60 protein-coding genes and 1 pseudogene (1 of these 61 only partly in view) are annotated in these 54222 nt (G+C 73.0%); 33 read left to right on the top strand and 28 right to left on the bottom strand.

What is annotated here, in order from left to right:
- The 9 genes from BAW75_RS26635 to BAW75_RS26595 form a co-directional block, all read left to right on the top strand.
- A protein-coding gene (locus tag BAW75_RS26635; protein WP_104115294.1) for a nuclear transport factor 2 family protein crosses the window boundary here: on the top strand, positions 1–428 show its final stretch. It extends 1588 nt beyond the left edge of the window; only the last 428 of its 2016 coding nucleotides appear in the window; its start codon lies off the left edge, out of view; the stop codon is at positions 426–428.
- 179 nt (positions 429–607) lie between these two features.
- Positions 608–1381, top strand: coding sequence for an SDR family NAD(P)-dependent oxidoreductase (locus tag BAW75_RS26630; protein ID WP_104115293.1), 774 nt, complete (start codon positions 608–610; stop codon positions 1379–1381).
- Complete coding sequence (locus tag BAW75_RS26625; protein ID WP_167435623.1) at positions 1374–2651, top strand: iron-containing alcohol dehydrogenase; 1278 nt, start codon at positions 1374–1376, stop codon at positions 2649–2651. Before BAW75_RS26630 ends, BAW75_RS26625 begins: the two co-directional genes overlap by 8 nt.
- Positions 2648–4075, top strand: a complete 1428-nt coding sequence (locus BAW75_RS26620) for an NAD-dependent succinate-semialdehyde dehydrogenase (RefSeq protein WP_244206281.1) — start codon at positions 2648–2650, stop codon at positions 4073–4075. Before BAW75_RS26625 ends, BAW75_RS26620 begins: the two co-directional genes overlap by 4 nt.
- 283 nt (positions 4076–4358) lie before the next feature.
- A complete protein-coding gene (locus BAW75_RS26615; protein WP_043325193.1) occupies positions 4359–5414 on the top strand; it encodes a dipeptidase in 1056 nt (351 codons plus the stop codon).
- A gap of 31 nt (positions 5415–5445) precedes the next feature.
- Positions 5446–7059, top strand: coding sequence for an ABC transporter substrate-binding protein (locus BAW75_RS26610; protein WP_167435622.1), 1614 nt, complete (start codon positions 5446–5448; stop codon positions 7057–7059).
- A gap of 64 nt (positions 7060–7123) precedes the next feature.
- Positions 7124–7990 carry a tetratricopeptide repeat protein gene (locus tag BAW75_RS26605; protein WP_043325191.1) on the top strand — a complete coding sequence of 289 codons (867 nt, stop codon included), beginning with the start codon at positions 7124–7126 and terminating at the stop codon, positions 7988–7990.
- 1 nt (position 7991) lies between these two features.
- Complete coding sequence (locus BAW75_RS26600) at positions 7992–8192, top strand: tautomerase family protein (protein WP_018786431.1); 201 nt, start codon at positions 7992–7994, stop codon at positions 8190–8192.
- Positions 8189–9169: a D-2-hydroxyacid dehydrogenase gene (locus BAW75_RS26595; protein WP_104115290.1), complete on the top strand. Its 981-nt coding sequence runs from the start codon at positions 8189–8191 to the stop codon at positions 9167–9169. Before BAW75_RS26600 ends, BAW75_RS26595 begins: the two co-directional genes overlap by 4 nt.
- Positions 9170–9232: 63 nt before the next feature.
- Here the strand turns inward: BAW75_RS26595 and BAW75_RS26590 are convergent, their stop codons facing one another.
- Genes BAW75_RS26590 through BAW75_RS26575 form a run of 4 tightly spaced genes read right to left on the bottom strand, consistent with a single transcriptional unit; the run spans position 9233 to position 13848 of the window.
- Positions 9233–11419 carry a thiamine pyrophosphate-dependent enzyme gene (locus BAW75_RS26590; protein ID WP_420915049.1) on the bottom strand — a complete coding sequence of 729 codons (2187 nt, stop codon included), beginning with the start codon at positions 11417–11419 and terminating at the stop codon, positions 9233–9235.
- 36 nt (positions 11420–11455) lie between these two features.
- Positions 11456–12361, bottom strand: a complete 906-nt coding sequence (locus BAW75_RS26585; protein WP_244206280.1) for an ABC transporter permease — start codon at positions 12359–12361, stop codon at positions 11456–11458.
- Positions 12351–13298, bottom strand: a complete 948-nt coding sequence (gene nikB, locus BAW75_RS26580; RefSeq protein WP_030499628.1) for a nickel ABC transporter permease — start codon at positions 13296–13298, stop codon at positions 12351–12353. The genes BAW75_RS26585 and nikB overlap by 11 nt, the downstream gene beginning before the upstream one ends.
- Before the next feature lie 19 nt (positions 13299–13317).
- Entirely contained in the window at positions 13318–13848 is a 531-nt protein-coding gene (locus BAW75_RS26575; protein WP_030499629.1) for an Lrp/AsnC family transcriptional regulator, read from the bottom strand.
- Between the two features lie 120 nt (positions 13849–13968).
- Here BAW75_RS26575 and BAW75_RS26570 point away from each other — a divergent pair, with 120 nt between their 5' ends.
- Genes BAW75_RS26570 through BAW75_RS26550 form a run of 5 tightly spaced genes read left to right on the top strand, consistent with a single transcriptional unit; the run spans position 13969 to position 19601 of the window.
- Positions 13969–15003, top strand: a complete 1035-nt coding sequence (locus tag BAW75_RS26570) for an ABC transporter ATP-binding protein (RefSeq protein WP_199744090.1) — start codon at positions 13969–13971, stop codon at positions 15001–15003.
- Positions 15003–16040, top strand: coding sequence for an ABC transporter ATP-binding protein (locus tag BAW75_RS26565; RefSeq protein WP_104115288.1), 1038 nt, complete (start codon positions 15003–15005; stop codon positions 16038–16040). The genes BAW75_RS26570 and BAW75_RS26565 overlap by 1 nt, the downstream gene beginning before the upstream one ends.
- A 2-nt stretch (positions 16041–16042) precedes the next feature.
- Complete coding sequence (locus BAW75_RS26560) at positions 16043–17470, top strand: aldehyde dehydrogenase family protein (RefSeq protein ID WP_104115287.1); 1428 nt, start codon at positions 16043–16045, stop codon at positions 17468–17470.
- Positions 17471–17478: 8 nt separating this feature from the next.
- Positions 17479–18426, top strand: coding sequence for an NAD(P)-dependent oxidoreductase (locus BAW75_RS26555; RefSeq protein WP_104115286.1), 948 nt, complete (start codon positions 17479–17481; stop codon positions 18424–18426).
- A gap of 38 nt (positions 18427–18464) precedes the next feature.
- Positions 18465–19601: an acyl-CoA dehydrogenase family protein gene (locus tag BAW75_RS26550; RefSeq protein WP_420915048.1), complete on the top strand. Its 1137-nt coding sequence runs from the start codon at positions 18465–18467 to the stop codon at positions 19599–19601.
- A 56-nt stretch (positions 19602–19657) separates the two neighbouring features.
- On the opposite strand, the gene BAW75_RS26545 is transcribed toward BAW75_RS26550, so the two are convergent.
- On the bottom strand, positions 19658–20626 hold the full coding sequence (locus BAW75_RS26545) for a hypothetical protein (protein WP_104115343.1): 969 nt from the start codon (positions 20624–20626) through the stop codon (positions 19658–19660).
- Positions 20627–20804: 178 nt separating this feature from the next.
- Between BAW75_RS26545 and BAW75_RS26540 the strand changes: the two genes are divergently transcribed.
- The gene (locus BAW75_RS26540) at positions 20805–23930 is read left to right on the top strand and encodes an ATP-binding protein (RefSeq protein WP_104115284.1); all 3126 of its coding nucleotides are present in this window, start codon (positions 20805–20807) and stop codon (positions 23928–23930) included.
- On the opposite strand, the gene BAW75_RS26535 is transcribed toward BAW75_RS26540, so the two are convergent.
- Positions 23914–24660, bottom strand: coding sequence for an ABC transporter permease (locus BAW75_RS26535; protein ID WP_043325184.1), 747 nt, complete (start codon positions 24658–24660; stop codon positions 23914–23916). The genes BAW75_RS26540 and BAW75_RS26535 overlap by 17 nt on opposite strands.
- Entirely contained in the window at positions 24657–25598 is a 942-nt protein-coding gene (locus BAW75_RS26530) for a daunorubicin resistance protein DrrA family ABC transporter ATP-binding protein (protein ID WP_043325183.1), read from the bottom strand. Before BAW75_RS26530 ends, BAW75_RS26535 begins: the two co-directional genes overlap by 4 nt.
- A 93-nt stretch (positions 25599–25691) precedes the next feature.
- On the opposite strand from BAW75_RS26530, the gene BAW75_RS26525 reads away from it, so the two are divergent.
- Together BAW75_RS26525 and BAW75_RS26520 are read left to right on the top strand one after the other, a co-directional pair.
- Positions 25692–26819, top strand: a complete 1128-nt coding sequence (locus tag BAW75_RS26525) for a DUF3800 domain-containing protein (RefSeq protein ID WP_244206279.1) — start codon at positions 25692–25694, stop codon at positions 26817–26819.
- Entirely contained in the window at positions 26816–27805 is a 990-nt protein-coding gene (locus tag BAW75_RS26520; RefSeq protein WP_104115283.1) for a BtrH N-terminal domain-containing protein, read from the top strand. The genes BAW75_RS26525 and BAW75_RS26520 overlap by 4 nt, the downstream gene beginning before the upstream one ends.
- A 3-nt stretch (positions 27806–27808) precedes the next feature.
- Here BAW75_RS26520 and BAW75_RS26515 read toward each other — a convergent pair whose 3' ends face one another.
- Together BAW75_RS26515 and BAW75_RS26510 are read right to left on the bottom strand one after the other, a co-directional pair.
- Complete coding sequence (locus tag BAW75_RS26515) at positions 27809–28234, bottom strand: VOC family protein (RefSeq protein WP_104115282.1); 426 nt, start codon at positions 28232–28234, stop codon at positions 27809–27811.
- A gap of 45 nt (positions 28235–28279) precedes the next feature.
- A complete protein-coding gene (locus tag BAW75_RS26510) occupies positions 28280–31552 on the bottom strand; it encodes a hypothetical protein (protein WP_104115339.1) in 3273 nt (1090 codons plus the stop codon).
- 243 nt (positions 31553–31795) lie between these two features.
- Between BAW75_RS26510 and BAW75_RS26505 the strand changes: the two genes are divergently transcribed.
- Together BAW75_RS26505 and BAW75_RS26500 are read left to right on the top strand one after the other, a co-directional pair.
- On the top strand, positions 31796–32671 hold the full coding sequence (locus BAW75_RS26505; RefSeq protein ID WP_104115281.1) for a sulfotransferase domain-containing protein: 876 nt from the start codon (positions 31796–31798) through the stop codon (positions 32669–32671).
- Positions 32672–32692: 21 nt separating this feature from the next.
- Positions 32693–33403 carry a helix-turn-helix domain-containing protein gene (locus BAW75_RS26500; protein WP_104115280.1) on the top strand — a complete coding sequence of 237 codons (711 nt, stop codon included), beginning with the start codon at positions 32693–32695 and terminating at the stop codon, positions 33401–33403.
- Here BAW75_RS26500 and BAW75_RS26495 read toward each other — a convergent pair.
- Together BAW75_RS26495 and BAW75_RS26490 are read right to left on the bottom strand one after the other, a co-directional pair.
- Positions 33385–33963, bottom strand: coding sequence for a dihydrofolate reductase family protein (locus tag BAW75_RS26495; RefSeq protein ID WP_104115279.1), 579 nt, complete (start codon positions 33961–33963; stop codon positions 33385–33387). The two genes, BAW75_RS26500 and BAW75_RS26495, sit on opposite strands and share 19 nt — an antisense overlap.
- A gap of 55 nt (positions 33964–34018) precedes the next feature.
- A complete protein-coding gene (locus tag BAW75_RS26490; RefSeq protein WP_043325177.1) occupies positions 34019–34483 on the bottom strand; it encodes a rhodanese-like domain-containing protein in 465 nt (154 codons plus the stop codon).
- A 62-nt stretch (positions 34484–34545) separates the two neighbouring features.
- On the opposite strand from BAW75_RS26490, the gene ftrA reads away from it, so the two are divergent.
- Entirely contained in the window at positions 34546–35538 is a 993-nt protein-coding gene (gene ftrA / locus BAW75_RS26485; RefSeq protein ID WP_104115278.1) for a transcriptional regulator FtrA, read from the top strand.
- Here ftrA and BAW75_RS26480 read toward each other — a convergent pair.
- From BAW75_RS26480 to BAW75_RS26460, 5 genes are all read right to left on the bottom strand, one after another.
- Positions 35511–35873: a nuclear transport factor 2 family protein gene (locus BAW75_RS26480; protein ID WP_043325175.1), complete on the bottom strand. Its 363-nt coding sequence runs from the start codon at positions 35871–35873 to the stop codon at positions 35511–35513. The two genes, ftrA and BAW75_RS26480, sit on opposite strands and share 28 nt — an antisense overlap.
- Positions 35851–36327, bottom strand: a complete 477-nt coding sequence (locus BAW75_RS26475) for an SRPBCC family protein (protein WP_104115277.1) — start codon at positions 36325–36327, stop codon at positions 35851–35853. Before BAW75_RS26475 ends, BAW75_RS26480 begins: the two co-directional genes overlap by 23 nt.
- The gene (locus BAW75_RS26470) at positions 36324–36656 is read right to left on the bottom strand and encodes an ArsR/SmtB family transcription factor (protein ID WP_104115276.1); all 333 of its coding nucleotides are present in this window, start codon (positions 36654–36656) and stop codon (positions 36324–36326) included. The genes BAW75_RS26475 and BAW75_RS26470 overlap by 4 nt, the downstream gene beginning before the upstream one ends.
- 62 nt (positions 36657–36718) lie before the next feature.
- Complete coding sequence (locus tag BAW75_RS26465; RefSeq protein WP_104115275.1) at positions 36719–37534, bottom strand: NAD-dependent epimerase/dehydratase family protein; 816 nt, start codon at positions 37532–37534, stop codon at positions 36719–36721.
- Positions 37531–37992: a MarR family winged helix-turn-helix transcriptional regulator gene (locus BAW75_RS26460; RefSeq protein WP_208635315.1), complete on the bottom strand. Its 462-nt coding sequence runs from the start codon at positions 37990–37992 to the stop codon at positions 37531–37533. The genes BAW75_RS26465 and BAW75_RS26460 overlap by 4 nt, the downstream gene beginning before the upstream one ends.
- 159 nt (positions 37993–38151) lie before the next feature.
- Here BAW75_RS26460 and BAW75_RS26455 point away from each other — a divergent pair, with 159 nt between their 5' ends.
- Complete coding sequence (locus tag BAW75_RS26455; protein WP_244206278.1) at positions 38152–38889, top strand: hypothetical protein; 738 nt, start codon at positions 38152–38154, stop codon at positions 38887–38889.
- Between the two features lie 92 nt (positions 38890–38981).
- Positions 38982–39935, top strand: a complete 954-nt coding sequence (locus tag BAW75_RS26450; RefSeq protein WP_104115273.1) for an FAD-dependent oxidoreductase — start codon at positions 38982–38984, stop codon at positions 39933–39935.
- Between the two features lie 8 nt (positions 39936–39943).
- Here the strand turns inward: BAW75_RS26450 and BAW75_RS26445 are convergent, their stop codons facing one another.
- The gene (locus BAW75_RS26445; RefSeq protein WP_043325168.1) at positions 39944–40369 is read right to left on the bottom strand and encodes an iron chaperone; all 426 of its coding nucleotides are present in this window, start codon (positions 40367–40369) and stop codon (positions 39944–39946) included.
- A gap of 144 nt (positions 40370–40513) precedes the next feature.
- Here BAW75_RS26445 and BAW75_RS26440 point away from each other — a divergent pair, with 144 nt between their 5' ends.
- The 3 genes from BAW75_RS26440 (at position 40514) to BAW75_RS26430 (ending at position 42930) form a co-directional block, all read left to right on the top strand.
- On the top strand, positions 40514–41251 hold the full coding sequence (locus BAW75_RS26440) for a VOC family protein (RefSeq protein WP_104115272.1): 738 nt from the start codon (positions 40514–40516) through the stop codon (positions 41249–41251).
- Positions 41252–41386: 135 nt separating this feature from the next.
- Positions 41387–42001: a dihydrofolate reductase family protein gene (locus BAW75_RS26435; RefSeq protein ID WP_104115271.1), complete on the top strand. Its 615-nt coding sequence runs from the start codon at positions 41387–41389 to the stop codon at positions 41999–42001.
- A gap of 47 nt (positions 42002–42048) precedes the next feature.
- Positions 42049–42930 carry a hypothetical protein gene (locus BAW75_RS26430; protein WP_104115270.1) on the top strand — a complete coding sequence of 294 codons (882 nt, stop codon included), beginning with the start codon at positions 42049–42051 and terminating at the stop codon, positions 42928–42930.
- 2 nt (positions 42931–42932) lie between these two features.
- On the opposite strand, the gene BAW75_RS26425 is transcribed toward BAW75_RS26430, so the two are convergent.
- The 6 genes from BAW75_RS26425 to BAW75_RS26400 are packed head-to-tail and all read right to left on the bottom strand — an operon-like array spanning position 42933 to position 45747.
- Positions 42933–43469, bottom strand: coding sequence for an SUKH-4 family immunity protein (locus BAW75_RS26425; protein WP_013285189.1), 537 nt, complete (start codon positions 43467–43469; stop codon positions 42933–42935).
- Entirely contained in the window at positions 43466–44011 is a 546-nt protein-coding gene (locus BAW75_RS26420; protein ID WP_104115269.1) for an SUKH-4 family immunity protein, read from the bottom strand. The genes BAW75_RS26425 and BAW75_RS26420 overlap by 4 nt, the downstream gene beginning before the upstream one ends.
- Complete coding sequence (locus tag BAW75_RS26415; RefSeq protein WP_043325163.1) at positions 44008–44535, bottom strand: hypothetical protein; 528 nt, start codon at positions 44533–44535, stop codon at positions 44008–44010. Before BAW75_RS26415 ends, BAW75_RS26420 begins: the two co-directional genes overlap by 4 nt.
- Positions 44528–45022 (bottom strand): WXG100-like domain-containing protein, encoded by a 495-nt coding sequence (locus tag BAW75_RS26410; protein ID WP_104115268.1) that lies wholly within the window; start codon positions 45020–45022, stop codon positions 44528–44530. The genes BAW75_RS26415 and BAW75_RS26410 overlap by 8 nt, the downstream gene beginning before the upstream one ends.
- Before the next feature lie 3 nt (positions 45023–45025).
- Complete coding sequence (locus BAW75_RS26405; protein WP_043325161.1) at positions 45026–45355, bottom strand: hypothetical protein; 330 nt, start codon at positions 45353–45355, stop codon at positions 45026–45028.
- A complete protein-coding gene (locus BAW75_RS26400; RefSeq protein WP_244206277.1) occupies positions 45352–45747 on the bottom strand; it encodes a YbaB/EbfC family nucleoid-associated protein in 396 nt (131 codons plus the stop codon). The genes BAW75_RS26405 and BAW75_RS26400 overlap by 4 nt, the downstream gene beginning before the upstream one ends.
- Positions 45748–45910: 163 nt before the next feature.
- Here BAW75_RS26400 and BAW75_RS26395 point away from each other — a divergent pair, with 163 nt between their 5' ends.
- Both BAW75_RS26395 and BAW75_RS26390 read left to right on the top strand, forming a co-directional pair.
- Positions 45911–46858 carry an FAD-dependent oxidoreductase gene (locus BAW75_RS26395; protein WP_104115266.1) on the top strand — a complete coding sequence of 316 codons (948 nt, stop codon included), beginning with the start codon at positions 45911–45913 and terminating at the stop codon, positions 46856–46858.
- A 54-nt stretch (positions 46859–46912) separates the two neighbouring features.
- A complete protein-coding gene (locus BAW75_RS26390) occupies positions 46913–47452 on the top strand; it encodes a hypothetical protein (RefSeq protein ID WP_043325159.1) in 540 nt (179 codons plus the stop codon).
- 9 nt (positions 47453–47461) lie between these two features.
- Here the strand turns inward: BAW75_RS26390 and BAW75_RS26385 are convergent, their stop codons facing one another.
- The gene (locus tag BAW75_RS26385; protein ID WP_069089978.1) at positions 47462–47743 is read right to left on the bottom strand and encodes a hypothetical protein; all 282 of its coding nucleotides are present in this window, start codon (positions 47741–47743) and stop codon (positions 47462–47464) included.
- A 67-nt stretch (positions 47744–47810) separates the two neighbouring features.
- Here BAW75_RS26385 and BAW75_RS26380 point away from each other — a divergent pair, with 67 nt between their 5' ends.
- The gene (locus tag BAW75_RS26380; protein ID WP_043325157.1) at positions 47811–47999 is read left to right on the top strand and encodes a hypothetical protein; all 189 of its coding nucleotides are present in this window, start codon (positions 47811–47813) and stop codon (positions 47997–47999) included.
- Positions 48000–48008: 9 nt separating this feature from the next.
- Here BAW75_RS26380 and BAW75_RS26375 read toward each other — a convergent pair whose 3' ends face one another.
- On the bottom strand, positions 48009–48713 hold the full coding sequence (locus BAW75_RS26375) for a hypothetical protein (RefSeq protein ID WP_104115265.1): 705 nt from the start codon (positions 48711–48713) through the stop codon (positions 48009–48011).
- A gap of 179 nt (positions 48714–48892) precedes the next feature.
- On the opposite strand from BAW75_RS26375, the gene BAW75_RS26370 reads away from it, so the two are divergent.
- The 3 genes from BAW75_RS26370 to surE are packed head-to-tail and all read left to right on the top strand — an operon-like array spanning position 48893 to position 50909.
- Positions 48893–49105 (top strand): hypothetical protein, encoded by a 213-nt coding sequence (locus BAW75_RS26370; RefSeq protein WP_043325155.1) that lies wholly within the window; start codon positions 48893–48895, stop codon positions 49103–49105.
- Between the two features lie 42 nt (positions 49106–49147).
- Positions 49148–50089, top strand: coding sequence for a 1-phosphofructokinase family hexose kinase (locus tag BAW75_RS26365; protein ID WP_244206276.1), 942 nt, complete (start codon positions 49148–49150; stop codon positions 50087–50089).
- Positions 50079–50909 carry a 5'/3'-nucleotidase SurE gene (gene surE, locus BAW75_RS26360; protein WP_104115264.1) on the top strand — a complete coding sequence of 277 codons (831 nt, stop codon included), beginning with the start codon at positions 50079–50081 and terminating at the stop codon, positions 50907–50909. Before BAW75_RS26365 ends, surE begins: the two co-directional genes overlap by 11 nt.
- Before the next feature lie 48 nt (positions 50910–50957).
- Here surE and BAW75_RS26355 read toward each other — a convergent pair whose 3' ends face one another.
- A complete protein-coding gene (locus BAW75_RS26355) occupies positions 50958–51185 on the bottom strand; it encodes a hypothetical protein (RefSeq protein WP_043330397.1) in 228 nt (75 codons plus the stop codon).
- Between the two features lie 68 nt (positions 51186–51253).
- A complete protein-coding gene (locus BAW75_RS26350) occupies positions 51254–52081 on the bottom strand; it encodes an alpha/beta fold hydrolase (protein WP_104115263.1) in 828 nt (275 codons plus the stop codon).
- Positions 52082–52176: 95 nt separating this feature from the next.
- Between BAW75_RS26350 and BAW75_RS26345 the strand changes: the two genes are divergently transcribed.
- A complete protein-coding gene (locus BAW75_RS26345; protein ID WP_104115262.1) occupies positions 52177–53211 on the top strand; it encodes a sigma-70 family RNA polymerase sigma factor in 1035 nt (344 codons plus the stop codon).
- A gap of 30 nt (positions 53212–53241) precedes the next feature.
- Here the strand turns inward: BAW75_RS26345 and BAW75_RS33095 are convergent.
- Positions 53242–53430, bottom strand: a pseudogene (locus tag BAW75_RS33095) (hypothetical protein); the annotation flags it as partial.
- A gap of 264 nt (positions 53431–53694) precedes the next feature.
- On the opposite strand from BAW75_RS33095, the gene BAW75_RS26335 reads away from it, so the two are divergent.
- Positions 53695–54213: a winged helix-turn-helix domain-containing protein gene (locus BAW75_RS26335; RefSeq protein WP_043330395.1), complete on the top strand. Its 519-nt coding sequence runs from the start codon at positions 53695–53697 to the stop codon at positions 54211–54213.
- The last annotated feature ends 9 nt before the right edge of the window (positions 54214–54222 follow it).

Below are 54222 nucleotides of genomic sequence, written 5' to 3'. Positions count from 1 at the left end.
ACGGCGCGATGTACAACGACGAGTTCGTGCTCGAGAACGGCATCTGGCGCATCTGGAGCCTGACCATCGACGAGTTCTACTGGCAGTCGACGAACTGGGCCGGCGGCTGGGCCGCGGCGAACCCGCGCAACCCGGAGCTGCCGGACCCGGCGCCCAGCACGCTGGTGACCCGGTACCCGCCGGACGTGCTGCTCAGCAGCATGGGTGAGCGCTCGCGCGGGTTCCAGGGCGGTTCCCCCGGTTACATCGCGTGGCCCGGCATCGTGCCGATGTGGTTCCACTACAAGAACCCGGTCAGCGGGCGCGAGCCGCAGTTCTACTGGCCGCAGTGCGCGCCGTGCGAGGTGCGGCCGGACTGGCGGATGACCGAGCACGGCTGGCAGCAGCCGCCGCTCGGCCCGCAGGTCGACGGAGTGGATCTGGGCTGACCCGGGCGACACCGCGCCGTCAGTGGGGGAGCGCCTCTTCCGACTCCGGTCGGGAGGGGCGCTCCGCCGTCACGACGCCTGTGGACACACGAGACCGCGCTCCGTAATATGAACTTCGGTTGCGCTATCCGAACATTTGCTGCTCACCGGCAGCCGTCGAGAAGAGGGATAGAGAAGCCATGCCGGACCCGCAGAACCGCCCCCTCCCGTTGGCGGGCAAGGTCGTCCTCGTCGTCGGCGCCAGCGCGGGCATCGGCGCCGACGCCGCCCGGGTGTTCGCCGCCGACGGCGCCTCGCTGATGCTCGTCGCCCGCTCCGAGGGGCCACTGGAGAAGATCGCCCTGGAACTCGCCTCGGCCGGGCACGACGTCGACCACGTCACCGGCGACATCTCCGTCGCCCGCGACGTCGCCCGCGTCGTGGACCGGACCGTCGAGCGGTTCGGCCGGCTCGACGGCGCCTTCAACAACGCCGCGATGACACAGGGCGGCCGCCTGGACCAGGTCCCCGAGGAGGACTTCGACCGGATCATGGCGGTGAACGTCAAGGGCACCTGGTTGTGCGTCCGCGAGCAGGTGCGGGTCATGCTCGGCCGGGGCGCCGGCTCGATCGTCAACGTGAGCAGCATCGGCGGACTGCGCGGCAACTCCGGCCTGGGCGCGTACCAGGCGACCAAGCACGCGGTCATCGGGCTGACCCGCACCGCCGCGCACGACTTCGGCCCGCTCGGGATCCGGGTGAACGTGATCGCGCCCGGCCCTACCGAGACGCCGATGCTGGCCCAGACCCGGCTGGCGATTCCCGGCGGCGTCGAGGCCCGGATCGCGGCGACCCCACTGCGCAAGGCGGGCACCGGGACGGAGGTCGGCGCGACCGCGTCGTTCCTGCTGAGCGACCGGGCCAGCCACATCAGCGGGGCGGTGCTCCCGGTGGACGGTGGCTTCAGTGCCTGACGAGACCGCGGTGACCGCGCCGACCGGCGACGGCGGCAAGCTCCGCTCCGCCGCCGTCGGCACGCTCCGCCTTCCCCCACGGATCCACTTCGGGTACGGCGCCCGCCGGCACCTGCCGGAGGTCGTCCGGGTGCACGGCCGGCGCGTACTCGCCGTGGTCGACCCGTTCCTGGTGCGGACGCCGATCTTCCGCGAGACGGTGGACGCCCTGACCGGGGCCGGGCTGGACGTGCTGGTCCACTCCGACATCACGCCGGAACTCCCGGTCGACACACTCGACGCCGCGGTCGCGACCGCCCGCGACTACCGCGCGGAGGTGGTCCTGGCGATCGGCGGCGGCAGCGCGCTCGACGCCGCCAAACTGATCGCGCTGCTGTCGGCCTACGGCGGGCCGGCGCACCGCTACTACGGCGAGAACCTCGTGCCCGGGCCGATCGTGCCGCTGGTGGCGGTGCCGACGACCGCGGGCACCGGGTCGGAGGTGACACCCGTCGCGGTCGTGTCCGACCCCGACCGCGAGCTCAAGGTGGGCATCTCCAGCCCTTTTCTGGTGCCGTCGGCCGCCGTGGTCGACCCGGAGTTCACGCTCGGGACGCCCGCGACGGTGACCGCCTGGTCCGGCATCGACGCGCTGGTGCACGCGGTCGAGTCGTTCACGGCCCGGCCGGTCGACCTCGACTGGTCGGGCGTGCTCCCGGTGTTCACCGGACGCAACGTGCTGAGTGAGTCGGTCGCGTTGCAGGCGGCGGCGCGTCTGGGCCCCTGGCTGCCGGTCGCGGTCCACCGGCCCGGCGACCGGCGGGCACGGCACGAGGTGGCGCTGGGCTCGCTGCTCGGCGGGATGGCGTTCGGCGCGACCGGCACCCACCTGTGCCACGCCCTGCAGTACCCGATCGGCGCGCTCACCAAGACTCCGCACGGGCTCGGCACCGGGCTGATGCTCCCGTACGTCATCGACACGCTGATGGCGCAGCCGGCGGTCGCGGCGCGGCTCACGGCGCTCGGCGCGGCGCTCGAAGCGGTCCCGGCGGCGGACGCCTCCGCGACGCGGACGCTCGCCCGGGTGGTCGAGATCAACCGGGAGATCGGCGTGCCGCGCACGCTCGCCGAGATCGGGCTGACGCGCCACCAGCTTCCGCAGATCGCCGAGCTGGGGCTCAGGTCCACCCGGCTGATCGCGGCCGCCCCGGTGGATCCGTCCCGCGAGCTGCTGCTCGACATCCTGGAACGCGCCCACGACGGCGCCCTGGCGAATGGGAGTCTCAGGTGAACCTGCTCGCGGACCTCTTCATCGACGGGCAGTGGCGGCCCGGCTCCGACGGCCGCCGGTTCGACGTGACCGACCCCGCCGACCTCTCCACCATCGCCCGGTTCGCCGTCGCGACGGAGCAGGACTGCATGGCGGCCGTGGACGCCGCGGCGGCGGCCCAGCCCGCCTGGGCCGCGACCGCGCCGCGCGAGCGCAGTGAGCTGCTGCGCCGGGCGTACGAGATCCTCACCGACGAGGTCGAGGTCTTCGCCGAGCTGATGGTGCGGGAGAACGGCAAGTCGTGGGCGGACGCGATCGGCGAGGCCAACTACGCCAAGGAGTTCTTCCGCTGGTTCGCCGAGGAGGCCGTCCGGGTGCCGGGCGACTACCGCCTCTCCCCGGCGGGGGACAAGCGGATCGTCGTGGACCGGCAGCCCGTCGGCGTGTCCCTGCTGATCACGCCGTGGAACTTCCCGGCCGCGATGGCCACGCGCAAGCTCGGCCCGGCGCTGGCGGCCGGGTGCACGACGATCCTCAAGCCCGCGCGGGAGACGCCGCTGACCGCCGCCTACGTCGTGGAGGTCCTGCGCCGTGCCGGCGTGCCGCGTGGCGTGGTCAACCTGGTCACTCCGGTGCCGACCGGCCCGCTGGTGAAGCGGATGATCGACCGTCCCGAGGTCCGTAAGCTCTCCTTCACCGGCTCCACCGAGGTCGGCCGTGAGCTGCTGCACGCCTGCGCGGACAGCGTGGTCAGCACGTCGATGGAGCTCGGTGGCAACGCCCCGCTCATCGTGCTGCCGAGCGCGGACCTGGACACCGCCGTGGAGGGCGCGCTGCTGGCCAAGATGCGCAACGGCGGGTCCGCCTGCACCGCGGCCAACCGCTTCTACGTCCATTCCTCGGTGCACGACGAGTTCGTCGCCCGGATGGACGCCGCTCTCGCCGCGGTGTCGGTCGGGCCGGGGCTCGACCGGGCGAACGCCCTGGGCGCGCTCGTCTCCATGGCCGAGCGGGACAAGGTGGCGGACCTGGTCCGGACCGCTGTCGCGCAGGGGGCCACCGTGGTGCGCGGCGGACGGTCCGCGGCCCACGGCGCGTTCTACGACGCGACGCTGCTGACCGGCGTGGCGCACGGCTCCACCATCACCACGACGGAGATCTTCGGGCCGGTCACCGCGGTGGTCCGCTTCGACCACGTCGACGACGCGGTCGAGATGGCGAACGACACCGTCTACGGCCTGATGGCGTACGTCTTCGGTGAGGAGCGGGAGGCGATGGCCGTCGCCCGGCGTCTGGAAGCCGGGATGGTGGCCGTGAACCGGGGCGTCGTCAGCGACCCGGCCGCCCCGTTCGGCGGGGTCAAGCAGAGCGGCCTCGGCCGGGAGGGCGGCTCCGAGGGCATCCTGGAGTTCCTGGAGGAGAAGTACATCGCGCTCACCGCGTGAAGGTCGAACCTCTCGACGAAGCGCCCGGCTCCGGCCGGGCGCTTCTCGTGTCCGGTGTGACCCGCGCCGGTCCACTGTGCACCATGCCGCATTTGTCTTCCATAAGGGTCTTCTCGCGCTATGGCGGATTCGCGCCGGACGGGCACCCTCGATCGGTTTGCTAGAGCTATAACGACGAAATTCGTCGGTTCAAAGCTATCTACCGACGAGTTGCTGAGATTTCATGGACAACAACTGGCGTGGCTCGTAGAGTCTCGGCATCTTCCGATGATCTGGAGATGACGTGAAGACTGCCGCCACCGCCCAACCCGTTCGTTCCGCCGCCGACCTGCACGCCGCCGCAACAGTGGTGGACGGAAGCACGGTCATCGAGCTGAGCGACGCCCACCTCGACCGGATCCGGCGAGGAGGCGTCACCGCGGTCAACCACACGGTCACCCGGCCGTACGCGGACACCGTCACCGCCCTGCGCGAGGTCAACCGCTGCCGCAGGTGGATCGACGCACACCCGGACGAGGTGCTGCTCGCCCTGACCGTGGACGACATCCACCGGGCCAAGGCCGAGGGCAAGGAGGCCGTCATCCTCGGCCCGCAGGACACCGAGATGATCGGGGGTGACCTCGACCTGCTCGGCACGTTCCACGACCTGGGCGTCCGCATCCTTCAGCTGACCTACCAGCGGCAGAACCTGCTCGGCGCGGGCTGCGGCGAGGACACCGACTCGGGGCTGACGCACCGGGGCCGCGCCTTCGTCAAGGCGATGAACGAGCTGGGCGTGCTGGTCGACGTCTCGCACAGCGGCGAGCGCACCGGCCTGGACGCGATGGACGCCTCGGACAAGCCGGTCGTCGTCACGCACGCCTTCTGCGACGCGCTGTCGCCGCACATCCGCGCCAAGTCGGACGGATACCTGCGGCGCCTCGCCGAGCAGGGCGGCGTCATGGGCATCACCACCCTGTCGGGGTTCCTGTACCACCCGGAGGACCCGTCCCGTCGTCCGGACCTGACCCGCTTCGTGGAGCACGTCTGCCGTGTGGTGGAGGTGGCCGGCGTCGACCACGTCGCCGTCGCCACCGACTACGACGAGACGTGGACCGAGGAGATGCGGATCGCGCAGCTCAAGAGCATCGCGCAGGCGAACTCGAAGGAGCACCAGAACCTGCTCGGTGACTTCGGATGGGAGGAGCGCCGGGCGATCGGCATGGACGACGCCGCGGACTTCCCCAACATCACCGAGGCGCTTCTGGCCGGCGGATTCTCGCCGGAGGACGTGATCAAGATCCTCGGCGGCAACTGGCTTCGGGTCTATGGGGAGGCATGGAAGCCGGCCGCGCGATGAAGCGCTAATCGTGACACTGCCAAGGAGACTGATGCGTACCCGAATTCTGATGAGAGCGCTGGCGGTGGGCGTCGTGACGACGCTCGCGGCCGGCTGCGGAGGCGGCGAGCCGCCGTCGGGCAAGTCCGGTGGCAACGCCAGCGACGGCCTCACCAGCAACGTCAAGCTCGAGGACGAGACGCAGGCCGCCGGCACGCCGAAGTCCGGTGGCCGCCTGCGGATCATGATCCGGCTGGACGCCAACGAACTCGACCCGCACCGGATGTCGGAGACCTCGGCCTTCGTCATCAACGAGCAGATCTACGAGTCGCTCGTGCAGTCGTACCGGGGCGAGATCAAGCCGGCGATCGCCGAGTCGTGGGAGCTGAGCGCGGACGGCCAGACCGTGACGTTCAAGCTGCGCGACAACGCGTACTTCCACAGCGGCCGCAAGGTGACCGCCGTCGACGTGAAGTACTCGATCGAGCGGATCAAGGACCCGGCCACCCGGGCGCCGCGCGCCCGTAGCTACGAGGGCATCACCTCGGTCGAGGCGCCCGACGAGCGCACCGTCGTGATGAAGCTCGCCAAGCCCAACGCCGCCATCCTGACCCTGCTGTCCACCGCCGCGTCGTCGATCGTCGACCGGACCGTGGTCGAGAAGCAGGGCGACCTCAACGGCAGCGTCGACGGCGGCAGCGGGCCGTTCAAGCTCGCCGCCCGGACCACCGGCCAGGCCATCAAGCTGGACAAGCACGACAAGTACTGGGAGTCCGGGGTTCCGTACCTGGACGGGCTGGACTTCACGTTCAACCCGGACGACAACGCCCGCGCCGCCGCCGTGCGCAGCGGCACCGTCGACTTCCTGTGGCGGCCCGCGCCCGAGTTCATCGACGCGCTCAAGCGCGACGAGAAGCTCAAGTGGTACGGCGGCTCCGGCTCGCTGTCGCTGCACCTGCGGCTGAACACCTCGAAGGCGCCGTACGACAACGTCAAGGTCCGGCAGGCCATCTACCTGGCGCTGGACCGGCAGGAGATCCTGAACGTCGCCAACTCCGGCTTCGGCACCGCGCTCAACGCCGGCTACCTGCCGCCGGACCGCTTCGGCGCGCTGAAGGAGCCGGTGTACGGCAAGCCCGACATCGAGAAGGCCAAGGCGCTGCTGGCCGAGGCGGGTTACCCGAACGGCTTCGACGCCAAGCTCATGGTGATCGCCACCTCGGCGTTCCAGGTGCGCTCGGCGGAGGTGGAGCAGCAGCAGCTCGCCAAGATCGGCATCAAGGTGACGCTGGAGTCGGTCGAGTCCACCATCGCCGACACCAAGACGAAGTCCGGGGACTTCGACATGTACCAGTCCGGCTTCGGCCTGACCTACGACCCGGACGAGCGGTTCACCGCCAGCTTCCTCAAGGGCGGCGGCCTGAACTACGGCAACTGGTCCGACCCGGAGTACGAGGACCTGATCGTCAAGGCCCGCTCCGAGCTGGACAAGGACAAGCGCGCCCAGCTCTACCAGCAGGCCGAGAAGATCCTGGCCGAGCGGGGCCCGGTGGCCATGACCTTCCTGAACGCCGACTTCGACGTCGTGCAGAAGGACGTCATGGGTTACCGGGGTGACCCCACGCCGACCTACCGCTTCTACCGGCACCTCTGGCTCGACCGCTGACGAGTCGCGGAGGGGACGCCGGCCCACGGCGTCCCCTCCGCCGCACCGCGACGAAAGGCAATCCATGACGGCCGTACCCCTGACCCATCGCTACGTCATCGCCGCCCGGCTGAAGGGCTACCTCGGCAAGCACGAGGAGTCCGTGGCGCTGCTCACCGAGGCGCTCGAACTGGAACCGGACAGCCCGCGCCTGTTGCGCTTCCGCGGCCACCGGCGGATCTCCATCAGTGACTACGCCGGCGCGATCGCGGACCTGCGCGCCGCCGCCGACCAGCTCGCCGGCGTCGAGGACGAGTACGAGATGTACCAGCCGGAGGTGGAGAAGGACGTCGTCAGCCTGATCCTCGGCCGGCCCGAGGACGTGCGCCCGCAGCACCTCAGCGACACCGACGCCGCCGCGAACCCGGAGATCCTCGGCCGCTACAACACCACGCTGCACGCCTCCGTCTGGTACCACCTGGGCGTCGCCCAGTACCTCGCCGGTGACCTGGAGGGCTGCCTGCCCAGCTTCGCCGAGTCGGAGAAGGCGTCCCGGCACCAGGAGGGCCTGGTCGCGTCGCAGGACTGGCAGTACATGGCGCTGCGGCGCCTCGGCCGGACCGCCGAGGCCGAGGAGGTGCTCGACCGGTTCCGCACTGTCGACCTGGTCGACGAGCCGCACCTGGTCGGCTACGAGGGCCGGATGAAGCTCTACACCGGCGAGATCGGCCCGGACGAGCTGTGGGCGATGTGCGACGGCAACAGCCTCAAGACCGTCACCCAGGGGTACGGCCTCGGTAACTGGCACTACTACAACGGTGACGTCGACAAGGCGCGTGAGGTGTTCGACGGGGTGCTGAAGACCCGCGTCACGCACGCCTTCGCGTACCTGGCAGTCAAGGCCGAGTACGAGCGCAACCCGGACTTCGCGACCACGAGCAAGGAGAACTGAGATGGCAATCATCCGTGCCGAGATCGGCAAGCGGGACCAGGCCACCAAGGAAGCGATGATCGCCGACCTGACCGACGTGCTGGTCAAGTACGGCTCGCCGCGCGAGAACACCCACGTCCTGCTCTACGAGGTGTCGTACGACAACTGGGCCAAGGGCGGCGTGACGTACAACAACCGGAAGCGTGCGCAGGAGTCCTCGTGACCGGCGCCGTCGCGGGACCGCACGTCCTGCTCACCCCCAACCTGTCGGACCTGCTCCCGCAACTGCGGGAGCGGTTCCCGCAGTGCCGGTTCAGCCCGGTACCGGACGGTGAGCCGGTACGCGACGAGTGGCTCGACGCCGAGGTGATCCTGCGCAGCGCGATGAACGAGGACACCTTCGACGAGCTGCTGGCCAAGTGCGACCGGCTGCGGTGGGTGCAGATCACCGCGGCCGGGTTCGACTGGGTGGGCGGCGAGCTGATGCAGCGCCGCCTCGCCGAAGGGCTGCTCTACACCCGGTCGCCCAACTCCTACAACGTGCCGATCGCCGAGTACGCCATCGGCGCCGTGCTGATGCGCTTCCGCGCGTTCCCGGAACACCGGGAGGCGCAGGAGCGCCGGGAGTGGGTGCGGATCACCGGCCGGGACTTCATCGGCAGCACGATGCTCGTCTTCGGCACCGGCGGCATCGGCGGCGAGGTGGCCTGGCGGGCCCGCGCGCTCGGCGTCGACGTGATCGGGGTGAACCGCTCCGGCACTCCGGCCGAGGGCTTCGACCGGGTGATCCCGTACGCCGAGCACATGGCCGTGCTGCCGGAGGCCGACTCGGTGGTCCTGGCCATGCCGCTGACCACCGAGAACCGCTACTTCTTCGACGCCGAGCACTTCGCGGCGATGAAGGAGTCGGCGGTGCTGGTGAACGTCGGGCGGGGCGCGCTCGTGGTGGAGGACGCCCTGGTCGACGCGATGCGGTCCGGCCGGATCGCCGGCGCGGTGCTGGACGTGTTCGAGGAGGAGCCGCTGCCGGCCGACCACCGGCTGTGGGACCTGCCGAACACCACCATCACCCCGCACACGTCGTTCCGCGGCACCGGCAACCTCCAGCGGCTCTACGCCGACTTCTGCGTCAACCTGGAGCGTTACCTGGCCGGCGAGCAGCTGGCCGGCCTGAAGCGGCAGCCCGACCTGGGGTACTGAGGCGGCCGAACGAGAGGCGGCCCACCGGATCGATCCGGTGGGCCGCCTTCGTCGTGCCGCACGTCAGTCGAGCAGCGCGCGGGCCGCAGTCAGCACGTCGTGTTCACCGAGCAGGACGTGGTCGGCCGCCGGGCCCAGCGGGACGTAGCTGTCGACGCTGTTGACGCGGGAGATCCGCCCCGGGTAACCGGCGTCGACCAGGGCGGCCACCACCGCCTCGGAGACGCCGCCGCCGGCGCGGGTCTCGTCCACCACCAGCACCCGGGGTACGCCGTCGAGCGCGGCGAGCATGCTCGCGGCCGGCAGCGGCGCGAGCCACTGCAGGTCCACGACGCGGGTGCCGGCGCCCCGCTCGGCGGCCAGCGTCTCGGCCACCCGCAGGCTCATCGGCACGCCGTTGCCGAACGTGACGAGCGCCAGGTCGTCGCCGTCGCGTACGGTCCGGACCTGTCCGAGCGGCGTCTCGGTGGCCGCCCACTCGTCCGGCGGGGCGTACCGGGCCAGCCAGCCGCCGTCGCCGTCGCTGTGCAGGTCACGGGTGTGGTAGAGCGCGATCGGCTCCAGGAACACGCAGACCCGCTTCTCCTGCTCGGCCAGCGCGAGGCACTGCCGAAGCAGCGCCGGCGCGGTGGCCGGGTGGGAGACGACAGCCAGCGCCAGGCCGGGGATGTCCCGCAGCACCGCCACCGAGTTGTCGTTGTGGAAGTGCCCGCCGAACCCCTTCTGGTACGCCAGCCCGGCGATCCGGACCACCATGCCGTTGCCGTACTGCCCGTCGGAGAAGAACCGCAGCGAGGCGGCCTCGCCGCGCAGCTGGTCCTCGGCGTTGTGCAGGTAGGCGAGGTACTGGATCTCCGGGATCGGCAGCGTGCCGGCCAGCGCGCCGCCGAGCGCCACCCCGAGGATGGTCTGCTCGTCCAGCAGCGTGTCGAACACGCGGTTCGCGCCGAACGCCTTGCGCAGCCCGCGGGTGGCGCCGTAGACGCCGCCCTTGCGGGCCACGTCCTCGCCGAAGACCTGCGCCTGCGGCCAGGTGAGCAGCGCGTCGTGCAGCGCGGCGTTTACCGACTGGGCGAGCGTGAGCGGTCCGCGCGACTCGGGGAGCCGGCCGCCGAACACCTTCTCCCGTCCGGCGCCGGCCCGTCCGGCGGCCGCGCTGACCCGGTCGGTCCGGCGTTCGGTCAGCGGAGCGGTCACCGCAGCCGCGTCGGGCAGCCGCTCGACCCGCCCGAGCATCGCCTCGGCCTGGTCCATGATCAGCTTGCGGGCGTGCTCGTAGCGGGCCAGGCTCTCGGCCGGGGCGAGGATGCCGCGCCGGGCCAGCACCGCCGCCGTGGCCAGCAGCGGGTCGCGGGCGTAGTCGGCGAGGATCTCCGACCGGGACCGGTACGCCAGTTCCGCGTCGGAGCCGGCGTGGCCCATGAACCGGACCGTGCGCAGGTGCAGCACGGCGGGACGGCGTCCGGCGCGTACCCGATCGGCCGCCTCGCCCGCGACGGCGAGCAGCCGCGCGGGATCGGTGCCGTCGGCGGCGGTGTAGTCCAGGCCTGGTAGCGCGGACAGCATCCGGTCCACCCAGCCGTGCGGGGACCGGGTGCTGATGCCGATGCCGTTGTCCTCGCAGACGAACAGCACCGGCATCCCGAGCCCCTGGTGGGCGGCCCACCCGACGGCGTTCAGCGCGCCCGCCGCGGTGGAGTGGTTGGCCGAGGCGTCGCCGAAGCTGCACACCACCACCGCGTCGGCCGGGTAGCCGGTGTCGCCGACGCCCCGGTCCAGCGCGAACGCCATGCCCATCGCGCGGGGCAGGTGCGAGGCGATTGTCGAGGTCTGCGGGATGACGTTCAGCGCGCGGTGCCCGAAGACCTTGTGCCGGCCGCCGGAGATCGGGTCCCGCCGGGACGCGGCGGCGGAGTGCAGCACGTCGGTGATCGGGGTGGAGCCGGGGACCTGCCCGGCCCGGGCGGCGTAGAAGCCGCCGGACCGGTAGTGCAGCAGCGCCGGATCGGTCGGCCGCAGCGCCAGCGCGACGGCGGCGTTGCTCTCGTGGCCGCTGGATCCGATCGTGTAGAAGCCCTCCCGTTTCGACTGCAGCCAGCGCAGCGCGAGGTCGAGGTGGCGGCTCTGGATCTGGGCGTCGAAGTAGTCCAGCAGCAGACCGGCGTCGACCTCGACGTCCGGCGACGGGTCGGCGGGCGCCGCGGCGCCCGCCGACCATTCCGACAGTTGACGAACCAGGTGTTCGTCGATGGTTTCCACGTTGCTCCTTGCCGGGGGTGCGAGGGGTCAGCGGCCGGAACGGCCGCGCAGTCGCGGGTCGAGCACGTCGCGGAGGGTGTCGCCCAGCAGGTTGAAGCCCAGCACCGCGATCATGATGCAGACGCCGGGGACGACCGATGGCCAGATCGACATCTCCATGAACGCCTTGCCGCTGGAGAGCATCGACCCCCAGGACGGCTGGGGCGGCTGCACGCCGAGCCCGAGGTAGCCCAGGGACGCCTCGACCAGGATGGCGGTGGCCAGGCTCGTGGTGAACTGCACCGCGATCGGGGCGACCGAGTTGGGCAGGATGTACTTGAAGATCAGCCGGGCGTTGGTGAGCCCGACCGCCTGGCCGGACTCCACGTACGGCTCGCGGCGCACCGACATCGCCGTGCCGCGTACGACCCGGGCGAAGCTCGGGATGAACACGAGGATCAGGGCCAGGATCAGGTTCTCGGTGCCGGGGCCCCGGGCGGCGACGACCGCCAGCGCGAGCAGCAGCGTGGGGAAGGCGAACATGATGTCGGTGGCCGGGGTGATGATCGCGTCGAGGAAGCCCCGGTAGAAGCCGGCGAGCAGTCCGAGCAGGACGCCGATCGCGCCCGCGCAGGTCACCACGATCAGGCTGACCGTCAGCGAGGTGCGTGCGCCGTACAGGGCGCGGCTGAGCAGGTCGCGGCCGGCCTCGTCGGCGCCGAGCAGGAAGTCGCCGCCGGGCGCGGCGAGCCGCTGGTTGGACATGGCGGTCGGGTCGTACGGGGCGATGAGCGGGGCCAGCGCCGCCGCGCCGACCATCAGCACCACGATGACCAGGCCGATGGCGCCCACCCGGTCGCGCCAGATCAGGCGTAGCAACTCCAGGCTGCGGGGGGTCCGGCGAGTGGACGCCGCCTCGGCGGGGCGGCGGTCGGGGGCGGTGTCAGTGACCACTGCGCAACCTCGGATCCAGGTAGGTGTAGATGAGGTCTACGAGGAAGTTGACGACGACGTAGAAGAAGGCCAGGAAGAGCAGGGTGCCCTGGACGACCGGGTAGTCGCGCTGGGAGATGCCGCGGATGACCATCGTCCCCAGGCCCGGCCAGGCGAACACCTGCTCGACGATGACGGTGCCGCCCAGCAGCGCGCCGGCCTGGATGCCCAGCACCGTCACGACCGGGATCAGCGAGTTGCGCAGCGCGTGCCGGGTCATGACCACGCGCTCGCCGAGGCCCTTGGACCGGGCGGTGCGTACGTAGTCCTGGTTGAGCACCTCCAGCATGCTGGAGCGGGTCATCCGCATGCTGATCGCGGCGAGGCTGGAGCCGAGCGTCACGGCGGGGAGGATGAGGTGCTTCAGGGTGCCCCAGAAGCCCTCACCCTCACCCGCGCCCTGCGACGGCAGCCAGCCCAGCGACACCGAGAAGACGTACACCAGCAGGATGCCGAGCCAGAAGTTCGGCAGCGACAGCCCGACCAGCGAGCCGACCCGGGTGGTGGCGTCCAGCAGCCCGTTGCGCTTGGTGGCGCTGAGCACGCCGAGCGGGATGGAGATGAGGATCGAGACCAGCAGCGCCGACACGGCCAGCAGCAGCGTGGACGGAAGGCGCTGCATGATCTCTTCGAGCACCGGCTGGCCGGTGCGCATCGAGGTGCCGAAGTCGCCCTGGACCAGGGCGCCGAGCCACCTCAGGAACTGCTCGTACACGGGCATGTCGAGCCCGAAGTAGCGGCGCATCTCCGCCTCGATCGCGGGGTCGCCGAAGTCCTGACCCATGATCGAGCTGATCACGTCGCCGGGGATCATGCGGATGACCAGGAATGAGATCACCGAGATCCCGAAAAGGACTGGAATAACCGATAAGAGACGGGTCAACGTGATGCGCAGCATTGCGGGTTTCTCCGGTCGGTCAGGTGTCAGCGCCGGGTGTGCCGGGGTCGGCTTCCGCGTCCCAGCCGGCTTCCTCGTCCCCCGTGACGGCGATGTCGCGCGCCCATTCGTGCGCGCGCTTGGCGACCCGTAGCACCATCACCGACCGGCTCTCCATCACCCCGTCGAGGTTGCCCAGCCGCTCCGTCCAGAACCGCCGCATGGCGTTGCTGGAGGCGAAGTAGCCGACGGCGATGATGTCGAACTGGCCGGTCACGTGGTAGACGTACGCGATCTCCGGCATCCCGGCGAGCTTGTCGATGAGCCTTTCTGTGGCACCCGGAGCGCTCTGGATCTCGAACAGCGTGTGCACCGGCCGCCCCATGAAGGCGGCGCTGGGAATCGCGGCGAACTGCAGCTGACCCTCGGTGACAAGCCGTTCCACCCGGCGTCGTACGGATCCCTCGGAGAGGCCGACCTTCGCCGCCAGCGCGACGTTCGTCTGCCGTGGATCCTGAACGAGCTCCCGGATGATGCTGCGATCTTTCTCGATCGAGCTCTTGGATGCCATCTCGCTCCAACTCTTAGTGACGGAATTCGTCGCTGCCGGGAGCCTAGACGACGAACATCGTCTGTGCAACACTCCCGGATGACGAATGGTGGCGTTCGGGAGTCTAACTCAGGGGGATCGATGGCCTTGTTGGAGGTCCGGGACCTGCGCACCGAATTCCGCGGCGCGCGGGGCTCGGTGACGGCGGTGGACGGGGTGTCGTTCACTGTCGACGCAGGGGAGATGGTCGCCCTCGTCGGCGAGTCCGGCTGCGGGAAGTCGGCGACCGCTCAGTCCATCATGGGGCTGATCGTGCCGCCGGCCGGCCAGGTGACCGGTGGCCAGGTGCTCTTCGAGGGGCGGGACCTGCTGAAACTGTCCGCACGGGACCTGCGCGCGGTGCGCGGCAAGGGCATCTCGATGATCTTCCAGGATCCGATGACCTCGCTGAACCCGGTGCTGACCGTGGGCCGGCAGATGACCGAGGCGCTGGAACTGCACCTCGGGATGAGCCGCCGGGCCGCGCGCAAGCGGGCGGTCGAGCTGCTGGACATGGTGCGGATCCCGGCGGCGGAGACCCGGCTCAGCTCGTACCCGCACCAGCTCTCCGGCGGCATGCGCCAGCGCGTCATGATCGCCATGGCGCTCTCCTGCCGGCCGCGGCTGATCCTCGCCGACGAGATCACCACCGCGCTCGACGTCACCATCCAGGCGCAGGTGCTGGACCTGCTGCGGGAACTGGCCCTGGAGACGCGCACCGCGGTCCTGTTCATCACGCACGACCTCGGCGTGGTCGCCGGCATGGCCGAGCGCGTCAACGTCATGTACGCCGGCCAGATCGTCGAGCGCGCCGGGACCGTCGACCTGTTCCACCAGCCGCAGATGCCGTACACCTGGGGTCTGCTCGGCTCGGTGCCCCGCCTCGACCAGGCCCGCGGCGGCAAGCTGCGCCCGATCGCCGGCCGCCCGCCGGAGCTGTCGGAGATCCCACCCGGCTGCCGCTTCGCGCCGCGCTGCGTCCACGCCCGCGACGTCTGCCAGGACCAGGCGCCCGGCCTGACCACCGTCCCGGCCCGCGACCAGCTCACCCGCTGCTGGGGCATGCGCCCGGCGGACCAGGGCGGCTGGCTGACCACCGAGGACCGCTTCGCCGACCAGAGCGCGGAGGTGCGCTGATGACGACCCCTGCCCCCGACACCGCCCCGGACCCGCTGCTGCGCGTGCGTGACCTGGCCGTCGACTTCAAGGTGCCGGTACGCGGCTCGATGCTGCCGGCCCGGCTGCGCGCGGTCTCCGGCGTGGACCTCGACGTCCGGCGCGGCGAGATCATCGGCGTGGTCGGTGAATCCGGCTGCGGCAAGTCCACCACCGGCCGCGCCATTCTCCAGCTGCTCAAGCCCAGCCAGGGCACCGTCACGTTCGACGGCACCGAACTGACCACGCTGGACCGGCGGCGGATGCGGGCCATGCGCCGGCAGATGCAGATGATCTTCCAGGACCCATTCGCCTCGCTGAACCCCCGGATGACCGTCGGCGAGCTGATCGAGGAGCCGCTGCTCGTGCACTCCGACCTGCCTGCGGCCGGGCGGCGGACCAAGGCGCTGCAGACCATGCAGATGGTCGGGCTCAGCGAGAAGTGGCACGACAGGTACCCGCACGAGTTCTCCGGCGGCCAGCGCCAGCGCGTGGGCATCGCACGCGCCCTGGTCAGCAGCCCGCAGTTCATCGTCGCCGACGAGCCGGTCTCCGCGCTCGACGTCTCGGTGCAGGCGCAGATCGTCAACCTGCTGGAGGAACTCCAGGAGGAACTGGGCCTGACCATGATGTTCATCGCCCACGACCTGGCCGTCGTCCGGCACCTCTGCGACCGCATCGCGGTGATGTACCTCGGCTCGGTCGTGGAGGTCGGGGAGTGCGAGGACATGTACGACCGGCCGCGCCACCCGTACACCCAGGCCCTGCTCTCGGCGGTGCCGATCCCCGACCCCCTGGTCGAGACCGAGCGCCGGCGGGTGATCCTCAGCGGTGACGTGCCCAGCCCGCTGAACCCGCCGTCCGGCTGCCGCTTCCGGACCCGCTGCTGGAAGGCGCAGGACATCTGCGCGACCGAGACGCCGAAGCTCACCGGCGCCGGGCACCAGGTCGCCTGCCACTTCCCGGAGAACACCGACCCGCGGGGCGAGCCGCTCGCCGCCGCCGGCGCGGGGCGGTAGACGTGTCCGTTCCGTACCACCGCAACCTGGTCGACGGCGAGTGGGTCGACGGCGAACGCCGGCCGAACCGCAACCCGGCCCGCCCCGGCGAGGTCGTCAGCGAGTACGCGGTCGCCGACCGGGACACCGCCCGCGCGGCGGTCGATGCGGCCCGCCGGGCCGGTCCCGGATGGGCGAAGCTGCCCGTCGGCGACCGGATGCGGATGCTGGACCGCATCGGCGCCACCATCCTGGACCGCGCCGACGACCTCGCCACGCTGCTCGCCCGCGAGGAGGGCAAGCTGCTCGCCGAGGCCCGCGGCGAGGTCGTCCGCGCCGGCCAGACGTTCCGCTACTACGCCCACCAGCTGCTCCAGCCCACCGGTGAGGTCTACGCCTCCACCCGCCCGAACGTGCACGCCGAGGTCCGCCGCCGTCCACTGGGCGCGGTCGGGATCATCACGCCGTGGAACTACCCGCTGGCGATTCCGGCGTGGAAGGTCGCGCCGGCGCTCGCGTACGGCAACACCGTCGTGCTCAAACCCGCCGAGCTGGTACCCGCCAGCGCCGGGGAGCTCGCCCGGATCATCGCCGACGCCGGTGTCCCGCCCGGCGTGTTCAACCTTGTCGTCGGCGCCGGCTCGGTGGTCGGGGAGGAACTACTCACCAGCGACGGCCTCGACGGCATCTCGTTCACCGGCGGCACCCGCACCGGCGCGCACGTCGCCCAGCGCTGCATCGCCCACGGCAACAAGCGGTTCCAGCTGGAGATGGGCGGCAAGAACCCGCTCGTGGTCTGCGACGACGCCGACCTGGACGTGGCGGTGCGGTGCGCGCTGGACGGCAGCTTCTTCAGCACCGGCCAGCGCTGCACCGCGTCCAGCCGGCTGATCGTGACGGCCGGCATCCACGACCGGTTCGTCGCGGCGCTGGCCGAGGCGACGCAGGCGCTGCGGGTCGGCGACCCGCTCGACCCGGACAGCCAGCTCGGCCCGGTGGTCAGCGCCGGACAGCTCGACCAGAACCTCGACTACGTCCGGATCGGACGCGACGAGGGCGCGGCCGTGGCGGCCGGCGGTACGCACGACGGGCAGTTCATGCGGCCCACCCTGCTCGTCGGCGCGCACAACGACATGCGGGTGGCCCGGGAGGAGATTTTCGGCCCGGTGTCCTGCGTGATCCGCGCCGAGAACCTCGACGAGGCGATCGAGCTGGCCAACGACACCGACTACGGGCTGTCCGCCGGGATCGTCACCACCTCCCTGTCCACTGCCGAACGGTTCAAGCGCGACGCCCGCGCCGGCATCGTCACCGTCAACCTGCCCACCGCCGGCACCGAACTGCACCTGCCGTTCGGCGGCACCGGGGCCTCCAACCACGGCCCCCGCGAGCAGGGCGGCTACGCCCGCGACTTCTACAGCGTGCCGGTGACCTGCTACACCGGCTGGTAAGGACGGCAATGTCCCCTCAGATCCTGCTCACCGAGCCCATCGCCGAGGCCGGGATGCGGCTGCTGCACGCCGCCGGTGAGGTACGCGTCGCCCACCTCACCGACCCCGCCGCGCTCGCCGCCGGGCCGCTCGCCACCGCCGACGCGCTCGTGGTGCGCTCCTCACCGGTGACCGCCGCGATGCTGGAGGCCGCGCCCCAGCTCAAGGTCGTCGGCCGGCACGGCGCCGGGCTGGACGGCATCGACCTGGCCGCCGCGCAACGGCTCGGCGTCCCCGTCGTCGGCACGCCCGGCGCCAACGCCGAGTCGGTGGCCGAGTTCGTCGTGCTGGCCGCGCTCGCGCTCGCCCGGCAGCTCACCCCCGCCGTGACCACGCTTGCCGCCGGCGGCTTCCCGCCCGGCCGGTCACTGCCCGGCTCGGTCGTCGCCGCCGGACTGACCGGCACCATGCTCACCGGCCGCACGCTGGGACTCGTCGGCCTCGGCGCGATCGGCCTGGGCGTCGCCGCCCGCGCCCGCGGGATGGGCATGACGGTCCTCGGGTACGACGTGGCGGTCACCGAGCCGCCGGACGGCGTACACCTGGTGGACCTGGACCGGCTCCTCGCCGAATCGGACGTGGTCAGCCTGCACGTGCCCCAGACGCCGCAGACCACCGGCCTGATCGGCGCCGCCGCGCTGGCCCGGATGCGGCCGCACGCGCTGCTCGTCAACACCGCGCGGGCCGGCGTGGTCGACGGCGCGGCGGTGCTCGCCGCGCTCGACGCCGGCCGGCTGCGCGGCTACGCGGTCGACGTGTTCGCGCCCGAACCGCCCGCCGCCGACGACCCGATGCTGCACCACCCCCGCGTCCTCGCCACCCCGCACATGGCGGCCATGACCACCGACGCGCTCGACGCGATGGCCGTCGCCGTGGCGCGCGGCGTCCTCGCCCACCTGGAAGGAACCCGTACGTGACACTGACCGTCCCCGCGTCCGCCCTCGACTACTTCGGTGTGGACACGCTCGTCGACGACGACACCCGGGAACTCCAGGCCGCCGTGCGCGGCTTCGTGGACCGGCGGATCCGGCCGGAGATCGCCGGCTGGTACGAGGCGGGCCGGCTGCCGGTACGGGAACTGGCCCGGGAACTCGGTGAACTCGGCGTGCTCGGGATGCACCTGGAGGGCTACGGCTGCGCCGGCACCTCGGCCGTCGCGTACGGCCTGGCCTGCTTCGAACTGGAGGCGGGCGACTCGGGCCTGCGGTCCCTGGTCTCGGTGCAGGGCTCGCTGGCCATGTACGCGATCTGGCGGTTCGGCTCCGAGGAGCAGAAGCGCGAGTGGCTGCCCCGGATGGCCGCCGGCGAGGCGATCGGCTGCTTCGGGCTGACCGAACCGGACTTCGGCTCGGACCCGGCCGGCATGCTCACCCGGGCCCGCCGCGACGGCGGCGACTGGGTGCTCAACGGCACCAAGATGTGGATCACCAACGGTTCGGTGGCGGACGTCGCCGTGGTGTGGGCGCGTACCGACGAGGGCATCCGCGGCTTCGTCGTACCGGCCGGCACGCCCGGGTTCACCGCGCCGGAGATCACCCGCAAACTCTCCCTGCGCGCGTCGGTGACCTCAGAGCTGGTCCTCGACGACGTCCGGCTGCCCGCCGACGCGATGCTGCCCGGCGCGGCCGGCCTGTCCGGGCCGCTGACCTGCCTCAACGAGGCCCGCTTCGGCATCGTCTTCGGCGCGCTCGGCGCCGCGCACGACTGCCTGCAGACCACAGTCGCGTACGCCCGCAGCCGGCAGATCTTCGACAAGCCGCTCGCCGCGTACCAGGCCACCCAGCTCAAGCTCGCCGACATGGCGCTGGAACTGGGCAAGGGGATGCTGCTGGCGATGCAGATCGGCGCCCTGAAGGACGCGGGCACGCTGGACCACCGGCAGATCAGCCTGGGCAAGCTCAACAGCGTGCGGGAGGCCATCGCCATCGCCCGCGAGTGCCGGTCGATCCTCGGCGCGGCCGGCATCACGCTCGACTACCCGGTGCTGCGGCACGCGAACAACCTGGAGTCGGTGCTCACCTACGAGGGCACCTCCGAGGTGCACCAGCTGATCATCGGGCAGACGCTCACCGGTCACGCGGCCTTCCGCTGACCGGCCGGGCCACCGGTGACCGCGTGCCCGGCCCGTGATCGGGCCGGGCACGCGGCCTACCGCTTGACCAGGTTGCGCAGCGCGGACAGCAGCGACCGGTGGCTGACCTCGGCATAGATCTTCTTGTCCGGTCCGTACAGAACCACGTACGGGCACTGCTGGTCGTCGCCGCCCATGGTCTTGTCCAGCAGCCGGCGGCCGGTCGCCACCTCGTACACCCGCAGGCGGTAGGTGGCTTTCAGCAGCGTCAGCGTGTCCGGCTTCGGGTCGTCGTAGCGGCACTTGCGGATCGTCGCGCCGGTGCTGGTGCGGTCCAGGCAGGCGACCATCTGCACGGCCTTCGGGTCCTCCGACGCCCAGGTCCGCTCCACCCGCTTCGACAGGCCCTCGTCGTAGTAGTAGACCCGGTCGTGGCGCCGCGTGCCCACGTCGGTGCCGACGAGCAGCGCCACCGGGTGCGGCGCCGCTCCGGTGCGCTTCGGCGACTGCGGAAAGTAGAGGACCCCGTCGCACACGTCGTTGAGGTCGGAGATCTGCGCCGCCGGGAAGTCGCTGGGCTGCGGCCCGCGCGTCGAGGGCTCCACGCTCGCCGTCGCACCCGGAGTGGGCGTCGTGCCGGACGACCGCCAGGGCGTCACCGGCGGCGCGATCGGCTTCGCCTCGGCGGCCCGGCGCTCGGAGGACCGCAGCAGGAACGCGCCGCCGACCAGGCCCGAGCACGCCACCAGCAGCAACACGCTCAGCGCCGCGACGGCGATGACCAGACCACGGTTGCGGCCGGTCGACGGCGGACCGGGCGGCGGGTACGGCCCGTACGGCGTGGCCGGTCCGTACGACGGGCCCGCAGTGGGCGGCCCGTAACCCACAGCGGCCGTGGGCGGCTCGTAACCTGGAGCCGCAGTGGGCGGCGTTGGCGGGCCGGGATCGGCCGACGGCTCGCCGGCCGGCGGCATCCAGGCGGTCTCGGCCCGCTGTTCCGCGCCCCCCGCCGCTCCCTGATCGGATCCGGCCCCCGTGTCGGACATGCGCATTCCCCCGTCGAACCCGTGCGGAGCGCGCAACTTATCAGGATCCGCCGCCCGGGGATGCCCCGTACCAGGTGAGGGCCGCCGCGGTGCGGCAGCGCCGGCACCTGCGCCTGGCCACCTGACCCCCGCGCCCGGCGGACCGGATCGAATCGCAGGGCGTGGCAGGATCGGCCGGGTGCAGATCGGGTTGCTCGGGCCGTTCCAGGTCACCACGGACGCCGGTGTCCCGGCCGACGTGCCGGGCGCGCGACTGCGCGGGCTGCTGGCCGCCCTCGCGCTCCAGCCCGGCCGGGTGGTTCCGAAGGCGACGCTCGTCGACTGGATCTGGGGCGAGCAGCCGCCCGCCGACGCCGCCAACGCGCTGCAACGCCTCGTCTCCCGGCTGCGCAAGGCGCTGCCGGCGGGCGTCGTCGACGGGTTGCCCGACGGCTACCGGCTCGCCGTCGAGCCCGACGCCGTCGACGCCGTACGGTTCGAACGCCTGCTGCTGCGGGCCCGCGACGGTGACGGGCCGCAGCGGGTACGGCTGCTGCGCGAGGCGCTCGGGCTGTGGCGCGGCGACGCGCTGCGCGACATCGGCCTGCCCGACAGCCCGGCGCTCGACGCGGCGGCCACCCGGCTGGAACGGCTGCGCCTGACCGCAACCGAGGACCGGTACGACGCGGAGACCGGGCCCGACCTGATCCCGGAGCTGACCGACCTGGTGGCCGCCCATCCGGTGCGCGAGCGGCTCGCCATGGCGCTGATGCGCGCGCTCGTCGCGGCCGGCCGGGACACCGAGGCGCTGCTCGTCTACCGGCGCACCGCCGACGCGCTCGCCGACGCCTTGGGCGCCGACCCGTCCCCGGAACTGTCGGCGCTGCACGTCGCGCTGCTGCGCGGCGAGACGGTACGCCGGGAGGACACCCGCCGGACCAACCTGCGCGCCGAGCTGACCAGCTTCGTCGGCCGGGACGCCGACCTCGCTGCGGTCGGTGCGCTGGTGGCCGAACACCGGCTCACCACGCTCACCGGCCCGGGCGGCTCGGGGAAGACCAGGCTGGCCACCGAGACCGGGCGCCGGTTGACCGGCGACCTGCCGGACGGCGTGTGGCTGGTGGAGTTCGCGGCCGTCAGCGCCGACGGGGACGTGGTGCAGGCGACGATCTCCGGGCTCGGCCTGCGGGACGCGCTGCTCGGCGACGCGGGCAGCGCGGAACCGCTCGACCGGCTGGTGGCGGCGATCCGGGACCGGGAGATGCTGCTGATCCTGGACAACTGCGAACACGTCGTCGAGGCGGCGGCGACGCTGGCGTACCGGCTGCTCGGCGAGTGCCGGCGGCTGCGGATCCTGGCCACCAGCCGGGAGCCGCTGGGCATCACCGGGGAGGCGTTGTGGCCGGTCGCGCCGCTGGGCCTGCCCGGCGGCGACGCCGCTGCCACCGAGGTCGAGTCGTCGCCCGCCGTGCGCCTGCTGCGGGACCGGGCCGCCGCCGTCCGCCGCGACCTGGCGTACGACGGCCACACGTCGGCGACCATGGCGCGGATCTGCCGCGCGCTCGACGGCATGCCGCTGGCCATCGAGCTGGCCGCGGCACGGTTGCGCGCCATGTCCGTCGACCAGCTCGCCACCCGGCTCGACGACCGGTTCCGGCTGCTCACCGGCGGCAGCCGGACCGCCCTGCCCCGGCACCGGACGTTGCGCGCGATGGTCGACTGGAGCTGGGAACTGCTCAGCGACGCCGAACGCGCGGTGCTCCGCCGGCTGTCGGTGTTCTCCGGCGGGGCGGGCCTGGACGCGGCCGAGCGGGTCTGCGCCGGCGGTGCCGTCGCGCCGGGCGACGTGCTCGACCTGCTCACCGCGCTGACCGAGAAGTCGCTGCTGGTCGCCGCCGGCGACGTCGCGCCGCGCTACCGGATGCTCGGCACGATCAAGGAGTACGCCGCGCAGCGGCTCGCCGAGGCGGGGGAGGCGGACACCGCGCGCCGCGCGCACCTGGCGTACTTCACCGCGCTGGCCGAGACCGCCGAGCCGCGGCTGCGCCGCGCCGACCAGCTCACCTGGCTCGCCCGGCTGGACGCCGAACACGACAACATCACCGCCGCGATGCGTGGCGCGCTCGCCGCGGGTGAGGGACCCGAGGCGATGCGGCTCGCGGCCGGCGCCGGCTGGTACTGGTGGCTCGGCGGACACCGCACCGAGGGCATGGAACTGATCATCGCGGCCACCGAGGCGCCCGGTGAGGTGCCCGACGACATCCGTGCCGTGGTGTACGGACTGGTGGTGCTGTTCCTCAGTTCCGGGCCGGGCGACGCGCAGCACGCGGCCGAGTGGATCCACAAGGCGTACCGGCTGAGCGGGGAGGGCCGCGGCGGCCACCCGGAGCTGGCCCTGGTCGTGCCGATGGAGCGGATGCTGCGGGAACCGGACGCGCTGCTGCCCGCCTGGGAGTCGCTGCTCGACCACGACGATCCGTGGGTACGCGCGCTGGCCCGGCTGCACCTGGGCAAGCTGCGGGTCATCCTCGGCATGGAGGCGGCGCAGGCGGAGGCGTGCCTGCGGCAGGCGCTCGCCGAGTTCCGGGCGGTGGGCGAACGCTTCGGGATCTCGTTCGCGCTCAGCGAGCTGGCCGAGCTGATAGCCGTGCGTGGTGACGTCGCCGCCGCCTGCGACTACTACGAGCAGGCGGTCACGGCGGTCACCGAGGTCGGCGCCGTCGAGGACGTGATCCGGATGCGGGCACGGCTGTCCTGGCTGTACCGGCTGGGCGGCGACGAGGCGGCGAGCGCCGACGCGCTGGCCGAGGCGCACCGGCTCGCCGCCGGGGTCGCCTGGCCGGGGGCGCTGGCCGAACTGGCGCTGGTCCGGGCGTACCTGGCCCGCCACGACGGTGACGCGGACGAGGCGTACGCGCAGCTGCGGTCCGTGTCGGCGCTGCTCGGCGACGAGGCGGACCTGGCCAGTGTCCGGGCCGGCACCCAGGATCTGCTGGGTTACCTGGCCGAGGACGTCGAGCTGTCGCGTACCCATCGGGCGGCGGCGTGCCGCGCGGCGCGCGAGGGGGGCTACGCGCCGCTGACCGCGCAGGTGCTCGTCGGTGTCGCGGACCAGGCGGTGCGGCTGGACCGGCCGGACCAGGCGGCGCGGCTGCTCGGCGCCGCCACCGCGGTACGCGGCCAGCCCGACCGCACCCACCCCGACGTGCCCCGGATCGAGGCGGCGGCGCGCGACCGCCTCGGCGACGCGGGGTTCGCCGAGGCGGTCGCGCAGGGCCGGGAGACCGGCTGGGAGCGACTGGTCGAGGTCACGCTCGCTTCGTGAACGTGGACCGCGCCCACAGGTAGCCGACCACAGCGATGCCGGCGCACCAGGCGAGCGCGGGGATCACGTCGCCGGCCGACGGCGCGCCCTCGAGCAGGCCGCGCAGCGTCTCGATGATCGGCGTGAACGGCTGGTACTCGGCGAACTGCCGCAGGCCCGGCCCCATCTTGTCGGCGGGCACGATCGCGCTGCTGAAGAACGGCAGCAGGACCAGCGGCACGGAGGCCATGCCCGCCGACTCCGGCGACTTGGCGAACAGGCCCAGCGCGACGGTGAACCAGCTGACCGCGACGCTGAGCAGCACCACCACGCCGGCCGCACCGAGCCAGTGCAGCGGCTCGGCGGCCGGGCGGAAGCCGAGCAGGAACGCCACCCCGACCAGGGCCGCGACCGCGAGGACGTTCGTCAGCACGGTGGCCACGACGTGGCCGGTCAGCACCGCGCCCCGGGACACGTGCATGACCTTGAACCGGTTGATGATGCCCTTGGTCATGTCGGAGTTCACCGACGTCGCGGTGCCGCCGAGGCCGTAGCAGACCGCCAGCAGCATCAGGCCCGGCGTCGCGTAGTCGACGTAGTCGACGCCGACGGAGAACGCGTCGCCGAGCATGTAGACGAACATCAGCATCACGATGATCGGCATCAGCACGGCGTTGAACACCGAGGTCGGGTTGCGGCGCAGGTGCGTCAGGTTGCGGCGCAGCATGACGACCGAGTGGTTGCGGCTCATTTGGCGGCCACCTCCGGGGTACGGCCCGTCAGGGCCAGGAAGACGTCGTCGAGGTCGGGGGTCTGGACGGACAGGTCGTCGGCGCTGATCGCGTGCGCGTCGAGCCGGTCGAGCAGGGCGCGCAGCGCCGCGGATCCGCCGTCGGTGGGCACGCGCAGGGCCAGCGCCTCCTCGTCGCGTACCGCCTCGGGCAGCACCAGCGCCGCCGCGTCCAGTTCGGCGCCGGTGCCGAACCGCAACCGCACGTGCGTGCCGGGGATCCGGCGCTTCAGCTCCTCCGGCGTGCCCTGGGCGACCAGCCGGCCCTGGTCGAGCACCGCGATCCGGTCGGCGAGGCGGTCGGCCTCGTCGAGGTACTGGGTGGTGAGGAAGACTGTCACGCCGCCGGCGACCAGCTCCCTGATGATCGACCACATGGTCCGGCGGCTGCGCGGGTCCAGCCCGGTCGTCGGCTCGTCCAGGAAGATGATCCGCGGCTCGCCGACCAGCGTCATCGCGAGGTCCAGTTTGCGGCGCATGCCCCCGGAGTACGTCGACACCAGCTTGTCGGCGGCCTCGACCAGGTCGAACCGTTCCAGCAGTTCGGCGACGACCCGCTTGCCGGTCACCCGGTTGCGCGGCCCGAGGTCGACCATCAGTTGCAGGTTCTCCCGCCCGGTGAGCAGTTCGTCCACCGCCGCGAACTGCCCGGTCACGCCGATCGCCGCGCGTACCGCCCTGGCCTCGGTGACCACGTCGTGCCCGGCGACCCGCACCGATCCGGCGTCGGCGCGGATCAGCGTGGTCAGGATGTTGATGGCAGTCGTCTTGCCGGCCCCGTTCGGGCCGAGGAGGGAGAAGATCGTGCCGGCGGGGACGTCCAGGTCGATGCCGTCGAGCACCACCCGGTCCTTGTACGCCTTGCGCAGTCCGGAGACCGCTATCGCTGAACTCGTCATGCGACCACCATGGGCGGCCGTACCGCCACCGCCCTGACACGGCGCTGACACGGCCGCTGACAGCTTGTCGGTGGGGCGGCGTACGGTCCCGCCGTGGATCGGGAGACGTTCCGGGAGGCGCTCGACGCCGCCGACCGGGCTGCTCCCGTCCCGGCGTCGCCGAATCGGCTGGCCCCGGCGCGCCAGGTCGGCGAGCATGTCGGCATGGCCGGTTCGACGGGTGCGAGGCTGCCGCTTCAGGGCGGGCTGCCACCCGGCGAGGCGCTGACCGGCGCGGTGCGGGAGATCGCCTGCGACGAGTCCGGCTTCTCCGGCACCAACCTGCTCGACCCGGCCACCCCGGTGATCGTCCACGCCAGCGTCGACCTGGGCCGCGACGAAGCCGCCGAGCTGATCCGTACGCTGCGGTCCGGGTTCCGGTTCTCGCCCGACGAGGTCAAGTCCCGGCAGTTCCTGCGCCGCCGCGAAGCCGCCGAGGCGGTGCAGTGGTTCCTGTCCGCGCTGCGCGGCCGGGCGCACGTGCACCTCGTCGACAAGGAGTTCTTCCTCGCCACCCGGGTCGTCGACCTGCTGCTGGCCGAGCCCTCGTACGCGGCGGGCACTCGCCTCGCCGGTGACCCGCGTCCGGCCGCGGCGGCGCTGCACCGGGCCGGGCGGGCGGCCGGGCCCGACTGGGCGGCCTTCCTCGCCGCAGTGGTCGAGATGCTGCGCACCAAGCGGCGGGACCGCGCGGACGACCGGAGCGTCGAGCGGTTCTTCGCCGCGCGCGACGTGCTGCGGCGCCACGTCGGCGACACGCGGGCCGGCGCGATCCTCGACGCGCTCGACCCGGCCCGCGTGGCAGCGGTGCAGGCCCGGTTGTACGCGGGTGACCGGACGATTCCGCCACCGCTGGAGCCGCTGCTGCCGGCGCTGGCCGAGACCGTCCTGCACTGGAGCGCCGGCCGGCGGCGGGTGCTGGTGATCCACGACGAGCAGAGCGCGCTCACCGAGGACCGGCTGCGCCGACTCCAGGCGGCGCTGGCCGCCAGCGACCCGGCCGGCCCGTCGCCGCTGGCCGGGCTGGTGATGACCGACTCGCGCGACGACCCGCGCGTCCAGGCCGCCGACCTGCTCGCCGGCGTGGCTCGCCGGATGCCCGGCGACGGGCCGCTGCGCCCGCTGCTGTCCCCGCCCGGCGCGAACGCCGCAGCCGTGCCGGCGGAACAGGAGGCGACGTGATCCTGAGTGGCGTGACGCCTCGCGCCGGGGTGCACTGCGAGACCACCACGCTCGGCGTGCTGACCCGGCACGCGGGCCTGGACCTCTCCGAGCCCATGCTGTTCGGCCTCGGCGAGGGGCTCGGCTTCGTCTACTGGGACGCCAAGAGCATGGACGTGCCGTTCCTCGGCGGGCGCACCAAGCCGCTGTGCGTGACCCGCGCCGCCGCCGACCGCCTCGGCCTGGACCTTCGGGTACGGGAGACGACGTCGGCGGCGAAGGCGTGGCGCGACGTCACCGACGCGCTGGACGCCGGGCAGCCGGTCGGCCTGCAACTGGACTCGTACCACCTGGACTACTTCACCACCCGGGTCCACTTCGGTGGGCACACCGTCGCGATCTACGGCTACGACGACACCCACGCCCACCTGGTCGACACCGCCCAGCAGGGCGGCGCGGTGACCACCACGCTGGACAGCCTGGCCCGGGCCCGTGCCGCGCGGGGGCCGATGACCGCGCGCCACCTGTCGTACACGCTCACCGCGCCCGGCGGCGCGCCGGACCTGGGCACGGCGATCCGCGCGGCGGTACGCGCCAACGCCGCAGCGTTCCTCGACCCGCCGATCGCCAACCTCGGCCACCGGGGGATCGCCACCGCCGCCGCCCGGGTGACCCGCTGGCTGGACCGCGCCGCCGACCCGGCCCGTGACCTGCCGCTCGCCGCGACGCTGATGGAACGCGGCGGAACCGGCGGCGCGCTGTTCCGCGCCATGTACCGGGACTTCCTCGCCGAGGCCGCCACCGTCACCGGCGACGCCCACCTGCGCCGGGCGCAGCTGATGTACGCCGACATCGCGCCGCTGTGGACCACCGTCGCCGAGCACATCGCCACCGCCGGGCGGACCGGCGACGCCGGCCACCTGGCCCGCGCGTCGGCGGTCCTGGCCGACCTGGCCGTCCGTGAACGCGAGGCGATGACGGTGCTGGCCGCGGTCGACGCGCGGTAGGCGTCAGCTCAGCTGCTCGGCCAGCGCCACGATGATGCCCGCCGGGCCGCGCAGGTAGCAGAGCCGGTAGACGTCCCCGTAGTCCGCCACCTCACCGATCAGCTCACCGCCGTGGGCCCGCAGCCGGGCCACCGTGTCGTCGACGTCGTCCACGGCGAACATGACCGACCGCAGGCCGAGCGTGTTCGGCGGCGCGGCCGGCGGTTCGGCGGCGACGAGTGCCGGCGCCCGGAACCGCGTCAGTTCGAGCTTGCCGTGGCCGTCCGGCGTCCGCATCATCGCGATGTCGACACGCACGCCGTCGATGCCGTTGACCCGGTCCACCCAGGCCCCCTCGACCGGCATCTCGCCCTCCACCTCCATGCCGAGTTCGGTGAAGAAGGCGATCGCGGCCGGCAGGTCGTCCACCACGACGCTGACGTGGTCCATCCGCTGAAGCGTCACGCCCCGAGCATAGAGCGACGTCCGGCCTGGTCAGCTCATGTCGAGCGTGTACGCCGCCTCCCGCACGTCGGCGTCCGGATGGCGGCGCAACCCGATCAGCAGGTCCCGCCACGGCGTCTTCCAGCCGAACTCCGACCCGTGTGCGACGAGCGCCACCGCGAACAGCCCACCGGCGAGGTCGCCGCGCCCGCCGAGGTGGGCCACCGTGTCGGCGAGTACCGCCGGGTCGGGCCGCTGCCGCAGGTCGCGCAGCCGGTGGCCGACGTGTTCGGCGGTGCGGACCGCTACCACCGGGCGGCCGGCGCAGAGCGCGGCGACCTCGTCCAGGTTGTCCAGCCGGCCGAGGTCGACGAGCAGCCGGGTGGCCGTACCCAGGAAGCCGTCCCGGCCGGCGAGCCACCGCGCGGCCGCGACCAGCCCGGCCCGGTCGGCGCCGGCGGGCCGGCTGGCGGACCACAGAGCCGCACCGACCGCGAGCAGCTCGATCCGCCGCCGGGCGGGCCGGTCGGTCACCGGACCGCCCGGATCGTCGTCGGCCGCGTCCCGCTGGACCAGCCGCTCCAGCGCGGCCCGGAAGACCGTGTCACCACCGGCTCGCAGCAGGTTCGCCACCCCGATGCTCGGCGTCGTCTCGTCCGGGTCGGTGAGCCGGACGACGACCAGGTCGGTGACGTCGGTCAGCCACGGCCACCATTCCCCGAGCGCGGCGAACGCGGCCCGCCGGACCTCCCGGTCCTCGGCCCGGCACGCCGCCACGAGCAACGCCGCGTAGGCGCGGCGGTGACGCTCCGAGATCCCGGACGGGTACGCGCCGAGCACCGCCCGCCGCTCCTCGCGGCCGGCGTGCACCGCCGCCCGCAGCACGGTCCAGCTCGCCTCGGGCCCGAGCCGCTGCCGGGCGGCGGAGACGATCGCCGCCCGCACGTCGCGGTGCGTCTCCGGGTCGGCGTACGTGTCGGCGAGCGTCGCCAGCACGTCCACCGGCGCGTAGCGGGCCAGGAGCCGGGCGGCCTCCTTGCGGCTGGTGACCTTCGCGGCGCCGGTCAGCACCCCGCCCAGCAGTTCGGCGAGCCGGGCCGGTGGGACGTGCCGTGCGGCCCGCCCCGCGGCGTACAGCGCGACGCGCGCCCGGTCGCTGTCGGCGTACCGGAGCAGCACCGGGAACGCCTCGTCCGGCCGGTCGGTCCGGACCAGCGCGCCGAGCGCCGCCTCGGCCACCGGCACCTCGGGCGCGTCGAGGTGGCGCAGCACCAGCTCCCGTCCGGCCGGGCCGACCACGGCGGCGGCGTGGTGCGCCGCCGCCCGCTGCCACACCCGGTGACCGGAGTCGGCGACGACGCGCGCCTGCAGCGACACGAAGCGTTCCTGCTGGCGGGGGAGCCATCGCCGGGCGTGCGGCGCGGTGTCGGGCACCCACCGCTTTCCCTTCTCCACGAACCGGCCGCGCGGGGGCCGGTCCAGCACCCGGTCGAGCAGGTCGGTGCGGGACGTGCAGATCGTCGTCCACACCTCGTGGATCGCCACCGCCGAGGCATCGACGTCGAGGACCTCCTCGACGCGCCGTGCGCGGGTATGCGGGTCGGCGAGCCAGAGCGCGACCGCCGTCCGGGCCACCGGGGGCAGCGTGTCCGGCCCGATCGCCCGGCGCAGCAGGTCCTGGAGCTCGGGCAGGCGCCAGGCGCGGCGGCCGAGCGCGTGGGTGAGCGCGAACAGCAGCCCGTACCGCGCGCGTGTCATGCCGGACTCGAGCCGGTCGCGCAGCCGGCCGAACACCACAGTCTCCTGGCCGCGCCGCAGCACCGTGTCGAGCCGGTGCAGGATCGGCACGTTCGCGTCGCTGCTCACCAGGTCGATGGTGAGCAGCGCCCACTCGGCCAGTTCCGGCACGTCGACGTGGTACGTGAGCGTTTCGGCGGCGAGGCGGCTCAACGCGTTTGTGGTGGCCGCCGAGGTGTCCCGGGCGTCGACCACGTCGGTGGTGAGCCCGGTCAGCCCGCCCGCGGTCGTGGCGGTGAGCAGCGGCGCCACAGTGGCGAGCGCGGTGAGCGCGGCCGCGCGTACCGGGTCCTGCTCGTTGCGCAGCCGGCCGAGCCGGACCACCACCTGGGCCACCGTGCGCGGGTCGCGGGAGCGTCGCGCGGCCGCCACCAGCAGCCGCCAGCCGTCCGCCCGTTCGTCCGCGTCGCCCGAGCGCAGCGCCGCGCTCGCCGACGCGGCCGCCGCCGGCCACGGCAGGTACGCGCTCCAGAACCGCACCTGCTCCTCCCGCTCGCGGACGGCCGGCAGGGTCAGCACCCGGGCCGCCTCGCGCGCCCGCACCGCGGCCGGCAGCGCCTCCATCACCTGGGCGCCGGGCAGCAGCGCCGTGGTGTCGGTGTCGGCGAGCGCGGCGTCGTACAGCTCGGCGCGGCGGCTCGGCGCGACCGCGCGCAGCAACGCGGCCAGCGCATGGTCGTGCTCCCGCAGCCGGGCGGCCAGCGGGACCAGGTCGCCGGTGGGCAGCGCGGCGAGGCGGCGCAGCAGCGCCCGGGGCAGCGCGATCCGGGCCAGCCAGGCCGCGCGCCCCGGCGGCGTGAGCAGGCGTACGACCCGGCTCGCGTCGTGCGCGGCGAGCCGCCCGTACGCGATGAGCGGGCCGGGCAGTGAATCCTCGGGCGCGTACGCGTCGAGCAGGTCCAGCGCCCGCGCCGGATCAGCTCGCAGCACCGCGTCGGCGACCTCGCCCCAGATCCGCCCGCGCGACTCGGGCGGGGCCGTGGCCAGCCGCTCGCCGGCCCGTGCGAGCACGATGTCGGCGTGCCGGCGCATCAGCCGTTCCGGGTTCAGCGCGTGTTCCAGGTCGGGCAGCAGGGCGCGTACCGTCTCGGCGCCGCAGGCCGGCAGCAGCGCGACTGCCTCGTGGTCGCCGAACCGGTCGCGGACCGTGGTGATCAGCGTGTCGGCGAGGACCGGCGCCGGGCGGCGGCGCAGCGCCCGGTAGACCCGCCGGCGGGTGGCCGCCGGCCGGTCGGTCAGGTCGGCGGGCGTCACGCCGGCCCGCACGGCGGCGGTCAGCGCGGTGGCGGCGATCGACGGATCCCTGTCGGACGTCGCGGCCAGGACGGCCGCGGTGTCCCGGGTCGCCAGCGCGGCGAGCAGCGCGAGACGCCGCTCGTAGGGTCCGTGCCGGCGCAGGTCGGCACAGACCTGTGCCCGGTTGGGCGCGGTGCGTGCCCACGCCACGAGGCGCCGCGTCCGGTCGCGGTGGGACAGCGGATCGAGGGCGGCCAGCAGGTCGCGGGCGGGGGTGAGCACGGCGCTCATTGTGCCGGTGCGCGAGTCGCCGTGGGGGCCCGTCACGCCCATTCCGCAATTCCTATGGAAATTGTAGATTTTCAGCGTTCTCCCAGGTGACCGGGATTGACATTAATCGGACCGTCGGGGATATTCCTAGCGGCGCGTCGGGGCGCGGGGCGGAGTAGGCGAGTTCTGCGGATTTCACCTGCGTGGCGTGCGGAAAGGTGTTCGTGCTGCCCCTGCTCCGCGGGGTCCGGATGAGGTTGGGAAATGATTAATCGGGCCGTCGAATTCGCCAAGCACAATTCGCCGAATTCTCTGCGCGTCAAGGCCCGGCGGGCGCAGATGGAAGCGCGCAACGCCCGTATGCGACTCACCGTTCCGGTGGCGGCCCGCAGCGAGTTCGCCAACATCTTCCACTGCACCGTCCGCAAGACCGGCAGCCAGTGGATCAAGGCGTTGTTCAGTGACCCGGCTGTCTACCGCCACTGCGGGCTGCTGCCCTACGACCCGCGCTTCTACTCCGGCGGCGCGACCGCGCCGGCGGCGGCCGGCCGCGTCGGCCTGGCGATCTTCCTCTCCCACAAGCGGTTCGAGGCGGTGCCCAAGGCCGGCAGCTACCGCGCGTTCTTCGTGATCCGCGACCCGCGCGACGTGGTCGTGTCCAGCTACTTCTCGCTGCGCAACTCGCACGCCCCGATGGGCGACATCCCGCAGGCGCGCAAGGCCCTCCAGGAACTGCCGAAGAAGGAGGGAATGCTCTACGTCATCGACCGGCTGCGCGACAAGAAGCAGTTCGGGCAGATGCGGTCCTGGGCGGTCGCGCCGAGCGACGAGACGTTCCGGCTGTTCCGCTACGAGGACCTGACCGGCGAGCGGCAGACCGAAGAGGTCGACCAGCTTCTGCGGCACTGTGGGATCACGCTGCCGCCGGCCGAGCTGGAGGCCCTGCTGGCCCGCTACAGCTTCACCAAGATGAAGAAGTCGAAGGAGACCCCCGGGCGGATCTCCCACTACCGCAAGGGCGCGTCCGGCGACTGGCGTAACCACTTCGACGACGACATCTACGCCGCGTACACGGCCGCCGCCGGTGACCTCGCCGAGATCCTCGGCTACCCCGCCCGGGACGAGACCCCGGCCCGCTGACCGTCGCCGTATGCTCCTGCCGTGGAGCTGCGGTTCACCACACGGGCGTCCGACTCGGCCTGGATCGACACCGTGTGGACCTGCGTCAGCGACCGGGTCGACGAGATGACCTCGGTGGCGACGCCGTGCTGGGGGCTCGTGTTCTGGCAGCGCGACGGGCGCTCCTACGCGGCCGTCTCCGGCCCCGAGACCGCCACCGGCGCCGCGCCGGTGCCCGAGGGCGCGAGCTTCGTCGGCATCGAGTTCGCGGTCGGCACCTCGCTGCGGCTCGTACCCACGCCTGAGCTTGTGGACAGCGGCGCCGAGCTGCCCGACGTGAGCCGCCGGACGTTCCGCCTCGACGGCGGTTGGTGGGAGACACCCGGCCCGGACGACGCCGAGGCCCTGGTCGAGCGGCTGGTCCGGGCTGGCGTGGTGGTCCGCGACCCGCTCGTCACCGAGACCCTGCGCGGCGGCCGTCCACCGGCGTCACCGCGTACCCTCGAACGCCGCTTCCGGGCGGCGACCGGGCTGACCCGGGGCGCGGTGCGGCAGATCGACCGCGCGCGCCGGGCCGCCGTGCTGCTGGCCGCGGGCCGCCCGCCCGCCGACGCGGTCACCACCTTCGGGTACGTGGACGAGCCGCACCTGGCCCGCGCGCTGCGCCGGTACGTCGGACGGACGGCCGGCGAGCTGCGCGCGGGCGCCGGTGGCGCGATCGCGCTGGACCCGGCTCAGCGGGTCACGTCGTAGATCAGCTTGACGACGCCGTTGGGGTAGGCGGCGCTGTCGCGCAGCCGCAGCGTCTGCCGGTCCCGGTCCGCCCGGGTGAACAGGCCCTTGCCGGCGCCGAGCAGCACCGGGAAGACGAGCAGGTGGTACCGCTCGATCAGGTCCGCCTCGGCGAGACGGCGGGCGAGTTCCGCGCTGCCGTGGATGAAGATGTCGCCGCCGTCGCCCCGCTTGAGCGCGGCCACGTCGGCGGTGGAGCGCAGGATCGTCGTCGGTCCCCAGCCGTCGACCAGCGCGTCGTCGGGCAGGCTGGACGACACCACGTACTTCGGCAGGTCCCGGTAGGCGGCGTGGTCCTCGGAGTCGCGCCAGGTGGGCGCGAACGCCTCGTAGCTGCGCCGGCCGAACATCAGCGCCGTGGTCTGCGCCAGCTCCTCGCCCTTGAGGGAGAACGCCTCGGGCAGGAACTCGACGTCCTTGACGACCCAGCCGCCGCTGCGGTGGTCCTCGCCCGGGCCGCCGCCGGGGGAGTCCACCACGCCGTCGAGCGACATGAATCCGGTGTAGACAAGATCACGCATGCGGCAATGCTAGGAACGCCCGCCACCCGGTGTCTTGTACGGAACCGACACGCCCTCAGCAGCCGCACGACGCCCCGGCCGGCGCGGTGAGGTCATCGGCGGGCCGGCGGACGAGCCCCGCGTCGGTGCGTACCGGGAAGCCTTCCCGCACCCAGTACTCGTATCCGCCGATCATCTCCTTGACCGGCCGGCCGAGCCGGGCGAACTCCAGCGCCGCACGGGTGGCGCCGTCGCAGCCCGGTCCCCAGCAATAGGTGACCACCGTGGCGTCTGCCGGGATCAGCTCGGCGGCCCGGTCGGCGATCTGCGCGGTGGGCAGGTGGACGGCACCGGGGATGTGCCCCTGCCGCCACGCCGCGAGGCTGCGCGAGTCGACCACGACCAGGCCGGTCACGCCCGCTTCCAGATCGGCGTGCACGTCGCTGACGTCGGCCTGGAAGGAGAGCCGGGCCGCGTAGTGGGCGACGGCGTCGGCGGGGCGGGCGGCGGGAATGCGCAGGACGTTCGACATGGCACCCATCGTGCCGACCGCCGTCCGGTGGCCCCAGTGGCGTGAGCGCCGCCCTTCGCTAACATCCCGCCATGAACCGTGCCACCGTGTCGGTGCTTGCGTACGAGGGCATGTCGGTGTTCGAGACCGGGATCGTCACCGAGGTCTTCGGCCTGCCCCGCCCGGAGTTCGACGTGCCCTGGTACGAGCTGACCGTCTGCGCGGAGACACCCGGCGCGGTGCGGCTGGTCGGCGGCGCCACGCTGCACACCGACCACGGCCTCGACGTGTTCGCCGGCGCCGGCACGCTGATCGTGCCCGGCGTCGCCGACGTGCACGCCGACCCGTCGCCCCGGCTGACCGCCGCGTTGCGTGCCGCGCACCGGCGGGGCGCCCGGATCGTGTCGATCTGCTCGGGCGCGTTCGCCCTGGCCGGCGCGGGCCTGCTCGACGGCCGCCGGGCCACCACCCACTGGCGGTACGCCGACCTGCTCGCCCGGCGGCACCCGGCGGTACGCGTCGACCCGGACGTGCTGTACGTCGACGACGGGGACGTCCTCACCGGCGCCGGCAGCGCTGCCGGTCTCGACCTCTGCGTCCACCTGGTACGCCGCGACCACGGGCCGACGATCGCCAACGCGGTCGCCCGCCGGCTGGTCGTACCGCCGCACCGCGACGGCGGCCAGGCGCAGTTCGTCGAGGCGCCGGTCCCGGCCGACCCCGGCGACGACCGGCTCGCCGCGAGCATGTCGTGGGCGCTGGCGAACCTGACCGCCGAGATCACCGTGGCCCGGCTGGCCCGGCAGGCGCACATGTCGCCCCGCACGTACCTGCGGCACTTCGCGCGGGCCACCGGCACCACGCCGATCCGCTGGCTGATCGACCGGCGCGTCCAGGCCAGCCTGCCGCTGCTGGAGACGACGAGCGCGCCGATCGAGGAGGTCGCCGCCACTGTGGGGTTCGAGACGGCGGTGACGTTCCGGCACCACTTCACCGCCGCGATGCGGACCTCGCCGTCGGCGTACCGGCGGGCCTTCACCGGGGCGTCAGGCGGCGCTCACGCCCCGGGCAGCGGGACGACGTAGGAGTCGACGCGGGCGATGAGCCCGTCCCGGAACGTGAACAGGTCGTTGAAGGCGAAGCGGAACGGCCCGTGCGCGACGGTGGCGCCCCGGCCCTCGCCGGTGACCACGACGACCGGCCCGTCCTCGATCACGCGCTCGACGTCGAGCCGTGGACTGCCGGTGAACGCGGGGTTCTCGATCTCGCCGTCGAACTCGGCCCGGCCGCGGGTGGTGCGGTGGCCGTGGATGACCCACTCCACGTCGTCGGTGAGGGTGGCGAGGATGCGCTCGTGGTCGCTCGCCCGGAAGCCGGCGAAGTATTCCGCGACCAGGTCACGCTGGGTTGCTCGGGGCACTGTCGTCTCCATCGTCGTGGTGTCGGAGGTGGGCGGCGAGCGCGTCGAGGATCGAGGCGAGCCCGTCCGCGGCCTGGTCGGTACGCAACTCGGGCGGGAGCTTGCGCTGGTGCACCATGAGGTCGGTGCCGTTCCCGGTGGGCCGGAGCGCGACTGTGGTACGCAGCCCGGTGACCGGCTCGTCGAACACCAGCTCCCGTGGCGGGTCCACGCTGACGTAGACGAACCGGAGCCGCCCGGTCCGGCCGTCGGGCGCGCGTGTGTCGAGGACGAACTCCCCGCCCGGCCGCAGGTCGACGGTCACCGAGTCCGGCGGCACGTCGGCGTGCGACCCGCCCCAGAACGCCGCGATGCTCGCCGGTGAGGTGAAGGCCTCCCACACCCTCTCCGGCGCGGCGGGCAGGTGCCGTCGGGCGATCAGTTCGTCCCCGTGCCGTTCGGTGCTCGCCCTCACCGGGTCGCCTCCGGACCGGCGAGGTGCGTCTCCAGCGCGTCCAGACGGTCGTCCCAGGCGCGGCGTTGCTCATCGATCCAGGTACTCAGCCGGGTGAGCCGGTCGACGCGCAGCCGGCAGGGTCGCCGGGTGCCCTCCCGCCGCTGCTCGACCAGGCCGCACCGGCGCAGCACGCCGACGTGGTGGGAGATCGCCTGCGGCGTCAGGTCGAACGGCTCACCCAGCTCGCCCACGGTGGCCTCCCCGCGCGCGAGGCGGGTCACCAGGGCGCGGCGGACCGGGTCGCCGAGCGCGGCGAAGGCGAGATCGAGGTCCGGATCGGAGCGCATGCCCTCACGCTAGCGCAAATACACGTTTGCGCAAACAGCCATTTGTTTATGCTGGCGCCGGGTCAGAGCGCGCCGCTGCGGACGGCCTCGTAGATGGTGCTGATCGTCGGTGTGAAGCCGAGGCTGCGGGCGAGGCTGACGTCCATCTGCCCCCGCCACGGCTGACGGAGCGGTTCGGCGGAGGAGCCGTAGGAGTAGCCGACGAGCTGGGACATCTCGTAGATGCTCAGGGGCGACTCGTCGGCGATGTTGACGGTGCGGTTGTCGAACGCGCCCGTGAGGGCCAGTGCGAACGCCGTGGCGATGTCGGCGTGGTGGCAGACGCTCAGCCTCTGTGCCGGGTGCCACCCCATGCCGGCCGCGAGTTCGGGCAACGATTCGAGGTGCCCGTCCCGGTCGCCGTAGATGAAGGGAAGGCGCAGGATGCCCCAGGTGAGCCCGCTGGCGCGAAGCAGCTGCTCGGCTTCGATCTTGCTGGCGGGGTAGGCCAGCGTCGGCGCGACGGGGTCGTCCTCACGCCCGGGGTGCGTGCTGTCGGCGCCGTAGACGTGGGAGGTGCTGGCCAGCAGGAACCGGGCCTGCGGCGCGTGCTTCTCGACGGCGGCGATCAGGTTGCGGGTGCCGTCACGGTTGACGGCCCAGATCTGCTCGTCGTCGCGGGTGCGGAAGACGGCGGCCAGGTGGATGACCGCGGTGACCGCTTCCACGGCCGCCGGCAGGGATTCGGGGCTGAGGACGTCACCCTCGACGCGCCGCACGCCTTCGGGGACGTCTCTTCCGGGACGGACGAGGGCGCGGCACTCGACACCCGCCGCGGTGAGTCGCCCGAGCAGGCGGGGGCCGACCAGGCCCGTTCCGCCGGTCACGAGAACGGTCATGACCCGTGCTCCTTCCGGTAGTCGATCAGTCGTCTGGTCGCGCCGCTGAGGACGCGATTCATGGTCTCGATGTCCGCGGGGTCGACCCCGCCGAAGGCGACCTCCGCGATCAACGCCATCGGATCGGGGAGCGAGTTCCACAGGTTCACGCCGGCCGGCGTGATGTGCAGCTGCTTCTGACGCTGGTCGTCCGGGTCGGGCACCTGTTCGATCAGCCCTTTGCGGACGAGCGCCGCGATCACCGCGCTGAGGGTCGCCCGCTCGACCTCCAGTTCGCGGGTGAGGGTGCGCTGGCCGACCGGCCGGCCCTCACTCAGCCGGTACAACACGTACCACTGGGTGTTCCCGAGATCGTAGGGGCGCAGCACGGACTCCATCAGGGCCCGGCTGGCGAGGAAGTATTTCTTCGCCCAGACGCCCGGAGCGGCCAGCTCGTAGGCGTTCATGTCGTTAGGCACCTGACAACATTGTCAGGTGCCTAACGACATGTCAAGAGGTGGCTGCCCGCCGGAACGCCACGGGGCGCCCGGCAGTTGGGGGAGCAGGGGACTGGCACGCCGTTTCGGGCGGCGTGGCATCGGGAACGTCGTCGGGACGGGCACGGGACGGAGGTCGACATGAGGACACCGAGTCGCCGTAGGCGGATGCTTGGCGTACCCCTGCTCGTCACCGCGCTGCTGGCCGGCGCGTGCGGCGACGGCGGTGGGGACGACGGCGGCGCCGCGGACCCGAGCGCGACTTCGGCCACCGCCCCCGCGACGCCGGAGACGTCGCAGTCGTCCGGCGGGCGCGTGACGATCCCGACGTCCGCCTTCGCCGACCTGCCGCCGGAGCTACGCAAGACCGAGGCGCAGCCGATGGAGGTCACCGACGCGCTGCCCGAGTTGTGCGACCAGGAGTTCCGCAGCGGCGGACGGTCGGTCACCGCGAGCGCCGCCATGACGAGCGCCTACAAGAAGCCGACGGACCCGCCGGAGAACGTCCCCTTCGGCACGCTGCACCAGACCGTCTTCGCGTTCGAGGGCACCGGCGCCGCCGACTACCTGCGCCGGGTCCGCGGGGCGATGGAGTCCTGCCGGTCGTTCCAGGAGTCGGGCGGCACCGTCACCGTCCGGTCCGAGCCGATGGCCCGGACCGGCGACGAAGCCCTGCTGGTGACGGTGACGCGACCGGCTACCGGCCTCGACGGCAGCCCGGCCGAAGGGCAGGCCACCAGCCAGATCATCGTGATCCGGGTCGCCGACGCGGTCACCGTCGTGCACGACCAGGGCTGGGAGGGCACCAGCAACGACCCCGGCCTGTCCGACGACATCGCCGCCGCCGCGGTCCGCGGCCTCGACTCCTGGCAGCGCTGAGCGACTGACGGCGGCCGGACGGGGCAAACGGGAGGGGGATCGCCGGGCAGAATGGGCGGGCGACCGCAGCCGCGACGCGATGGGGGCCCGCCATGACCGCACATCCGGACGTCGTCGTCCTCGGAGCCGGCGTGAGCGGGCTCAGCACGGGCATCCGGCTGGCCGAGAGCGGCGCCCGGGTGCTCGTCCGCACGGCGGCGCCGCCCGTCCGCACCACCTCGGCGCTGGCGTCGGCGCTCGTCGGCCCGAACCTGTCGCCACCCGGCGACCCGCAACGCGCCTGGACCGACGAGACGCTGCGGGTGCTCGGCGCCGAGCCCATGCCGGGCGTGGTGTGGCGCGACGGCACGCTCGCCGCCTGGCCGGCCGGGGCGACGCCCCCGTACGCCGAGCAGACGCCGGGCTTCCGGCAGCTCGGCGACGACGAGCGGCCGGCCGGCTTCGGCACCGCGTTCACCGTCCGCCTGCCGCTGGTCGACATGCCGGTCTACCTCGCGTACCTCCTGGAGCGACTCCGCGACGGCGGCGGCGAGGTGCGCCAGGAGCCGGTCGGCTCGCTGGACGAGGCGGCGACGCTGGCCCCGGTGGTGGTCAACTGCGCCGGGCTGGCGGCGCGGGCCCTGACCGGCGACACCGGCCTGTACCCGGTGCGCGGCCCCCGGATCGTGGTGCGCAACCCCGGCCTGGAACGGTTCTTCATGGAGGCGCCGATGGCGCCGGCCTGGGCGTCGATCTTCCCGCACGGCGACCACGTGGTGCTCGGCGGCGGCCAGCGACGCAGCGACGACACCACCCCCGATCCGGCCGAGGAGGCCGACGTCCTCGCCCGGTGCGTCGCGATCGAACCCGCCCTGGCCGCCGCCGAGGTCCTCGAACACACAGTCGGGCTGCGTCCCGGCCGGGCGCCGCCGCGCGTGGCGGCGCAGCGGCGCGGCGACGCGCTCGTCGTGCACAACTACGGCCACGCGGGCAACGGCGTGATGCTGTCCTGGGGCTGCGCCCGCGACGCCGCCGCGCTCGCCCTCGGCGCCGCGCCGTCCGCCTGACGGCACGGTCAGGACACGGCGGTACGCACCAGCTCGGCGAGCTTCTTCTCCACCTCCGGGCTCCACCGCACCAGCGCGAACGACGCCGGCCACATGTCGCCGTCGTCGAGGTTCGCCGCCTCCTGGAAGCCCACCGTCGAGTAGCGGTACTTGAACTTCCCCGCGTCCTGGAAGAACACGACGATCTTGCCGGCGGCGTTGGCGTACGCGGGCATGCCGTACCAGGTCTTCGGCGCCAGCTCCGGCGCGGCGGACATGATCGTCATGTGCACGCGCTCGGCCAGCTCGCGGTCCTCCGGCGCCATCTGCGCGATCCGGTCGAGCACCGCCTGCAGGTCGTCGGCCTTCTTCGCGCCCTTCCTGCCCTCGGCGCGCAGCTCGGCCGCGCGCTCCTTCATCGCGGCGCGTTCCTCGGCAGTGAACCCGTCGGACATCTCGATCCCCCCTCGTGACTCGCGGTCCGCGTGGTGCCGACCGCCTGGCAGCAACGCTATGGCCCGGCGGTGGGCGCCCGCTTCTCGATTCCTGACCACCTGCCGGGACCACGGCGACCCGGCGCGGCACCTACCATCGCGGCCATGGCAACCCGGCTCGTACAGATCAACATGAAGGCACACGACGAGGTCGCGCTCGGCGGCTTCTGGGCGGAGGTGCTCGGCTGGGAGATCTCCAGCGAGGAACCCGGCGTGACCAACCTCGAACCCGCGGGCCTCACCTACCCGGACCCCCGCGCCCTCTACGTCGACCTCGTCGTCTCCACCGAGCCCAAGACGGCGAAGAACCGCGTCCACGTCGACCTCGCCACCACCTCGGCCGCGCACCACGCGGAGCTGGTCGCGCGCCTGACCGCGCTCGGCGCCACCCCCGCAGACGTGGGCCAGGGCGACGTGCCGTGGACGGTCCTGGCGGACCCGGAGGGCAACGAGTTCTGCGTACGCGAGCCGGACCCGCGGCGCGCGGACACCGGGCCGATCGCCGAGGTGGTGGTCGACTGCGCCGACCCGCGCGCCATGGCCGGCTTCTGGGGCCGGGCCACCGACTGGACCGTGCACGAGGTGACCGACCAGCAGGCGGTGTTGCGCTCCGCTCAGGGCGTCGGGCCCTACCTGCGGTTCGCCCGCAGCGCCGATGCGAAGACCGGGTGGAACCGGGTGCACCTCGACGTCCGCCCGTACCCGTCGGACGACCTGGACGCCGAGGTCGCCCGCCTGCGGACGCTCGGCGCCACCGACGCGGACCTGGGCGGGGCCGACATCCCGTGGCGGGTGCTGGTCGACCCGGAGGGCAACGAGTTCTGCGTCCTCACCCCGGGCTGACCCGCTGGCGGCGCCGGGCGGGCGAGGGCGCTCCGCCGGATTTCACGTTCCGACCCGGTGACGTCGTCGCGGGCCGATGAGTTTGACACGGTGCGGCGGTCTACCCGTCGAACCCACCTGAGAAGGAGCCCCGCGATGGCCACTGTCATCTCCACGCTGTTCATCTCGGCCGACGGTGTCGCCGAGATCGACCCCGACTGGCACTTCCCGTACTTCGACGACAACATGGGCCGCGCCGTCACCGAGGACTACGACACCTCCGACGTGCTGCTGATCGGCCGGGAGACGTACGACAGCTTCGCCGGCGCCTGGCCTGACCGGGAGGCCGCCGGCGGTGAGGACGCGCCGTTCGCCAAGCAGCTCGGCGACATGCGCAAGGTCGTCGTGTCCCGCCAGCCGCTGGAGTTCTCCTGGCGCAACTCGGAGCTGATCCAGGGCGACCTGACCGACGCCGTGCGCGCGCTCAAGGCCGACGCCGGCATCAAGGGCATCCTCATTCCCGGCTCGATCTCGGTGGTGCAGCAACTGCTCGCCGCGGGCCTGGTCGACGAGCTGCGGCTGCTGGTGCACCCGGTCGCCGCCCGCAAGGGCCGCCGGCTGTTCGACGAGGGCGACGCGCCGTACCACCTGCGGGTGGCCGCGACGGAGGCGTACCCGACCGGCGTGATCCGGGTGATCTACACCCCGGCGTCGGCGCCGGGCGCGGCCGGGTACGACGACATCAAGGACCAGGTGCCGGCCGGCAGCTGACGATCACGGGGCGGCGGCGGCCCGGTGTGCCGTGAAAGGATCCGCCGGTGCGTCGTGCTCCGCTGCTGCTGATCCCTGCGGCCGTGGCCGCCGTCGCCCACGTCGTCGGCGTCCTGGTGGCCGCACCGCTCTGGCGCGGCGCGGAGGTGCTGAGCCTGGCGGCCGAGCGGGCGTACGCCGTCGCCGCCGGACTGCCCGCCCCGCGCTGGGCGGTGCCGGCGGCGCTCGCACCGCTGATCGTGGACGCGGTCCGCACCATGCCGGCCGGGCCGGGCGCCGGGGACTTCGGCTGGACGGTGTACGGCAGCGGCGACAGCGCCGTCGACCGGACGGCCGGCTTCGACGCGGCGCTCGCCGGGAGCTGGGCGGCGCTTGTCGCGGTGGCGGTGCTGCTGGTCGCGTGCCGGGGCCATGGACGGCGCCGGCACCTGATCGCCGCCGCGGTCGCCGCCGCACCCGTCGTCGGGTACGCGGCAGTCCGGGTCACCGACATCGGCGTCGCCGTCGCCGCCGTCACCCCGGGCCTGGAGATCCGCACCGAGACCACGCTGACCCGGGTGGACGGTTCGGGGTACGACCAGGCCGACGTCGTGCCCGCGCTCGTCCTCGCGGTGGTGCCGCCGCTGGCGCTCGCACTCGCCGCGCTGGCGCTCGCCGTGCTGCTGGCCGGGCGGGGCCGACGGCTCGCCGCGACCGGCGCGGCACTGCTGGCGGTGCTCGCGTTGCCGCTGCTCGACGCGGGCATCGAGGCCGTGCACCTGCCGGTCTCGGCTGACGGCACCGCCCTGTTCGCCTGGTACGCCATCCCGCCCACCTTGGCGATGCCGCAACCGGTGGCGGCGTTGACGGTGGCGGTGGAGTTGGCCGCGTACCTGCTGCTCGTCGCCGGGCTGACCGGCGCGGACCGGGCCGCACCGGCGGCCGGTTGACCTCAGGCGGTCGACTCCAGCTCGTCGAAGGCCATGTTCCACCACGACTCCGGCTCGGCGAACGCGACCGGGTCGACCGGACGCAGGTCGTCGCGGATCGCCGCCGCCCGCGCGGCCCGCTCCCGCCCGCCGGGGTCGGTGGCGATGAGCTGCCCGAGCCGGTAGAGGAACTCCACGAACGCGGCGAACGTGCTGTTCACCGTCTCCAGGTTCGGTGTCTCCAGGTCCAGCAGGATCACCGCGCCGGTGCCCGCGTCCAGGCAGAACAGCAGCGCCGGGTCCTCCGGCGAGGCGCCCAGCACGACGTACGGGCGGGGGCCCTGGTCGCCCAGCTCGATCGACAGCGTGGAGAACAGCTCGACGTCGGGGACCGAGACGTCCACTGTGAACAGGATCGGCACCTCGACCGGAAGCGCGCCGTCGGGCGGGAACACCTCCGGCCCGAGCGGCCCGAGGATCGCGTCGAAACGCTGGTCGGGGAAGTAGATGACGCCCCGCTCACCCCACAGCGCGGTGAGCTGCTCGCGGGTGACTGTCACGGCTGCGCCTCGTCCTCGTCCTCGGCTTCGGCCTCGTCGAGCAGGCCCTGCCGGTCGAGGAACGCGTACCACCCGTCGTCGTCGGTGACCAGCTCGGCGTAGCCGGGGCCGAGCACGTAGTAGTGCACGAACGAGTCGAGGTCGGGCGCCAGTTCCTCGAAACTGTCGCCCATGAACCACTCGGTGCCGGTCGGCGGGAAGTACCAGACCGCCCCGGTGGCGCGCTCCAGGAAGATCGGCTCGTCGCTGCGTGTGCCGACGACGAGCCAGCCGCCCTTGTCCTGCGGGATGGGGGAGAAGTCGGGCGCGTAGTCGAGGAAGTACTGGACATCGGGCAGCCGGCCGGTCGAGGCCAGCTCGAACGCGCCGGCCCGCAGCCCGTCGGCCACGAGCAGGAACTCGCGGACGCCGTCCGGCAGCTCCGCCGGCACGTCGCCCTCGTCGGCCGGGTCGCCGATCTGCCCGTACGCGAGACTGGCCGGCTCGTCCGCGGCCAGGTCGGCGCGGAGTTCGGCGAGAAGCTGCGCGAGATCGGAAGTCAATCCACTACCTCTATTCGGATCGGGGTTCCGTCCGGCAGATTCTGGATCTGCCCCCAGATCTGGGAGCCGATGTCCGTGTTGGTTCTACCATGCAGCAGCTTGAGGTTGTCGACGGTGTCCGGCCCGCCGAGCTGCAGTTCCCACACGTGGTCGGGGTGGTAGTCGCTGAGCCGTTGACTGAGCCGGTTGGCGAGGTCCTTGTCGTGCGGCCAGTACTTGTCCCAGATCTTCTGGCGGATCCGGTCCTTGTACCCGTCGGTGAGGTTCTTGTCGCGGGCCACCGGGTTGGTGGCCTTGTAGAGCTTGCCGTCGTCGCTGAGCTTCTTCAGCGCGGCCATCTTGCGCCGGAACTGGGCGGTGGCGTGGAAGTCCCGGCGCTGCACCCGGACCACCTTCGTCGGCAGGCTCCGGTTGGGCCCGGTGACCCGGACGATCGGCTTCTCCAGCTTCTCGACCGCCTTGCGGACGATCTTGCCGGCCGCCGGTTTCGCGGCGGCGCCCCGGCCGCGCCTCGGGCTAGGCATCGAGCAGTCTTCCGATGACCTGGTCGATGAGCGCGCCGACGATCTCCCGGGTGATGATCTGGAAGATCGGGATCTCGGCCAGCGAGGCGCCGAACGTGACCACGCCGCCGGCGATCGCCTGGGCGACCTCGAACGCGAGGATGGCGAGCTGCACGATCACCGCGATCTTCAGCGCCAGGACGATCGCCGCGCAGATGATCAGCCCGGCGCCGAGCAGCATCGCCGCGGGCATGCTGTCGTGCAGCACGACCGGCCCGTTCTGCTCGCCGCCCCACCACTTCTGGAATGCCGCGATCGCCGGACCGACGTTCTGCGTCCACACCTGCGCGGCAGCCGCGTCCGCCGCGCCGGCCGCCGCCCCGATCCGGCCGCCGAACTCCAGCCACGCCTGGCCCATCTCGAAGAGCTTCTCCTCGTCGGCGGCCGGCCAGGTGTAGCCGATCCAGCCGAGCGCGGTGACCAGCTCACCCGGTAGTTGCAGTCCCACGGCTCAGCCCAGCCCGCCGGCCAGCGAACGCATGGCGCCCGCGCCGTCCTCGTCGACCCGCTCGTACGAGTCGGCCATCCCGGCGATGTCGGCGCCGGCTGCGGTGAACTCGTCGGCGGCCATGCCGACACAGTCGAAGATGTAGTTCGCCACCTCGGTGTAGGCGATGCCGATGAGCGACCCGATGTCGTCGGCGCCCCACGGCTCGCCGTAGCCCTGCATCCGTGCCTCGAACGCCTCCAGCTCGCCGGTGAACCGCTTGGCCGCGTCGGTGACGCCCCGCCCGGCGGCCCGGATCAGCGGCGGGTGCACCTCGAAGCCGCCGCCGCTCATCGCTGCCCGCCGCGTGCCATCCGCTCCTGCGCCTCGGTCAGCGCATCGAGGAACGACCCGAGCCGGGGAACGGCGGTGTCCCGTACCTCCTGCAACTGCTCCCGCAACTGCGACATGTCCGCGACCTGCGGATTCTCGCCGGTACGCAGCCCGTCGGCGGCCGCGTTCACCGCGCTGACGATGTGCGCGGTCAGCTCCTCGGAGCCGAGCCGCATCAGCCGCGGCTCGACGTGCAGCGCGTGGAGCTTGCCGTCGCGTCCCATCTCGGCGCGGACCTGCCCGTCGGCGGCCTCGCCGACCGCCGGTGTCTCCGGCTCGTCCGCCGGCGGCGGACCCACCGTCCGAAGTGCCGCCATCGTCGCGTCGAGCATGCGGGTGAAATCGCCGCTCATCGAAGGATCCGCACTCATGAGACCTCCCCAAGGCCAAACGCCACGAGCGTAACCGAGACGGACAAAGCGATTTGTCCCGTGCGACGCACGATCCGTCTTGGACACCGGGCGTCCGGGCGGCCACCATCGGCAGGAACACGGGTACGGGCGACGGGAGCGGAACATGACCGAGGCGGACGTGGTGGTGGTCGGCGGCGGGGTCATCGGGATGACGACAGCGCTCACGCTCCAGCGGCGGGGCGCCGCGGTCGGCGCGCTGACCGCCCACGACCCGGCCGACACGGTGTCCACCGTGGCCGCCGCCGTCTGGTACCCGAGCCACACCGACGAGGACCCACGGGTGCTGCGCTGGGCCCGGGACACCCACGCCGAGCTGCGCCGCCAGGCGGCCGACGGCGTGCCGGGGGTGGTCGACCGGCCCACCCGGATGTGGCTGCGCCACCACCCCTACGCCGGGCCGCCCTGGTGGGCCGACGCCTGCGGCGACCTGGTGGTCGAGCCGGCGGAGCCGCCGTACACCGCGCTGCTGCGGTTCACCGCCCCGTCGGTGGAGATGACCCCGTACCTCACCTGGCTGCGGGAGCGCCTGGAGTCGGGCGGCGGCCGGGTCGTCCGCCGTGCGCTGGGCACGCTCGCCGAGGCGTACGAGGTCGCGCCGGTCGTGGTCAACGCGACCGGTCTGGCCGCCGGGAGGCTCGCCGCCGACCCGGCCGTGTACCCGGCGCGCGGGCACGTCCTGCTGGTGGCGAACCCCGGCCTGACCGTCTCGGTTCGCGACGAGGGCGACCCGGCCGGCATCACGTACGTGCATCCGCGCCGCCACGACGTGGTGCTCGGCGGCACCTACGAGGCGGGGGTGTGGCACACCCGCCCCGACCCGGAGGAGGCGGCGGCGATCCGCCGCCGGTGCGTGGCGCTGGTGCCGCAACTCGCGGACGCGCCGGTGCTGGGGGAGCGGATCGGGCTGCGGCCGGCCCGGCACGGCGGCCCCCGGGTCGAGGTGGACCCGGCGGACGGGCGGCTGGTGCACGCGTACGGCCACGGCGGCGCCGGGGTGACGCTGTCCTGGGGCTCCGGGGCCGAGGTCGCCGATCTCGCCCTGAGTGTCTGACCGCGCGGTGCGGGCGGCCCCCCGCCGGAGCGCGCGGGCGGTAGCCTCGGCCCGGTGTCCGCCCGCCGCGCCGCACTGTCCGCCCTCGTCGCCCTGATCGCCGTCCACATCGGCTGCACGCTGGTCGCGCTCGCGGCCTACCGCCACCGGATCGGCGTGGTGACCCACGACGGCGCCAGTTTCCCGGTGGAGCTGCTCGACGCCGTGGTGCCCCTCCGCGACCTGCTGCCCGCCGTGCTCTGGCTGCTGCCGGTCACGCTGCTCGTCACGTTCGCGGCCCTCGGCTGCTGGGCCGCCCGGCGGACCGTCAGTCCCGGCGACGAGCGGCTACCGAGGGCGGCCTGGACCGCCGGCATCGCCGCGGTGCTGCTCAACCCGCTCGCGGCCGTGCGCTACGCGTCGGCCACCGCGAACGGCGGCGAGTACATGCGTACGGTGCAGGTGGAGACCACCCTCCTGGTGCTGGCCGCTGCCGTGGCCACCACGATGAGCGCGCTCGCCGTCGCCGGGTTCGTGCGGCGCTCTGAGACAGCGAGGTCGCCGTCGCGGATGCGGGTGGACGACTGGTCAGCGGGCCCGGCGGGACGAGAGTGACCTGTCCGCTCAGGTGTGTCTCGTCCACGCGACGAACCGGTGGAACAGTTCGTCGGGACGTGGGCCCGGATCGGGGTTGAGTCTCAGCAGGTCGGCGGCGGCGTCGAACAGGCATGTCGCCATGTAGATCGACAGCGCCACCCGGTCCCGCCGGTATTCCAGCAGCAACAACAGGCGCGCTGGCTGGCACGGCCACGGGCCGGCGCAGACCCGGCAGAGCCACAGCGGCCGGATCGCCACGTGCGGCCGGATCGTTCTGGGCGGGCGGCCCGGCGGCGAGGATGTCGGCATACCCCATACGGTGACCGAGGCGTTGACCCGAGTCAAGGAGCCAGGTCAACTGTCTAGCGTCCGGCGTATGGAGCTGGTGGGCGCAGCCGAGATTCGCGTGATGTTGGGCGGCATCAGCAAGCAGCGGGTCTACGTGATCACCAGTAACCGCAACTTCCCGGAGCCGGTGGCCGACCTCGTGCAGGGCAAGGTCTGGCTGAAGTCGGACGTCCAGGAGTGGATCAAGGAGCACCGGCCGGAGCTGGCCGCCGATTGAGCGTCCGGCTCACCGCTCCAGAACGGTGAGCCATTCGGCTGCGCGAGGCCGGTATCCGTGCAGCTCGAAGAGCCCGCGCACGATCGCCGGCACGTGCCCGGCGCCGTACACGATCGCCACGTCGATGCGCTCGGAGGACCGGGTACGGATCAGCTCGGACAACGCGGCGAGCAGCCGCTCGTCGCGTTCGCCGCCGAACGCGCGCTCGGCGTGCTCGGTGAACTCGTGGTCGGCGTACCGCTCGTCGGTGGGCGACGGCAGGTCGTTCACCTCGATCTCCGGTGAGAGCAGACGCCGGGTGCCGCCGAAGAACTGCATCACCGTCACGAACGGGATCACCAGCCACATCTGGAGGCGGTACCGCAGCGGCATCGCCCGCCAGCCCTCGGCGAACTCCGCCGCCGACACGTCCGGGTTGAGCACCTCGACGCCGAGGGACGCGTACGGGATGGGGTCCGTCACCAGGCCGGAGCGCCGGTTGGCCGGCATGGCCCGGTAGGTGAGTGTCAACGCCGAGCCGACCACCGACCGGCCGCTGACGCCCTCGACGACGAGCAGGTCGCATTCGCGGAGCCGCTTCGTGACCGCTGCGTAGAACCCCGGGCTCGCCACGTGGAGCATCGGGAACACCAGGAACTCCAACCGGCTTCCGGGCCGGCGTAGCCGGAGCACGGCGGAGCGGGTGCCGATGACGCTGTGTTCGATGATCTGCATGCCTGCCCCCCGTGGCTCGGCTGCTCTTGTCGGCAGGGTAGGGCGGCCGGGCAAAGGGTCCTGTGCGCGCGGCGGCGCGGACCGGTCAGGAATCGAGAAGCCCTGGGCGGGCGCCCCGACCTAGCGTTTCCGGCACGGGCCTCCCCGCCGGGGAGGCCACCGCCGGGAGGTAGGCATCAATGGATACGCGCATCCGCCAACTGCACCGCTGGCTCTCCGTCGCCTTCACCGTGACCGTCGTGATCACCTTCGTGGCGCTGGCGCAGAAGGACCCGATCGTGTGGGTCTCCTACGTGCCGCTGCTGCCGCTCGCCCTGCTCCTGATCAGCGGCCTCTACCTGTTCGCGCTGCCGTACCTGCGGCGTCGCCGCGCCGTCGCGCGCCCGCGCTGACCTGGGGGATTACCGGGGCCGGTCAGCGGGCAACACTGGCGGATGGACCAGAAGGTGATGGTGTTCGCCCCGGCCCCGCTGTTGACGGTGACGATCGAGCAGCAGGGCGAAGCGACCGAGCTGCATCTGCACCCGGGCGGGCAGGGCGTGTGGCAGAGCCGGATGATCGCCGCGCTCGGCGTGCCGGTGACCATGTGCGTGGGCCTCGGCGGCGAGGTCGGCGACGCGGTCCGCAAGCTGCTCGACGACGAGGACGTCACGGTACGGATGGTGCGGCGCGAGTCCGGCACCGGCTGGTACGTGCACGACCGGCGGGACGGCGAGCGGACCGAGATCGCCGAGAACCCGGGCGTGCCGATGGTGCGGCACGACATCGACGAGCTGTACACGGTGACGCTCACCGAAGGGCTGCGTGCCCCGGTGAGCGTGCTCAGCGGACCGGCCGACCCGGGTGTGGTGGACCCGGACATCTACCGGCGGCTCGCCGCCGACCTGAGCGCAAACGGCGGAATCGTGGTGGCCGACCTGTCCGGGCCGTACCTGGAGGCGGTGCTCGACGGCGGGGTGAGCGTGCTGAAGGTCAGCCACGAGGAACTGCTCGACGACGGCCTGGCCAAGGACGACAGCGTGGAGGCGCTGCGCGACGCCGGCCGGCGCTGCCAGGATCGGGGCGCGCGGACGGTGCTGATCAGCCGGGCCGGGGAGCCCGCGCTGGCGCTGCCGGAGGACGGCGAGGCGCTGCTGGTGCACGCCCCGCCGCTGGAGCTGGCCGACCACCGGGGCGCCGGTGACTCGATGACCGCCGGGGTGGCGGCGGTGCTGGCCCGGGGCGGCGACATGCGGGAGGCGCTGCACGTCGGGGCCGCCGCGGGGGCGCTGAACGTGACCCGGCACGGGCTGGGCACCGGCCGGGCCGAGGCGGTACGGGAACTGGCCGGCCGGGTGCGGCTGACCCCGCTGGACGGTGGCGACGATGACGGCTGACCGGCCGCCCCGGGTGCTGGTGACGAACGACGACGGCGTGCACGCCCCCGGCATCCGCGCGCTGGCCCGGGCCGCGTACGAACGTGGGTTGGACGTGGTGGTCGCCGCGCCGCGGCACGAGGCGAGCGGGATGAGCGCGGCGCTGTCCGCGGTGACCGAGGACGGGCGGCTGGTGTTCGGCGAGACCGAGCTGGACGGCCTGCCCGACGTGCCCGCGTACGCGGTGGCGGCCTCACCCGCGTACATCGCGGTGCTGGCCGGGCTCGGCGTGTTCGGGCCGGTGCCGGACCTGCTGCTGTCCGGCATCAACCGGGGCGCCAACGCCGGCCACGCGGTCCTGCACTCCGGCACCGTCGGCGCGGCGCTGACCGCGGGCAACAACGGCATCCGTGCGCTCGCCGTGTCGCTCGACGTGCTCACCCCGGCGGCGGCGAGCGCGGGCAGCGGCGGCGCGGCGATAGCGGTGCTGGACAGCGTGGACGACGAGTCCCGCCACTGGGCGACCGCCGCCGAGCTGACCGCGACGCTGCTGCCCTGGCTGGCCGAGGCGGACCCGGGCACGGTGCTCAACCTCAACGTGCCCGACCTGCCGGCCGATCAGGTGGCCGGGCTGCGGCAGGCGACACTCGCGCCGTTCGGTCAGGTGCAGGTGTCCGTCGCCGAGCGGGGCGAGGGGTTCGTGCGTACGGCGGTGGAGGAGAACGCGGTCCGCGCGGTCCCCGGCACCGACATCGCCTGGCTGGCCGACGGGTACGCCGCCGTCACCGCGATCCGGGCGCTCGGGCACCTGCCCGACGTCGAACTGCCGGTCGACCGGTGAGGGACGGCTCCGCCCCGCCACCTCGTGCGGGCGGCGGGGCGGAGAGCGTCACTCGCCGGCGGCGCGCCGCCGGTCGGCCTCGGCGTCGGCGGCGCCCACCGGGGTGCCGTCGCTGTCCCGGTCGGCCCCGGACAGGTCCACGTCGGCGCCGGCCCGGGCGGCGTCGGCAGCCGCGTCGTCGGCGCCGACGACCTCACCGCCGCCGGTCTGTCCGTCGTCGGGGACCAGTTGCCCGGCGGTGGCCAGCCCGATCGGTGCGTACCTGGGGTCGGTCATCTCGTCCTCCTCACCGGTGTTCCTCCGGAAGCGGTACCCCGGTACGGGACGCGGCACACGCGCGCGGGTCAGCGGCCCCGGTCGAGGAAGTCCAGGGTGACCGCGGCGAACAGCGGCGACTGGTCGATGTCGTAGTGGGTCAGGCCGGGCAGGATCGCCAGCGCGTGCCCGCCCGCCGGACGGCCCTCGCCGGTCCAGCCGCCGTCGCGCCGGCCGCCGTCGAGCAGCTCGAACACCTCCACGAAGTGGCTCGGCGGGGCCATGTCGGCGTCGGCGGCGACCACGAGCGTCGGCACCCGCAGGGCACGCACCTGGTCGGCGAGGTCGAAGTCCTTCCGCATCGCCTCGCCGATCTTGTCGAGCAGCCGGGGGAAGTCCTCCGGACGCGGCGCGACCCGCTGGTACAGCTCGTACATCGGGGTGTCCTTCAGGTACGCGGCCGCCGCGGCGTTGACCTGACCCTGCTGCGCCAGCATGTCCGGGTAGACGGCGTCGCGGCGGATGTGCGCGGACGCGGCGACCAGCCGGCCGATCTTCTCCGGGTGCCGGAAACCGACGTGCAGGGCGACGCCGCCGCCGAGGGAGAAGCCGACCACGTCCGGCCGGTCCAGCCCGAGGTGGTCGATCAGCGCGGCGACGTCGTCGGCCATCAACGCCATGTCGAGCGGCCGGTCCACGTCGGCGGTGCGGCCGTGCCCCTGCAGGTCCACCACGACGACCTGGTGTTTCGCGGTGAGCACGGGCAGGATCGGCGCGAACATCTCGCCCGAGGTGAGGCCGCCGTGCAGCAGGATCATCGGCCGTCCGCTGCCGTGTGTCTCGTGGTAGAGGCGTACGCCGTTGACGTCGGCGTACCGCCCGGGGGCGTGGGTCTCGTCGCGCTGCGTGGTGGTCATCGGTGCTCCTCGGGTGTGCTGACCTGACCACCGGTGGACCGGGCGGACGGGGCGTACTCATCGCCGCGCGCCCGGGGTACTCGCGTTCATGCAGCATGTGGGCTAGTTTCAGCCGGGTGAGCGAGGTGGCGAGCGTTCCCGTCGAGGCGCAACTAGAGGCGTACCGGTCGGAGCTGACCGGCTACTGCTACCGGATGCTGGGTTCGGCCTTCGAAGCCGAGGACGCGGTGCAGGACACCTTCGTCCGGGCCTGGCGCAACTTCGACAAGTTCGAGGGGCGGTCCGCGCTGCGGACCTGGCTCTACCGGATCGCCACGAACGTCTGCCTCAGCATGGCCACCAGCGCGCAGCGCCGGGTCCGGCCGATGGACCTCGGCCCGGCGGGCGTCGGCACGGCCACCCATCCCGGCGAGCCGCGCCCGGAGCAGATCTGGGTCGGCCCGGCGCCCGACGACCGGGTGCTGCCCGAGGTCGCCGACCCGGCCGAGGTGGTCGCCGGCCGCGAGTCGGTGCGGCTGGCGTTCGTCGCGGCGTTGCAGCACCTGCCGCCGAAGCAGCGGGCCGTGCTGATCCTGCGCGAGGTGCTCGCCTGGTCCGCCCAGGAGGTCGCCGATCTGCTGGACACGTCGGTGGCGAGCGTCAACAGCGCGCTGCAGCGGGCGCGGGCCACGACCGCCTCGGCCGACACCGAGGCCGACGCGCGCCGTCCGCTCGACGAGGAGCAGCAGGCGCTGCTCGCCCGCTACGTGCGCGCGTTCGAGGCGTACGACCTGACGGCGCTGACCGCGCTGCTGCACGAGGACGCGACGCTGTCGATGCCGCCGCTGCCGCTGTGGCTGCGCGGCCCCGCGCACATCGCGGACTGGATGGCCGGCACCGGCAGCGGCTGCCGCGGGTCCCGGCTGGTGCCGACGGCCGCCAACGGAATGCCCGCGTTCGGGCACTACCGGCGTGACCCCGACGGCTCAGGACATGTGCCGTGGGCGCTGATCGTCATCGGCGTCTCCGGCGGCCGGATCACGTCGCTCAACAACTTCCTCGACGTCGACCGCCTGTTCCCGCTGTTCGGGCTGCCCGACCGGCTGGAGGAGGGCGCCGGCCAGCCCGAGCAGGCCGGCCAGCTCGCGTAGGTCGTCACCCGCCCCGCGTACCTCCAGCCCCCAGCCGAAGCGGCGCGCGGTCAGGCGCAGCCGCGCCAGCACCTCGACCGTGACCAGGTCGGGCGCGGCGACCGCGGACACGTCGCACACCACCACGCCCCGGTCTCGGCCGCGCAGCGCCTCGGCCAGTTCGGCGCAGCGGGCGGCGATGTCCGCGCGGGTCGGCGTCCCGCCGGCCAGGGAGAGCATGTGCGTGATCACACGCATTGGACCGGCGTACGTCCCGGCTCTCATCGGTACGCGCGTGCCGAACCGCGTGCAGTTACATCGACGTTAACTGCTATACCAATCATCGGTGCTCGGCTATATGATCCCGGTAGTTCACCCCGAAGCCTCACGAAACCGCAGCTCCCCGCACCCCTCGGGTCGAACTCCGCAAGCCAGGTGCCCCGCATCGTCGTGCCTGGCGACCGCCCGGCGTTGCGGTTCAACCTGCCGGAAAGGTGGGAACGGATGACAGGGATGCCGTCCTTGGTCATCGGCGTCGCGTCCTCGTCGGCCGAGCGACGGCAGCTCGCCCAGCTGCTCGGCGGCACCGAGGCGTTCCTGATCGTCTCCAGCGTCCACCAGGCCCGCCGCTTCCTCGACCTGGTCCGTCGTCCGTCCGGCCCGCCGCCGTCCCGGCCGCAACCCGCCGGTGAGCCGCCCGCTCCGTCGTCCGGCGCGTCCTCCGTCCCGTCGTCCGGGCTGGAGCTGGGTGTCGACTCCGACCGGCGGGTGCTGCGCTGGCGGGAGCGCGAGGTCGGCTTGACGCCGCTGGAGCACGACCTGCTGGTCTGCCTGGCCGGCACGCCCGGTCAGGTGTGGACGTACGCCCGGCTGCACCGCGCGGTCTGGGGCAACGACCACCTGGGGCGGGGCTCGGACATGCACTCGGTGGTACGCCGCATCCGGCGCAAGCTCGCCCGCCTCAACGTCCCCGCCACCATCCACGCCGTCCGAGGCGTCGGCTTCCGCCTGACCCCACCCTGACCCCGCCCC

The sequence above is a fragment of the Micromonospora chalcea genome, from assembly GCF_002926165.1.
GTDB classification, from domain to species: domain Bacteria; phylum Actinomycetota; class Actinomycetes; order Mycobacteriales; family Micromonosporaceae; genus Micromonospora; species Micromonospora chalcea.
This window is presented reverse-complemented; position numbering and strand designations above follow the sequence as displayed.

Excerpts from the sequence above, each read along its gene's own strand:
- BAW75_RS26630 (WP_104115293.1), top strand. The coding sequence starts at position 608 with ATGCCGGACCCGCAGAACCGCCCCCTCCCGTTGGCGGGCAAGGTCGTC.
- BAW75_RS26610 (WP_167435622.1), top strand. The coding sequence starts at position 5,446 with ATGCGTACCCGAATTCTGATGAGAGCGCTGGCGGTGGGCGTCGTGACG.
- BAW75_RS26605 (WP_043325191.1), top strand. The coding sequence starts at position 7,124 with ATGACGGCCGTACCCCTGACCCATCGCTACGTCATCGCCGCCCGGCTG.
- BAW75_RS26600 (WP_018786431.1), top strand. The coding sequence starts at position 7,992 with ATGGCAATCATCCGTGCCGAGATCGGCAAGCGGGACCAGGCCACCAAG.
- nikB (WP_030499628.1), bottom strand. The coding sequence starts at position 13,298 with ATGCTGCGCATCACGTTGACCCGTCTCTTATCGGTTATTCCAGTCCTT.
- BAW75_RS26575 (WP_030499629.1), bottom strand. The coding sequence starts at position 13,848 with ATGGCATCCAAGAGCTCGATCGAGAAAGATCGCAGCATCATCCGGGAG.
- BAW75_RS26570 (WP_199744090.1), top strand. The coding sequence starts at position 13,969 with ATGGCCTTGTTGGAGGTCCGGGACCTGCGCACCGAATTCCGCGGCGCG.
- BAW75_RS26565 (WP_104115288.1), top strand. The coding sequence starts at position 15,003 with ATGACGACCCCTGCCCCCGACACCGCCCCGGACCCGCTGCTGCGCGTG.
- BAW75_RS26555 (WP_104115286.1), top strand. The coding sequence starts at position 17,479 with ATGTCCCCTCAGATCCTGCTCACCGAGCCCATCGCCGAGGCCGGGATG.
- BAW75_RS26545 (WP_104115343.1), bottom strand. The coding sequence starts at position 20,626 with ATGTCCGACACGGGGGCCGGATCCGATCAGGGAGCGGCGGGGGGCGCG.
- BAW75_RS26535 (WP_043325184.1), bottom strand. The coding sequence starts at position 24,660 with ATGAGCCGCAACCACTCGGTCGTCATGCTGCGCCGCAACCTGACGCAC.
- BAW75_RS26530 (WP_043325183.1), bottom strand. The coding sequence starts at position 25,598 with ATGACGAGTTCAGCGATAGCGGTCTCCGGACTGCGCAAGGCGTACAAG.
- BAW75_RS26515 (WP_104115282.1), bottom strand. The coding sequence starts at position 28,234 with ATGGACCACGTCAGCGTCGTGGTGGACGACCTGCCGGCCGCGATCGCC.
- BAW75_RS26510 (WP_104115339.1), bottom strand. The coding sequence starts at position 31,552 with ATGAGCGCCGTGCTCACCCCCGCCCGCGACCTGCTGGCCGCCCTCGAT.
- BAW75_RS26505 (WP_104115281.1), top strand. The coding sequence starts at position 31,796 with ATGATTAATCGGGCCGTCGAATTCGCCAAGCACAATTCGCCGAATTCT.
- BAW75_RS26495 (WP_104115279.1), bottom strand. The coding sequence starts at position 33,963 with ATGCGTGATCTTGTCTACACCGGATTCATGTCGCTCGACGGCGTGGTG.
- BAW75_RS26490 (WP_043325177.1), bottom strand. The coding sequence starts at position 34,483 with ATGGGTGCCATGTCGAACGTCCTGCGCATTCCCGCCGCCCGCCCCGCC.
- ftrA (WP_104115278.1), top strand. The coding sequence starts at position 34,546 with ATGAACCGTGCCACCGTGTCGGTGCTTGCGTACGAGGGCATGTCGGTG.
- BAW75_RS26470 (WP_104115276.1), bottom strand. The coding sequence starts at position 36,656 with ATGCGCTCCGATCCGGACCTCGATCTCGCCTTCGCCGCGCTCGGCGAC.
- BAW75_RS26465 (WP_104115275.1), bottom strand. The coding sequence starts at position 37,534 with ATGACCGTTCTCGTGACCGGCGGAACGGGCCTGGTCGGCCCCCGCCTG.
- BAW75_RS26455 (WP_244206278.1), top strand. The coding sequence starts at position 38,152 with ATGAGGACACCGAGTCGCCGTAGGCGGATGCTTGGCGTACCCCTGCTC.
- BAW75_RS26450 (WP_104115273.1), top strand. The coding sequence starts at position 38,982 with ATGACCGCACATCCGGACGTCGTCGTCCTCGGAGCCGGCGTGAGCGGG.
- BAW75_RS26445 (WP_043325168.1), bottom strand. The coding sequence starts at position 40,369 with ATGTCCGACGGGTTCACTGCCGAGGAACGCGCCGCGATGAAGGAGCGC.
- BAW75_RS26440 (WP_104115272.1), top strand. The coding sequence starts at position 40,514 with ATGGCAACCCGGCTCGTACAGATCAACATGAAGGCACACGACGAGGTC.
- BAW75_RS26435 (WP_104115271.1), top strand. The coding sequence starts at position 41,387 with ATGGCCACTGTCATCTCCACGCTGTTCATCTCGGCCGACGGTGTCGCC.
- BAW75_RS26415 (WP_043325163.1), bottom strand. The coding sequence starts at position 44,535 with ATGCCTAGCCCGAGGCGCGGCCGGGGCGCCGCCGCGAAACCGGCGGCC.
- BAW75_RS26405 (WP_043325161.1), bottom strand. The coding sequence starts at position 45,355 with ATGAGCGGCGGCGGCTTCGAGGTGCACCCGCCGCTGATCCGGGCCGCC.
- BAW75_RS26400 (WP_244206277.1), bottom strand. The coding sequence starts at position 45,747 with ATGAGCGGCGATTTCACCCGCATGCTCGACGCGACGATGGCGGCACTT.
- BAW75_RS26395 (WP_104115266.1), top strand. The coding sequence starts at position 45,911 with ATGACCGAGGCGGACGTGGTGGTGGTCGGCGGCGGGGTCATCGGGATG.
- BAW75_RS26385 (WP_069089978.1), bottom strand. The coding sequence starts at position 47,743 with ATGCCGACATCCTCGCCGCCGGGCCGCCCGCCCAGAACGATCCGGCCG.
- BAW75_RS26380 (WP_043325157.1), top strand. The coding sequence starts at position 47,811 with ATGGAGCTGGTGGGCGCAGCCGAGATTCGCGTGATGTTGGGCGGCATC.
- BAW75_RS26375 (WP_104115265.1), bottom strand. The coding sequence starts at position 48,713 with ATGCAGATCATCGAACACAGCGTCATCGGCACCCGCTCCGCCGTGCTC.
- BAW75_RS26370 (WP_043325155.1), top strand. The coding sequence starts at position 48,893 with ATGGATACGCGCATCCGCCAACTGCACCGCTGGCTCTCCGTCGCCTTC.
- BAW75_RS26365 (WP_244206276.1), top strand. The coding sequence starts at position 49,148 with ATGGACCAGAAGGTGATGGTGTTCGCCCCGGCCCCGCTGTTGACGGTG.
- surE (WP_104115264.1), top strand. The coding sequence starts at position 50,079 with ATGACGGCTGACCGGCCGCCCCGGGTGCTGGTGACGAACGACGACGGC.
- BAW75_RS26355 (WP_043330397.1), bottom strand. The coding sequence starts at position 51,185 with ATGACCGACCCCAGGTACGCACCGATCGGGCTGGCCACCGCCGGGCAA.
- BAW75_RS26350 (WP_104115263.1), bottom strand. The coding sequence starts at position 52,081 with ATGACCACCACGCAGCGCGACGAGACCCACGCCCCCGGGCGGTACGCC.
- BAW75_RS26345 (WP_104115262.1), top strand. The coding sequence starts at position 52,177 with ATGTGGGCTAGTTTCAGCCGGGTGAGCGAGGTGGCGAGCGTTCCCGTC.
- BAW75_RS26335 (WP_043330395.1), top strand. The coding sequence starts at position 53,695 with ATGACAGGGATGCCGTCCTTGGTCATCGGCGTCGCGTCCTCGTCGGCC.